The 57671-nt window shown below is 63.5% G+C and carries 49 protein-coding genes and 2 tRNA genes (1 of these 51 only partly in view); 25 read left to right on the top strand and 26 right to left on the bottom strand.

Annotated elements, in window-relative coordinates; genetic code table 11:
* Window positions 1-39 precede the first annotated feature (39 nt).
* The 4 genes from I4X03_RS08815 to rnr form a co-directional block, all read right to left on the bottom strand.
* Window positions 40-723 (bottom strand): YceH family protein, encoded by a 684-nt coding sequence (locus I4X03_RS08815; RefSeq protein WP_223467848.1) that lies wholly within the window; start codon window positions 721-723, stop codon window positions 40-42.
* 8 nt (window positions 724-731) lie between these two features.
* Complete coding sequence (cysE, locus tag I4X03_RS08810) at window positions 732-1517, bottom strand: serine O-acetyltransferase (RefSeq protein WP_223467847.1); 786 nt, start codon at window positions 1515-1517, stop codon at window positions 732-734.
* Window positions 1518-1714: 197 nt separating this feature from the next.
* Window positions 1715-2458 carry a 23S rRNA (guanosine(2251)-2'-O)-methyltransferase RlmB gene (gene rlmB, locus I4X03_RS08805; RefSeq protein WP_223467846.1) on the bottom strand — a complete coding sequence of 248 codons (744 nt, stop codon included), beginning with the start codon at window positions 2456-2458 and terminating at the stop codon, window positions 1715-1717.
* 6 nt (window positions 2459-2464) lie between these two features.
* Window positions 2465-4939: a ribonuclease R gene (rnr, locus tag I4X03_RS08800; protein WP_223467845.1), complete on the bottom strand. Its 2475-nt coding sequence runs from the start codon at window positions 4937-4939 to the stop codon at window positions 2465-2467.
* A gap of 336 nt (window positions 4940-5275) precedes the next feature.
* Between rnr and I4X03_RS08795 the strand changes: the two genes are divergently transcribed.
* From I4X03_RS08795 to I4X03_RS08780, 4 genes are all read left to right on the top strand, one after another.
* Window positions 5276-5360 (top strand) — tRNA-Leu (locus I4X03_RS08795).
* Window positions 5361-5468: 108 nt separating this feature from the next.
* Window positions 5469-5553 (top strand) — tRNA-Leu (locus I4X03_RS08790).
* A gap of 162 nt (window positions 5554-5715) precedes the next feature.
* Window positions 5716-5922 (top strand): hypothetical protein, encoded by a 207-nt coding sequence (locus tag I4X03_RS08785; protein ID WP_223467844.1) that lies wholly within the window; start codon window positions 5716-5718, stop codon window positions 5920-5922.
* Window positions 5923-5990: 68 nt separating this feature from the next.
* Window positions 5991-6542, top strand: a complete 552-nt coding sequence (locus I4X03_RS08780) for a phasin family protein (protein WP_223467843.1) — start codon at window positions 5991-5993, stop codon at window positions 6540-6542.
* Between the two features lie 53 nt (window positions 6543-6595).
* Here I4X03_RS08780 and I4X03_RS08775 read toward each other — a convergent pair whose 3' ends face one another.
* On the bottom strand, window positions 6596-7351 hold the full coding sequence (locus I4X03_RS08775; RefSeq protein WP_223467842.1) for a DeoR/GlpR family DNA-binding transcription regulator: 756 nt from the start codon (window positions 7349-7351) through the stop codon (window positions 6596-6598).
* A gap of 80 nt (window positions 7352-7431) precedes the next feature.
* On the opposite strand from I4X03_RS08775, the gene I4X03_RS08770 reads away from it, so the two are divergent.
* Both I4X03_RS08770 and I4X03_RS08765 read left to right on the top strand, forming a co-directional pair.
* Window positions 7432-8007, top strand: a complete 576-nt coding sequence (locus I4X03_RS08770; protein ID WP_223467841.1) for an NUDIX hydrolase — start codon at window positions 7432-7434, stop codon at window positions 8005-8007.
* 49 nt (window positions 8008-8056) lie between these two features.
* A complete protein-coding gene (locus I4X03_RS08765) occupies window positions 8057-8938 on the top strand; it encodes a bile acid:sodium symporter family protein (RefSeq protein ID WP_223467840.1) in 882 nt (293 codons plus the stop codon).
* Here the strand turns inward: I4X03_RS08765 and tssA are convergent.
* The 6 genes from tssA to I4X03_RS08735 form a co-directional block, all read right to left on the bottom strand.
* Complete coding sequence (gene tssA, locus I4X03_RS08760; protein WP_223467839.1) at window positions 8935-9792, bottom strand: type VI secretion system protein TssA; 858 nt, start codon at window positions 9790-9792, stop codon at window positions 8935-8937. The two genes, I4X03_RS08765 and tssA, sit on opposite strands and share 4 nt — an antisense overlap.
* Before the next feature lie 10 nt (window positions 9793-9802).
* A complete protein-coding gene (gene tssH / locus I4X03_RS08755; protein WP_223467838.1) occupies window positions 9803-12442 on the bottom strand; it encodes a type VI secretion system ATPase TssH in 2640 nt (879 codons plus the stop codon).
* Window positions 12443-12691: 249 nt separating this feature from the next.
* Window positions 12692-13183, bottom strand: a complete 492-nt coding sequence (locus tag I4X03_RS08750) for an Hcp family type VI secretion system effector (RefSeq protein WP_223467837.1) — start codon at window positions 13181-13183, stop codon at window positions 12692-12694.
* Between the two features lie 27 nt (window positions 13184-13210).
* Window positions 13211-14698 carry a type VI secretion system contractile sheath large subunit gene (tssC, locus tag I4X03_RS08745; protein ID WP_223467836.1) on the bottom strand — a complete coding sequence of 496 codons (1488 nt, stop codon included), beginning with the start codon at window positions 14696-14698 and terminating at the stop codon, window positions 13211-13213.
* Window positions 14698-15207, bottom strand: coding sequence for a type VI secretion system contractile sheath small subunit (tssB, locus tag I4X03_RS08740; RefSeq protein ID WP_223467835.1), 510 nt, complete (start codon window positions 15205-15207; stop codon window positions 14698-14700). The genes tssC and tssB overlap by 1 nt, the downstream gene beginning before the upstream one ends.
* Before the next feature lie 55 nt (window positions 15208-15262).
* Window positions 15263-15847 (bottom strand): tetratricopeptide repeat protein, encoded by a 585-nt coding sequence (locus tag I4X03_RS08735; protein ID WP_223467834.1) that lies wholly within the window; start codon window positions 15845-15847, stop codon window positions 15263-15265.
* A 192-nt stretch (window positions 15848-16039) separates the two neighbouring features.
* On the opposite strand from I4X03_RS08735, the gene tssJ reads away from it, so the two are divergent.
* Entirely contained in the window at window positions 16040-16558 is a 519-nt protein-coding gene (gene tssJ, locus I4X03_RS08730) for a type VI secretion system lipoprotein TssJ (protein WP_223467833.1), read from the top strand.
* Between the two features lie 90 nt (window positions 16559-16648).
* Complete coding sequence (gene icmH, locus I4X03_RS08725; protein ID WP_223467832.1) at window positions 16649-17410, top strand: type IVB secretion system protein IcmH/DotU; 762 nt, start codon at window positions 16649-16651, stop codon at window positions 17408-17410.
* 126 nt (window positions 17411-17536) lie between these two features.
* Here icmH and I4X03_RS08720 read toward each other — a convergent pair whose 3' ends face one another.
* The 4 genes from I4X03_RS08720 to I4X03_RS08705 form a co-directional block, all read right to left on the bottom strand.
* Window positions 17537-18259: an OmpA family protein gene (locus tag I4X03_RS08720; protein WP_223468107.1), complete on the bottom strand. Its 723-nt coding sequence runs from the start codon at window positions 18257-18259 to the stop codon at window positions 17537-17539.
* Window positions 18260-18291: 32 nt separating this feature from the next.
* The gene (tagF, locus tag I4X03_RS08715; protein ID WP_307735350.1) at window positions 18292-19263 is read right to left on the bottom strand and encodes a type VI secretion system-associated protein TagF; all 972 of its coding nucleotides are present in this window, start codon (window positions 19261-19263) and stop codon (window positions 18292-18294) included.
* Window positions 19260-23006, bottom strand: coding sequence for a type VI secretion system membrane subunit TssM (gene tssM, locus I4X03_RS08710; RefSeq protein ID WP_223467831.1), 3747 nt, complete (start codon window positions 23004-23006; stop codon window positions 19260-19262). The genes tagF and tssM overlap by 4 nt, the downstream gene beginning before the upstream one ends.
* A 111-nt stretch (window positions 23007-23117) precedes the next feature.
* The gene (locus tag I4X03_RS08705) at window positions 23118-23957 is read right to left on the bottom strand and encodes a M15 family metallopeptidase (protein ID WP_223467830.1); all 840 of its coding nucleotides are present in this window, start codon (window positions 23955-23957) and stop codon (window positions 23118-23120) included.
* Window positions 23958-24063: 106 nt separating this feature from the next.
* Here I4X03_RS08705 and I4X03_RS08700 point away from each other — a divergent pair, with 106 nt between their 5' ends.
* The 3 genes from I4X03_RS08700 (at window position 24064) to I4X03_RS08690 (ending at window position 28798) form a co-directional block, all read left to right on the top strand.
* On the top strand, window positions 24064-24768 hold the full coding sequence (locus I4X03_RS08700) for a hypothetical protein (RefSeq protein ID WP_223467829.1): 705 nt from the start codon (window positions 24064-24066) through the stop codon (window positions 24766-24768).
* A gap of 137 nt (window positions 24769-24905) precedes the next feature.
* Window positions 24906-26555, top strand: coding sequence for a VRR-NUC domain-containing protein (locus I4X03_RS08695; RefSeq protein WP_223467828.1), 1650 nt, complete (start codon window positions 24906-24908; stop codon window positions 26553-26555).
* Window positions 26552-28798 carry an ATP-dependent DNA helicase gene (locus I4X03_RS08690; protein ID WP_223467827.1) on the top strand — a complete coding sequence of 749 codons (2247 nt, stop codon included), beginning with the start codon at window positions 26552-26554 and terminating at the stop codon, window positions 28796-28798. Before I4X03_RS08695 ends, I4X03_RS08690 begins: the two co-directional genes overlap by 4 nt.
* Here I4X03_RS08690 and I4X03_RS08685 read toward each other — a convergent pair.
* The 7 genes from I4X03_RS08685 to I4X03_RS08655 form a co-directional block, all read right to left on the bottom strand.
* The gene (locus tag I4X03_RS08685) at window positions 28788-29516 is read right to left on the bottom strand and encodes a LytR/AlgR family response regulator transcription factor (protein ID WP_223467826.1); all 729 of its coding nucleotides are present in this window, start codon (window positions 29514-29516) and stop codon (window positions 28788-28790) included. The genes I4X03_RS08690 and I4X03_RS08685 overlap by 11 nt on opposite strands.
* Window position 29517: 1 nt before the next feature.
* A complete protein-coding gene (locus I4X03_RS08680) occupies window positions 29518-30591 on the bottom strand; it encodes a sensor histidine kinase (RefSeq protein ID WP_223467825.1) in 1074 nt (357 codons plus the stop codon).
* Window positions 30591-31301, bottom strand: a complete 711-nt coding sequence (locus I4X03_RS08675) for a LiaI-LiaF-like domain-containing protein (RefSeq protein WP_223467824.1) — start codon at window positions 31299-31301, stop codon at window positions 30591-30593. Before I4X03_RS08675 ends, I4X03_RS08680 begins: the two co-directional genes overlap by 1 nt.
* The gene (locus tag I4X03_RS23050) at window positions 31291-31767 is read right to left on the bottom strand and encodes a LiaF transmembrane domain-containing protein (RefSeq protein WP_223467823.1); all 477 of its coding nucleotides are present in this window, start codon (window positions 31765-31767) and stop codon (window positions 31291-31293) included. The genes I4X03_RS08675 and I4X03_RS23050 overlap by 11 nt, the downstream gene beginning before the upstream one ends.
* A gap of 74 nt (window positions 31768-31841) precedes the next feature.
* The gene (locus I4X03_RS08665; RefSeq protein WP_223467822.1) at window positions 31842-32018 is read right to left on the bottom strand and encodes a hypothetical protein; all 177 of its coding nucleotides are present in this window, start codon (window positions 32016-32018) and stop codon (window positions 31842-31844) included.
* Window positions 32019-32115: 97 nt separating this feature from the next.
* Window positions 32116-32274, bottom strand: a complete 159-nt coding sequence (locus tag I4X03_RS08660; protein WP_223467821.1) for a hypothetical protein — start codon at window positions 32272-32274, stop codon at window positions 32116-32118.
* 304 nt (window positions 32275-32578) lie between these two features.
* On the bottom strand, window positions 32579-35554 hold the full coding sequence (locus tag I4X03_RS08655; RefSeq protein ID WP_223467820.1) for a TonB-dependent receptor: 2976 nt from the start codon (window positions 35552-35554) through the stop codon (window positions 32579-32581).
* A gap of 224 nt (window positions 35555-35778) precedes the next feature.
* Here I4X03_RS08655 and I4X03_RS08650 point away from each other — a divergent pair, with 224 nt between their 5' ends.
* Complete coding sequence (locus I4X03_RS08650; RefSeq protein ID WP_223467819.1) at window positions 35779-36729, top strand: N-acetylmuramoyl-L-alanine amidase-like domain-containing protein; 951 nt, start codon at window positions 35779-35781, stop codon at window positions 36727-36729.
* 5 nt (window positions 36730-36734) lie between these two features.
* On the opposite strand, the gene I4X03_RS08645 is transcribed toward I4X03_RS08650, so the two are convergent.
* Window positions 36735-37376 (bottom strand): glycoside hydrolase family 19 protein, encoded by a 642-nt coding sequence (locus I4X03_RS08645; RefSeq protein WP_223467818.1) that lies wholly within the window; start codon window positions 37374-37376, stop codon window positions 36735-36737.
* A 421-nt stretch (window positions 37377-37797) separates the two neighbouring features.
* Between I4X03_RS08645 and I4X03_RS08640 the strand changes: the two genes are divergently transcribed.
* The 13 genes from I4X03_RS08640 (at window position 37798) to I4X03_RS08580 (ending at window position 52890) form a co-directional block, all read left to right on the top strand.
* Window positions 37798-39726 carry a polysaccharide biosynthesis protein gene (locus tag I4X03_RS08640; RefSeq protein WP_223467817.1) on the top strand — a complete coding sequence of 643 codons (1929 nt, stop codon included), beginning with the start codon at window positions 37798-37800 and terminating at the stop codon, window positions 39724-39726.
* Window positions 39727-39759: 33 nt separating this feature from the next.
* A complete protein-coding gene (locus tag I4X03_RS08635; RefSeq protein ID WP_223467816.1) occupies window positions 39760-41088 on the top strand; it encodes a nucleotide sugar dehydrogenase in 1329 nt (442 codons plus the stop codon).
* Window positions 41089-41117: 29 nt separating this feature from the next.
* Window positions 41118-42179, top strand: a complete 1062-nt coding sequence (locus I4X03_RS08630; RefSeq protein ID WP_223467815.1) for a Gfo/Idh/MocA family protein — start codon at window positions 41118-41120, stop codon at window positions 42177-42179.
* Between the two features lies 1 nt (window position 42180).
* Window positions 42181-42780 (top strand): acyltransferase, encoded by a 600-nt coding sequence (locus I4X03_RS08625; RefSeq protein ID WP_223467814.1) that lies wholly within the window; start codon window positions 42181-42183, stop codon window positions 42778-42780.
* A 21-nt stretch (window positions 42781-42801) separates the two neighbouring features.
* Window positions 42802-43932: a DegT/DnrJ/EryC1/StrS family aminotransferase gene (locus I4X03_RS08620; protein WP_223467813.1), complete on the top strand. Its 1131-nt coding sequence runs from the start codon at window positions 42802-42804 to the stop codon at window positions 43930-43932.
* Window positions 43929-45179 carry a lipopolysaccharide biosynthesis protein gene (locus I4X03_RS08615; protein ID WP_223467812.1) on the top strand — a complete coding sequence of 417 codons (1251 nt, stop codon included), beginning with the start codon at window positions 43929-43931 and terminating at the stop codon, window positions 45177-45179. Before I4X03_RS08620 ends, I4X03_RS08615 begins: the two co-directional genes overlap by 4 nt.
* 1331 nt (window positions 45180-46510) lie before the next feature.
* On the top strand, window positions 46511-47221 hold the full coding sequence (locus I4X03_RS08610; RefSeq protein WP_223467811.1) for a hypothetical protein: 711 nt from the start codon (window positions 46511-46513) through the stop codon (window positions 47219-47221).
* Window positions 47218-47919, top strand: coding sequence for a hypothetical protein (locus tag I4X03_RS08605; protein WP_223467810.1), 702 nt, complete (start codon window positions 47218-47220; stop codon window positions 47917-47919). The genes I4X03_RS08610 and I4X03_RS08605 overlap by 4 nt, the downstream gene beginning before the upstream one ends.
* 82 nt (window positions 47920-48001) lie before the next feature.
* Window positions 48002-49252, top strand: coding sequence for a glycosyltransferase family 4 protein (locus tag I4X03_RS08600; protein ID WP_223467809.1), 1251 nt, complete (start codon window positions 48002-48004; stop codon window positions 49250-49252).
* Between the two features lie 24 nt (window positions 49253-49276).
* A complete protein-coding gene (locus I4X03_RS08595) occupies window positions 49277-50473 on the top strand; it encodes a DegT/DnrJ/EryC1/StrS family aminotransferase (protein WP_223467808.1) in 1197 nt (398 codons plus the stop codon).
* Entirely contained in the window at window positions 50470-51057 is a 588-nt protein-coding gene (locus I4X03_RS08590; protein ID WP_223467807.1) for a sugar transferase, read from the top strand. The genes I4X03_RS08595 and I4X03_RS08590 overlap by 4 nt, the downstream gene beginning before the upstream one ends.
* A gap of 14 nt (window positions 51058-51071) precedes the next feature.
* Window positions 51072-51668: a membrane-associated phospholipid phosphatase gene (locus tag I4X03_RS08585; protein ID WP_223467806.1), complete on the top strand. Its 597-nt coding sequence runs from the start codon at window positions 51072-51074 to the stop codon at window positions 51666-51668.
* Between the two features lie 37 nt (window positions 51669-51705).
* Entirely contained in the window at window positions 51706-52890 is a 1185-nt protein-coding gene (locus tag I4X03_RS08580; RefSeq protein WP_223467805.1) for an acyltransferase family protein, read from the top strand.
* A gap of 30 nt (window positions 52891-52920) precedes the next feature.
* Here the strand turns inward: I4X03_RS08580 and I4X03_RS08575 are convergent, their stop codons facing one another.
* The 3 genes from I4X03_RS08575 to I4X03_RS08565 form a co-directional block, all read right to left on the bottom strand.
* Window positions 52921-53625, bottom strand: a complete 705-nt coding sequence (locus I4X03_RS08575; protein ID WP_223467804.1) for a class I SAM-dependent methyltransferase — start codon at window positions 53623-53625, stop codon at window positions 52921-52923.
* Window positions 53626-53731: 106 nt separating this feature from the next.
* Window positions 53732-56146, bottom strand: a complete 2415-nt coding sequence (locus I4X03_RS08570) for a right-handed parallel beta-helix repeat-containing protein (RefSeq protein WP_223467803.1) — start codon at window positions 56144-56146, stop codon at window positions 53732-53734.
* A 491-nt stretch (window positions 56147-56637) separates the two neighbouring features.
* Window positions 56638-57671, bottom strand: the final stretch of a protein-coding gene (locus I4X03_RS08565) for a polysaccharide biosynthesis tyrosine autokinase (protein ID WP_223467802.1). It continues 1249 nt past the right edge of the window; only the last 1034 of its 2283 coding nucleotides appear in the window; the start codon falls outside the window, past its right edge; its stop codon occupies window positions 56638-56640.

Below are 57671 nucleotides of genomic sequence, written 5' to 3'. Positions count from 1 at the left end.
CCTGCAAAAACGCCCCGCGCATTTCTGGCGGGGCGTTTTTTATTCGAACTGGCGTTTGAAGTTCTCGAACTGCGCCTTCAACTCGTCCACCTCGCTGCGCAAGGCGGCCACTTCCTGCTCAAGCTGCGCGGTGCGGCCGCCAGATGACGGCGCCGAGACCGCGCCGAATGCAGACTCCTCGCGCGCCAGCGCGGCTTCACCGCCCAGCAGCTGGCCGTAGCGCGGCTCCTTGGTGCCTGGCGCCAGCGCGAGGCGCGCGACGACCGGCGGGTATTTATCGATCAGGAACTGCAGCGCCGATTCGACCTCGGCAACCGATTTGAATTCGTGGATACGGCCGCTTCGGGTGCGGATTTCGCCGGCGGTCTGCGGACCGCGCAGCATCAGGATGGTCAGCACCGCCAGCTTGTCCTGCTCCAGCGTCCATTTGATGCGCATGCGGTGCTCGTACTTGGTCACACGGGCGCCGGCTTGCGTGATGCCGTTGACGTACTTGCGCTGCATGAGCCGTTGCAGCACTTCGGCCACGGTTTCATCGGACAGGTGCATCACCGGATCGCGGCTGGACAGCTGGTTGCAGCCGTTGGTCAGCGCGTTGAGCGACATTGGATAGTTATCGGGCGTGAGCGCTTCTTTTTCAGCCAGCACCGCGAGGACGCGGATCTCGAACGGATCCAGCTCGGCAGCGCTGTCGGCGCCGCCAGTTGATTCTTCAATAGTCATCGATGTCCTTATTCGACCAGTTTGTTCAACTCTGCCGAATCCAATTTATCACACTCGGGCATCTGTGGGCAGGCGATACCGGCCGCCTTCAGGGTCGCCATCATGCGCTCCATCAGGTCGTCCTGGCGTGCCGCGTGGTTAATCAGGCCGTGCAGGGCCTTGGAGAGCGGGTCGTCGCCATTTGGCGTGACGCCGTAGGCCGAGAACATGGTCGCGCTGCGCGCATCGGCGTCCTTGCGCACGATGTGCGCCGGGTTGCCGACGGCGGTGGCGCCGGGAGGCACCGGCTTGATAACGACGGCGTTCGATCCGACCTTGGCGTATTCGCCCACGGTGAACGAGCCGAGCACCTTGGCGCCTGCGCCAATGATCACGCCGCGTTCCAGCGTCGGATGGCGCTTGGTGCCACTGTTGAGCGAGGTGCCGCCCAGCGTGACGCCCTGGTAAATGGTGCAGTCGTCGCCGATGACGGCGGTCTCGCCGATCACCACGCCGAAGCCGTGGTCGATGAACACGCGGCGGCCGATGGTGGCGCCGGGGTGGATTTCAATGCCGGTGATGATGCGTGCGAGGTAGGAGGTAAAGCGGCCCAGCCACTTGAGGTTGGCGCGCCAGAAGGCGTGCGCCCAGCCGTGCATCATGATGGCCTGGAAACCCGGATAACAAGTGATCACTTCCCAAGCATTGCGTGCTGCGGGGTCACGTTCGATGATGCTCTTGATATCGTCGCGGAGCTTGGAAAACATAGGACTGGGATGGGAGGAAACAGTTGCGATACAGTCATGGTAGCGCATTCGCTCCATGCTTGCTTACGAGGGGTCAAGAATGGCTGGGGGGATTTTTCGTGCGGAGAAGCAAGGGCCGTCATTCCCGCGCAGGCCTCGGCGGCCCCGCGGCAACCTATGCCGGATCAGCGATGCCACCGTTAGCGGCATATCGTTAGTCCTATAGGTTCCCGCTTTCGCGGGAACGACGGTTGTGAATGCGGTGGTTAGCCCTCTTTGGCAATCCGCTGGCGGCGCGCTTCGTACAGGCAGACACCCGACGCCACCGACACGTTCAGGCTTTCGACCGAACCAAACATTGGAATGCTGATCAAGACGTCGCAGGTCTCGCGCGTCAGGCGGCGCATGCCCTCGCCTTCCGAGCCCATCACCAGCGCCGCAGGTCCGCTGAAATCCGCCTCGTACAAGCCCTTGTCCGCATCGTCGGACGTGCCGATCAGCAAGATGTCACGTTCCTTCAGCTCGCGCATGGTGCGTGCGAGGTTGGTCACGGTGATGTACGGCACGGTTTCGGCAGCGCCGCTGGCGACTTTGGCGGCGGTGGCGTTCAGGCCGACCGCGCGGTCCTTCGGTACGATGACAGCGTGCGCGCCGACGCCGTCGGCAACGCGCAGGCAGGCTCCCAGGTTGTGCGGGTCGGTAATGCCGTCGAGGATCAGCAGCAGCGGCGGGCCTTCGATGGCATCGAGCAGTTCGTCCAGGTTGCGCGCGAGGGCCAGCTGGCTGGCGAACGCGATCACGCCCTGGTGGCGGCGGGTTCCGACGATCTTGTCGAGGCGTGCCGAATCAACCGGCATCACGCGCACGCCGGCCGCCTTGGCGCCGGCGATCAGGTCGTGCATGCGGCGGTCATTACGCGTCGCATCGACAAAGATCTCTTCCACCGATGAAGCCTCATGACGCAAACGTGAGGTCACCGCATGGAACCCGAAAATCATTTTGTTTTTCATTTCTTGTTATCGCTTCTTATTGCTAGTTTTGGATGCTGCTTTTTTTGCCGGACGCGGCGCCGCCTTGTTTGCCGCAGGAGCCGCATCCTTCGCGCGCTTCTTTGGACGGGCTGGCGCCGGTTCTGGTTCTTCTGCTTCGATCTTCTGGTAGCGCGCCGAGTTGTCGCCGCCCTGCTTGCGCGACTTGGCCGGCTTGGCGTCGAGCGCCTTGTGCGCGGCGCTCTTCGGCTTGCCGGCGCCGGTGTCTTCGGTCGCGCTGGAACCTGCCAGCACCAGGTCGATCTTGCGTGCTTCGAGGTCGACGCGTGCCACCTTGACGGTAACGCGGTCGGTCAGCTGGAAACGCTTGCCGGTACGTTCGCCGCGCAACTCATGGCGCGCTTCGTCGTACTGGAAGTAGTCGCCACCGAGTTCGGTGATGTGCACCAGGCCTTCGACGTACAGCTGGTCGAGCTGCACGAAGATGCCGAAGGTGGTCACGCCCGCGACAACGCCGGTGAATTCCTCGCCCAGCTTGTCCTTGATGAAGAAGCACTTGAGCCATGCCTCGACGTCGCGCGAGGCTTCGTCGGCGCGGCGTTCGTTGGCCGAGCAGTGAACGCCCAGTGCATCCCAGATGGTCAGGTCTTTTTCTTTTTTCTGCGTGCCTGCCGCCTTGTCTTTGGCCTGCTGCTTGCGCGTGGCGTTCGACACGTTGGTGTTCAGGCCAGCGAGCTCGATACCCTTCGGCTCGTACTTTTTGCCGAGCAGGATGGCCTTGATGGCGCGGTGCGTCAGCAAGTCCGGGTAGCGGCGGATCGGGCTGGTGAAGTGGGCATACGCCTCATACGCCAGGCCGAAGTGGCCGATGTTGTCCGGGCTGTAGACCGCTTGCTGCATGGAGCGCAGCAGCATGGTTTGCAGCAGCGGCGCGTCCGGGCGCGTCTTCACCTGCTTCATCAGTTCGGCGTAGTCGTTGGCGGTCGGCTTGTCGCCGCCGTTCAGGTTCAGGCCAACCTGCTTGAGGAAGGTGCGGACCTGGGTCAGCTTTTCTTTGGTCGGCGAGGCGTGGATGCGGTAGGTGCCCGGATGCTTGTGGCGCTCCAGCAGGTCTGCCGCGCAGACGTTCGCCGCCAGCATGCACTCTTCGATCAGGCGGTGCGCATCGTTGCGGGTGCGCGGGATGATCTTCTCGATCTTGCCGAGCGAATTGCAGACGATGTAGGTTTCGGTGGTCTCGAAATCGATCGCGCCGCGCACTGTGCGCGCCTTGAGCAGCGCGTGGAACACGTCGTTCAGGTTCAGCAGGTGCGGCACGATGGCCGGACGGCGCGCCGCTTCAGGGCCCGCCGTATTACCGAGGATGTCGGCCACTTCGTTGTAAGTCAGGCGCGCAGCGGAGTGGATGACAGCCGGATAGAACTGGTAAGCCTGGATGTCGCCCTTGGCCGAGATGACCGCGTCGCAGACCAGCGTCAGGCGGTCGACTGCCGGATTCAGCGAGCACAGGCCGTTCGACAGCTTCTCTGGCAGCATCGGGATCACGCGGCGCGGGAAGTACACCGAAGTGCTGCGCTCGAGCGCGTCGACATCGAGCGAATCGTTCGGCTTGACGTAATGGCTCACGTCGGCGATCGCGACGATCAGGCGGAAGCCGTTTTCTTTGCCCAGCTGGACAGGTTCGCAGTAGACCGCGTCATCGAAGTCGCGTGCGTCTTCGCCGTCGATAGTCACCATCGGCACGTCGCGCAGGTCGACACGGTCGGCCAGGTCGGCGTCGCGCACTTCGGATGGCAGCTTGTTGGCCTGCTTCAGCGCCGCTGGCGAGAAGATGTGCGGCACGCCGAACTTGCGCACGGCGATTTCGATTTCCATGCCAGGGTCGTCAAGCTCGCCGAGCACTTCGACGATGCGGCCGACTGGCTGCTTGAAGCGCGCTGGCTGCTCGAGCAGTTCGACGCTGACGACCTGCCCGGACTTGGCCTTGCCTGGCGAGCCGGACACCAGGATGTCCTGGCCGATGCGCTTGTCTTCCGGCGCGACGATCCAGGTATCGTTTTCCTTGAGTAGGCGGCCGATGACGTGGGTATTGGCGCGGGTGACGACTTCGACGATGGTGCCTTCGAGGCGGCCGCGGCGATCGGTGCCGGTGACTTTCGCCAGCACTTTGTCGCCGTGCAGGACCTTCTGCATTTCTTTATCGTTCAGGAACAGGTCTTCGCCGGGCGCGTCAGGGATCACGAAGCCGAAGCCGTCGCGGTGCGCGCTGACCTTGCCGCTGATGAAACTGGACTGGTCTGCCAGCTCGTAGGTGCCATCGCTTGATGAGCGGATCTGGCCGTCGCGTTCCATCGCGTTAAGGCGGCGCGTGAGCACGCCGATCGCGGAGGACTTTACCTCAAGCATGCTGGCGATCGACTCGACGTCGAGCGCGACAACTGCGGAACGGAAGATGCCGAGAATTTCCTCGCGGCTAGGAATGGTGTGTGTAGGTTGGTTCAAATCGTTTTCTGTAATTATTTTTGGCGGCACCGGCGCAGCATGCGCAGTAGTTGCCGACACGGTGAATATATTGACACGGTGATATGCGTAGTGTAACGGAAGGCTAGGCGATTCGCCTAACGAAGCGTGCTGGAAAAATACCGTGCATGAGCTTTGACATTTCAAATTGTTCCGCCTATAATTTTGGTCTTTCGCGGCGACGGCAACGTTGCAAGCGAAGAGCAGCAGGAGTATCAGGCGGAAGCGGCGCGGCGATAACGAAAGTTAATCTGGCGCAAAACTGCAAAGCCTAGTATGATAGCACAACTCGGCGGCAACGCCGAAAGCAGCAGCAGTGCCCACGTGGCGGAATTGGTAGACGCGCATGGTTCAGGTCCATGTGCCGCAAGGTGTGGGGGTTCGAGTCCCTCCGTGGGCACCACTCTACCGGATGTGTTTCCGTAGTCTTGCTCTTGCGCCGTGATCATCGGATTACGGCGTTTTAGTTTGGCGGTCAATAAAATGCTGTTGTTGAAGTCGTAGTATCAGTGCCCACGTGGCGGAATTGGTAGACGCGCATGGTTCAGGTCCATGTGCCGCAAGGTGTGGGGGTTCGAGTCCCTCCGTGGGCACCACTCTACCGGATGTATATTCCGAATTTGTATGCCGCAAAACGCCGTCATCTTTGCAAAAGGATGTCGGCGTTTTGCGTTGCGCGTCCCGATTCCGGATAACGCGCACCAGGCACTTTGTGCGGTACGCTTGACTTGAATCACAGACAGGCTATGCTCAGCAACATGAAAACCACCATTCGCCTCTGTCTAACCCTCGTGATCGCCAGCCTGGCTGCCGCGTCCATGGCTGCGCCTGCGTCATGGTTTCAGTGGCGTAGCAAGCTCGACGGCAAGCTGGCTTGTTCGCAGACACCGCTCGGCGCGGGCTGGGAAAAGGCTACCGGGCCGTATCGTGACAGCCATTGCACAAAGTTAGTCGCCGGTAAATAATACAAAATACGTATTGGAGAATCAGAAAGTCGTCGTCCCGCCGCAATCAATCCACCGAGGAGAAGTTAATGTTTACGAATCCCGAACAATTTGCATCCGCCACCAAGACGCTTTTCGAACTCCAGATGAACACCTTTAACGCGCTGACCAGCAAAGCGGTCGATGGCGTTGAGCAGGTCATCGCGCTTAATATGGCTACCGCAAAGAACTCGGTCCAAGGCTCCATGGCTGCAGGCAAGGATATGAGCGAGGCCAAAGACCCGAAAGCGGCAATGGATGCGGCAGCTTCCCAAGTCCAGCCGGCCATGGGCGGCGCCGTCGCCTACGGCGAACAGCTGAAGGTCATCATCGAAGACATCCACAAGGAGTTCACCGAGGCGGCCGACCATCACATGGCAGAAGCGAAAAATACGCTGTCGGCGCTGATCTACGATGTAACCAAAAACGTCAAGCCGGGCTCGGAAAACGCGGTCGACGTCGTCAAGGCCGCAATCGATAACGCCTTCAAAGGCTACGAAGAAGTGACCAAGGCCACGCGCGAAGCGGTAAAGACCGTCGAGCAGGAAATCGCCAAGGCGACCGCCCAGGTCAGCTCGGCCAAGGCCGGCAAACAGGCATAGGCCGATGAATCACGCAGGGCCGGCCGTTCCTGGCCGCCCTGCACTCTTGCGCCTCACGCAGGATAAACCGTAATGCCCATCTTTTTATAAGGTGCGGTCAGCGCTGCCGCGGTAGACGCGAGCGCGACAATGCCACCGATTTCACCGAGCTCCACGATCTGATACGGCGACGCCGTGGCCAGCTTTTCAGGCGACGCAAGCACGATCGTTTCAGCCGCCGCATGGCATAGCGCACGCTTCACGCATGCCTCTTCAAAATCGCCGGTCGATAAACCGGCCTTCGGGTGCACGCTGCTTACTCCCATCAGGTACAGGTCGGCGCGTACCTTTCCGATCGCTTCAATCGTGGCCGCGCCGACGCCGACGACCGAATGCCTGAACAGGCGCCCGCCCAGCATGATCACCTCGATGTTCGGATGGGCGACCAGCTCAACGGCGATCGATGGGCTATGGGTGACGATCGTCGCTTTCAGGTCCGCGGGCAGGTGCCGCACCACCTGCGCCGACGTGGTCCCGCCATCGATGAACACAACCTGCCCTGGCTGCACTAACCGCGCTGCAGCACGCCCGATCGCAACCTTGTCGCTTGGCGCAATCAGGCTGCGCGCGGCAAAATCGCCCAGCGCGGGCGACAGCGGCAATGCGCCGCCGTGGACGCGCACCAGCAGCCCATCGCGCGCCATTTCGCGCAAGTCGCGCCGAATCGTGTCTTCCGATACCGCTAGTTCCGCGCACAGGGTCTTGGCCACGAGCTGGCCGTCGCGCCGCAGTGCATCCATCAAAAACGCTTTACGTTTACTGGTGAGCATCTCAATCCTCTGCACGTATTTTCTTGACCATGCACGATTTTGCACGATATCCTGAAAAATGCCAAGTCAAAGGAAACCCGATGAATGACCGTGTCCGCATCACCGAAGAAAAACTATTGTCCGACAACTGGTACGTGCTGAAGCGCTTCAGCTTCGACCTGCGCCGCCGCGACGGCAGCTGGCAGGCGCAAACGCGTGAAGTCTACGACCGCGGCAACGGCGCCACCATCCTCCTCTACAACCTCGAACAGCGCACCGTGGTGCTGACGCGCCAGTTCCGCATTCCCGCCCACGTCAATGGCCATAGCGGTTTCCTGATCGAGGCCGCGGCCGGCCTGCTTGACAACGCCAGCCCCGAGGAACGCATCCGGCTTGAAGCGGAAGAGGAAACCGGCTACCGCGTCAACGCGGTCAAAAAAATCTACGACGCCTTCATGAGCCCTGGCTCAGTCACCGAGCGGATTCACTTCTTCATCGGCGCCTACCAGCCAGGCGACCGTACCGGCGATGGCGGCGGCCTGATCGAAGAAGGCGAAGACATCGAAGTGCTCGAACTAGGCTTCGACCAGGCCATCGCGATGGTCGCCAGCGGCGAGATCGCCGACGGCAAAACGATCATGCTGCTGCAGTACCTGCAACTGCATTTGATGCGCTAATATCGTTGTGTAGTAGCCAAATATAAAAATACACAATAAGGAGACCTGAATGAGCAATTTCATTTCGCTGCTGCCTACCCTGCTGATTGGCGCGCTTGCGCTGATCATGTTTGGACTGGGCCTGTCGCTCACACTCGGCGACTTCCGGCGCTTGCTAGGCCATCCCAAAGCCGTGGTGCTGGCCTTGGCCTTGCAGGCCGCGGTGCTGCCGGCGATCTGCTACGGATTGATCGTGGGGCTTGGCGTGGCGCCAGTCTACGCGGTCGGCCTGATGCTGCTGGCTGCGTCGCCGGGCGGGGTATCGGCCAACCTGTTCAGCCATCTGTTTGGCGGCAACGTGGCGATGAACATCTCGCTCACCGCCATCAATACCCTGCTCTCCATCGTCACCTTGCCGCTGATCGCCAATTTCGCCATCGAGACCTTCGCCAGGTCCGGCCAGGTGGTGCCGATGCAGACCGGGAAAGTCATCGAAGTGATTGGCATCGTTCTGGTGCCGGTTGCCATCGGCATGATCGTCAAGTCGCGCGCGCCCGGCTTTGCGGCACGCATGGATACGCCGATGAAGCGCTTTTCCATGGTGGTGCTGGCAGCGCTGGCGGTGATCGCGATCGCCAAGGAATGGACCGCCATGACCACCTCCTTCGCGTCGATCGGACTGGCGGTTATCGCCTTCAACGCCATCAGCCTTGGCATGGGCTACTACGTGCCGCGCCTGATGGGACTGGACAAGCCAAATTCGATCGCCATCGGCTACGAGATCGGCATCCATAATTCGACCCTGGCGATTTTTGTGGCGCTGTCGGTGCTGGGCGACTTCCAGCTGATGCTGCCGGCGGCGATCTACTCGGTCAGCATGTACGTGCTGGCAACCGCGTTCGGCTTCCTGGTGCTTGGCAGGACACGCGCGGCGGCCGCGGCACCGGCTTAATTTCGCTGCAGCCCAAGCAGTTCTTCGATATGGGCAAACGCGGATTCGTCCTTGATGACGCCGCGTAGCCAGACATGCAGGGACTGCTCGCCCCATGCCGCGGCCTTGTCGGCCAGGTAGGCCACAGGGCTGTGCGGTTCGGTGCGGCGGAAGTACTCCGCCACCTGGCGCAACTGGGCGATCGCCTGTGCGCGCGTTTGCAGCGGGCCTGGCCCGAGCTGGCTGTCGTGGACTGGCAGCGTCATCGACGTTGGCGCGTCTGCCGGCTTGATTAAGGCGCCTTCCGACGGTGCCAGCGCATGGATCACGCTTTCGATTGCCGACCGGGCGGCGGAGAAGCCAGGTCCGTCGGCGCCCAGGCGCTGATCCACCACGCTCTCCAGTTGAACCAGCGCCGCGGCGCAGCGCATGACGGTGTCGGCGTCCGGACCCGGCATCTCCTTCACCAGCTGCGGCAGGCGCGCCGCGATCCAGCACAGGTTGCCGATGCGCTGCTCGAATGAACCCTCGTCGGGCAGCGGGTGGAGATGATCCCAATGGCGTTCGCATAATGCCGCCACCAGCGCCAGGCCGTCGGCCATGCCTTGGTACGACGAGGTCTTGGCAGCCGCTTCAACCAGCCACACGGCCAGCCGCAGGTCCTTGCTGCGCTGCTCGATCAGCTGGGCGCAACGCGAGGCGACAAACTTCCAGTCGGCCTCCTTCAGGCTGGTGACCCAGGCGCCCTGCTCCAGCGAAGGATCGTCCGCCTGGCGCGCCTTCGAGATCGCGTCGACCTCCGGCGAGAAAGCGATGTCGTCACCGCAGGGCGACGCTTCAGTGATCGGAACCAGCAGCTGTTCGATGTTCAGCATCGTGGTCTCCTTACGCGGGTTCGACGGTGTACTTGAACTTGCCGGCCTTGGTCGCGCCGACTTTGATCGCCGACATCGCCCTGCCCTCGGCCATCCGGGCCAGCACGGTACCTGCGATCTCGGGCAGCAGCGTGCCGTTCAGGATGGTGTCGACATTGCGCGCGCCGGAGTCCACCTCGGTGCAGCGCGCAAGCACTGCCTCGACCAGCGAGTCGTCGAAGCGGAACTCGGCCTGGTGGTTGCTGGCTACGCGGCGCTTGATGTGCTCCAGCTTGAGGCGGATGATATTGGCCAGCACATCATCGGTAATCGGATAGAACGGCACCACGGTCAGCCGCCCCAGGAACGCGGGCTTGAAATGCCTGACCAGCTGCGGGCGGATCAATTCGGCCAGCTGGTCCGGGCCGGGGATCTCGGCCGCGCTCTTGTTCAGGCAAGCCTGCATGATCTGCGAAGATGCGGCGTTCGAGGTGCAGATGATGATCGTGTTGCGGAAGTCGATCTCGCGGCCTTCCGCGTCATCCAGCACGCCCTTGTCGAATACCTGGAAGAACAGTTCGAGCACGTCGGGATGGGCTTTCTCGATCTCGTCGAGCAGCACCACGCTGTAGGGATTTCGGCGCACGGCTTCGGTCAGCGCGCCGCCTTCCCCGTAGCCCACGTAGCCCGGCGGCGAACCTTTCAGGCCCGAGACGCTGTGCGCCTCCTGGTATTCGCTCATGTTGATGGTGATGAGTTTGCGCTCGCCGCCGTACAGCAGGTCGGCCAGCGCCAGGGCCGTTTCGGTCTTGCCGACGCCCGAGGTGCCGACGAACAGGAACACGCCCTTTGGCTTGTTCGGATCATCGAGATTGGCGCGCGAGGTACGAACGCGCTGGGCGACGACCGAGCTGGCGTGGCCTTGGCCGAGGATACGTTCGTCCAGCAGCCCCTGCAGGTTCATCACCGTCTTGATCTCGTCCTTGACCATGCGTCCGAGCGGAATGCCGGTCCAGTTGGCGATGATTTCGGCGACCACGTGGCCGTCGACCTGGACCGGCACCAGCGGCGCCTCGCCCTGTACAACGCGCAGTTCTTCGACCAGCTTGCGCAGCGCGCCGCTGTCGCCCTTGCCGCCGCCTTCCTCCAGGCCGGTGCGCAGGCGCTTGATCTCGGCGCAGATCGACTGCTCCTTGTCCCAGCGTGCGCGCTGGCGTTCCTGCTCCGCGGTCGCTTCCACCCGCTGCGCGCGCAGCAGCGCCAGCTTCGCACCGTGGTCTGCGCCTCCCGCTTCTTCGCGCGACAATGCGGCGGACTCGGCGTCGATCCGCTCGAGCATGCGCGTGCCGCTTTCGATCAGCGCCGGCGTCGCGCTCTGGCCCAGTGCCACCTTCGCGCAGGCAGTATCGAGCACGCTGATCGCCTTGTCTGGCAGCTGGCGACCGCTGATGTAGCGGTGCGACAGGCGCACCGCTTCGGTGATGGCGTCGTCGTAGACGCGCACCTTGAAGTGTTTTTCCATCAGCGGCGCCATCCCGCGCAGCATCGCGCATGCGACTTCTTCGCTTGGCTCCTCGACCTTGATCACCTGGAAGCGGCGCGCCAGCGCGGCGTCCTTCTCGAAGTACTTCTTGTACTCGCCCCAGGTGGTGGCGGCGACGGTGCGCAGTTCGCCGCGGGCCAGCGCCGGTTTCAGCAGGTTGGCCGCGTCGTTCTGGCCGGCCGCGCCGCCAGCACCGATCATCGTGTGCGCCTCGTCGATGAACAGGATGATCGCGCGGGGACTTTTCCTGACCTCGTCGATGACGTTCTTCAAGCGGTTCTCAAACTCGCCCTTGACGCTGGCGCCAGCCTGCAGCAGGCCCATGTCGAGCGTGTGGATCTCGGTGTCGCGCAGCACGTCGGGGACGTCGCCGCTGGCGATACGCAGCGCCAGGCCTTCGACGACGGCGGTCTTGCCGACGCCTGCTTCGCCGGTGAGGATCGGGTTGTTCTGGCGGCGCCGCATCAGGATGTCGATCGCCTGGCGGATCTCAGGGTCGCGGCCGATGACCGGATCGAGCTTGCCGTCGCGCGCGCGCTGCGTCAGGCAGGTGGTGAACTGGTCGAGGGCCGGCGTCTTGCCAGCGTCGGTGGCGGTCAGCTCGCCGACCGGATCGGCGCCTTCGTCCGGCTGCGGCGACGCCGGCCGCGACTCGTCGGAGCCGCGCGTCATCTTGTCGAAATCGTGCTTGAGCCGGTCGAGCGGGATCTGCGCGAACAGGCGCGAGCCGCGGTGCGCCAGCTGAGACAGCTCGGGAACCGTCAAGAGTGCCAGCAACAGGTGGCCGCTGCGGATCTGGTGCGGCTGGCCGTTGCCCAGCGAGGCGATCAGCCAGGCATGCTCGAACAGCGTGGGCAGGTGGCGCGAAAACACCGGCGTGCGCGCGCTGCCGGCCTCGAAACGGCCAACCTCGTTGCGCAAGTCGGACTCCAGGCCCGTCAGGCTGATGCCGCACTGGTAGACGATGCGGACGAAATCACTGTTCTGCTGCTCCAGCAGCGCCAGGAACACGTGCTCGATGTCGACTTCGTACTGACCCAGTCCGACGCAGATATTGGCCGCGCGGGTTGCGGCCGTGCGCGTGGTGTCGTTCAACTTGCCGATCAGGGTTTTCAGGTTGATGTCCATCGCGTGCGTGTCCTATCGAAGGGGTTGGGGCGTACGGAAGCCGCCGCGGCGAACGCGGCGCGTGGATGCTTGAATTTCAATAGCCGGTGCTGACCAGGCCGCCGATGATGACGGCGATAAGTCCTGCAACCGCCAGGCGTTTTTTCAGCCGCATCCGCTCGAGGGTGTCGCGCGTCAGGTTTCTCATGGGGGTTCCAGGCGTGGTGGCACATCCGCGGATGGTGCTGTCGCGGACGTGCGTTCGCATGATTACGCGATCTTGTTTGAGGACAGGTCCCAGCCGCCCGAGGTGTTGCCACCGGAGCCGCCGCCAACCTTTTGCTGGGTGTATTTCCATTTCACCTTCGAAAATTTAATGCCGAGCTGTTCGGTGAGGATGTCGCCCTCGCCCACGCTTGGGCTGACGTCGCCGATCAGGACGTTCTCCAGTTCGATCTCAAAATACTTAATCCGTTCGCCCTGGCCGTCGGCGCGCATGAATTCAATCTTGGCGCGCGGGATGGTCTTGCCCGACGAACAGGTCTGCAGCAGGATCGGCGTGGCCAGGTCGGCCAGCTTGGCGACCTGGATCTCGCTATGCTCGCAGCGCTCGGCCGTGTGGCCGCCGCCGGTCGACGCCGTCGCCGACTTCGGCTGGCTCACGCTCCAGGAGACCGACTTGCACTCGATCCAGTCACGGTGCTTGTCATCGGTCGATTCGCCTTTGATGCCATCGATCTGCAGATATACGTCAATTGCCATGTTGAACTCCTAAGTGGGTGGGATGGTTCAGTTCTTGGTCGACTGCGGCAACTCCGCGACCAGACGGAGCGAAACGGACAGCTCGTCGAGCTGGAAATGGGGACGCAGGAACGACACGGCGCGGTAGACGCCCGGCCGGCCGGGCACTTCGCTGACCTGCACGCTTGCCTCGCGCAGCGGGAATTGCGCCTTCTGATCCTGGCTGGCGTTGTCGTCAAGTAGCACGTACTGGGTCAACCAGCGGTTCAGGAACTCCTCGACGTTGGACGCGGCCGAGAAGCTGCCGATCTTGTCGCGCATCATCGCCTTCATGTAGTGCGCGATGCGCGAGACGGCGAAGATGTACTGCAGCTGCGACGACAGCACGGCGTTGGCGTTGGCGGCCTCGTTGGCGTACTTGCGCGCTTTCTGGGCCGACTGGGCGCCGAAAAAGGCGGCGTATGCGGTGTTCTTGCAATGCACCAGCGAGATGAAGCCAAGGTCGGACAGTTCCTTCTCGCGGCGGTCGGTGATGGCCAGCTCGGTCGGGCACTTCAGCGCGACTTCGCCTTCGTCGGTCTTGAAGGTGTGGGTCGGCAGGTTTTCGACCAGCCCGCCGCCTTCGACGCCGCGGATCGCCGCGCACCAGCCATAGTTTTCAAACGCGCTGGTCAGCTTGGTCGCGAAGGCATACGCGGCATTGCACCAAAGGTATTTGTGGTGGTCGGTGCCGTCCACATCTTCGACGAAGTTGAAGCCTTCGGTGGTGATGCCATCCACCGGGTTGAACGGCAGGCGGCCGAGGAAGCGCGGCAGCGTCAGGCCGACATAGCGCGCGTCTTCCGATTCGCGGAAGGCTTTCCATTTGGCATACTCGACGGTGTCAAACACCTTGGCGAGGTCGCGCGGCTTGCTCAGGTCGCTATAGGTTTCCAGGCCGAACAGTTCGGGCGAGGCCGAAGTGATGAACGGCGCGTGCGCAGCGGCGGCCACGTGCGACATCTGCTCGACGAAATACATGTCCTCAGGCTGGCGCGAGATCTCGAAGTCGCCGATCAGGGTGCCGTAGGGCGCACCGCCGAAGGTGCCGAATTCTTCTTCGTAGACCTTCTTGAAGATCGTGCTCTGGTCGAATTCAAGCGCGGACTGGAAGTCCTTGACCAGCTCTTTCTTGGTCGCGTTCATCATGCGGATCTGCTGGTTGGCGCCGGTCGTCGAGTTGGTGACCAGGTAATGCAGGCCGGTCCAGCTGCGTTCGAGCTTCTGGAATTCGGGCGCGTGCATGATCGCACTGAGCTGCTCTGAAATCAGGCGGTCGATTTCGGCCACGCGCGCGTCCAGCGTGGCCGACAGGTTGTTCGACATCACGACGGTGCCATCCATCACCTGGCTGACCAGCTCGGAGATGATGTCGCGCGCGCGCTCGTGCTCGCTGGTTGACTTGGCGACGCGGCTTTGTTCGACGATCTGGTCCAGCAGGCCGGCGTCGAGCTCGACGGCTTGAGCGACCTTGGTATCGGAAAGAACGGCTGACATTATTTGCCCTCCGCTGGTGCTGCCTTGCGCAGGCCGTCGAGCTTTTCCGTATTGCTGAGAACGTCGCTGAGGATGTCTTCCAACTTGTCGTTGCCTGCCAGCTTGTTGCGCAAGTCGGCGAGCTTGGTGCGTGCTTCGAGCAAGCCCTTCAGCGGGGCGACCTGCTGCACGACCGACTCGGGACGGAAGTCGGCCATCTCGCGGAACTGCAGCTGGACGGCAAACTCGCCACCCTTCTCGCTCAGCTGGTTCGGCACGCGGAACTGGGCCACCGGCGCGACGCCGCCCAGCACTTCGTCAAAGTTGCTGGCGTCGACATTGACGAAGTTGCGGTCTTTCAGGCGCTTTTTCTCGACATCGGGATTGTTGCCGAAGTCGCCCACGACGCCGACCACGAAGGGCAACTCCTTGTTCTCGATCGCGTCGCCGACTTCGACGTCGTACGTCATCTGCACGCGGGGCGCACGCACTTTTTGCAGACGCTTCTGCACACTATTGTTTTTGGCCATGACAACTCCGAGGGGTGGCTGGAAATGGCCGGCGCGAAGGCCGGCCTGGCGGGAACTACTTCAGGTCGGCGAACGGGTCGTCGTTGGGCTTTGGCTTGCCGGTCGCTACGGCCGGGGTGGACGCCTTGGGTGGCCGGGGTGTGACGGCGACCGGGCGTTTCTCTCTGTCTCGTAGAGTAGGGACCAGCTCTTCTTCACCAAGGCTGGCGCGTAACAGCTTGGCAAGGTCCTGCGCTTCCGAGCGGATCGTGCCGGCCAGATTCTGCTTGCGGGTCAGGTCGGCCAGCGCCTTGCTGGCGACGCGCAGGCCGCTCACGGCGACGATGCTGTGCGACACCATGTCGTTGGAATCGCGCTGCAGGGCTTGCTGGGCGAGGATGATGGCCTGGCCGTAGTCATGGGCGTCGTAGCGGATCTGCGCCATGCGAATCCACGGCGTTTTATCGGTCGGGTTGGCCTGTGCCGCATCGTGCAGGATGCTCAGCGCCTTGTCCTTCTGGCCGGCCTTTGCGGCGGCGTTGGCCGACGCAAGCGCTTCGGCCACCGTACCGTGAGTGGCCGGCACCGGCGGCTGCCCGGTGGTGGCGCAGCCGGACAACAAGGCGGCAACTGCAAGGCCGGGAATCAGTCGTTTCAACATGGTTGCTCTCCAGTACCGTTAATCCAGCCGTTATTATTGGACAGGGGAAATCGAGCAAATTGCGACGGGTCAATAGAAGCTGGTTTCCTCCTCGCATCGCTCAACGTCCATGGAAGTTGCGCAAGGTCACGGGCGGCGGATGCGCTTGGCTTTAAATAGGCGCTTCGGCTTATCAACATCTGAAGGATGACCATGCGCCAGACCTGTTTGCTCCCGCTGCTGTTTTCCGCTCTGCTCGCTGGATGTGCTTCGCGGAGCACGCCTGAGCCCACACGCAACGTTGCGATTCGGCTGCACGCGGCGAACGCGCTGAATGTCGACGCCCAGGGCCGGCCGCTCGCCGTGCTTACGCGCATCTACACGCTGCGACAAGACACCGCGTTCCGGCAGGCGCCTTACGACGCTTTTCTGACGCCGCATAAGGAAAAAGAAGCGCTTGGCGCCGACCTGATCGACGTCAAGGAAGTGATGCTGGTGCCGGGGCAGCGCCACGACGTTGTCGAGAGAATCAGCCGTGATGCATCGTTCGTCGGGATCGTGGCGCTGTTTCACGCGCCTGCGCCGCAGCGGTGGCGGCTGGCCTACGCCGCTGCCGAGGCGGCACAGGGAGGCATCACAGTCGGCGTCCACGGGTGCTCACTCAGCAGCGGAGCCGGCGCGAACGCCATCGGCACGAGCGCAACCCTGCCTTCCCCTGTGCGCTGTCAATGAGAAACTCAACATTTCCCGCAAGCTATATCCTGACTAATCGCAGAGTGAGGGAACCGTGAAAACGATCAAACCGATGGCGAAGGTGGCTGCATGACGCCGCATGTCGAACGGCGCGCGGCGCGCGAGGCGGCCAGTGCGGAGTCGGCGGGGCCGCGCACGCTGGTGGACCTGATGTACGAAGGCTTCTACGCGCTGTTTTTGCTCAAAAATGGATCCGGACCGCACGGAAAAACCGGCTTCGTCGACAACATCACCGCGTTCCTGAGCGACGTCGACGGGCGCGCGAAGAAGCTCGGCGTGCCGCCGGAAGATGTTGAAGCCGCAAAGTACGCCTACTGCGCCGCGGTCGACGAGATCATCCTGCGGTCCGACTATGCCATCCGCGAAGCCTGGGAAACCCGGCCATTGCAGCTCAGGATCTTCGGCGACCAGCTCGCCGGCGAGCATTTCTTCGAAAAGCTGGAAGAACTGCGCGCGCGCGGCAGCGCGCACCTGCAATCGCTGGAAGTGTTCCACCTGTGTCTACTAATGGGATTCCAGGGCAAGTATGCGCTCGACGCCCCTGACAAGCTCAACTACATGTGCGCGCGGCTAGGGGACGAAATAGCGCGCATGCGTGGCAAGCAACGCGGCTTCGCGCCGCACGCCGACCGCCCCGACCAGATCGCCAACAAACTGCGCACCGACCTGTCGCTATGGGTGCTGACATCGGTATTCGCCCTCGCCGGGCTCGGCGCCTACCTCGGCTTCAACGCCATGCTCAGCCGCGACACCGACAAGACCCTGGCCGCCTACAACGACCTGGTCAAGCTCCCCCCGCGCGCCGCCAACGTCACCATCACCCTTCCTTAAAGCGACATTCCAAAATCGGGGACAGACCACCATTTTAGAATCTTCTAAAATGGTGGTCTGTCCCCGATTTTGGAATTGTTAAAATGGTGGTCAGCGTGACCCGGTCTGTCCCCGATTTTGGAATTATTACTGGGCGACTTTGAATTCGATGCGGCGGTTGCGGGCGCGGCCGTCCGCGGCGCGGTTGTCGGCCACCGGCCGGTCAGGTCCTTCGCCCGATACCGCGATCGCGTCGGCGGCGATTCCCTTGGTGACGATGTAGGCTTTTACAGCCTCGGCGCGCGCCTGGCTGAGCGAGAGGTTGCTGGCGCGCGAGCCGGAGTTGTCGGTGTGGCCGATCACCTCGACCTTCTTGTTTTTCAGCTTGAGCAGCACGGCGCTCATCTGGTCGAGGATGCCCATGCCCGATTCGGTCAGCGTCGCCTTGCCGGACTCAAACTCGATGATGCGGTCGGCCAGCGCGGCGTCGAGCAGGCCCTGCTCCGATGCGGCCACGCGCAGGCCGTTGTTGACGGTGTAGGTCGGGTTCAGGCTGGTGGCGATGTCGCCGGCAATGCGCTGCCGCTGTACTTCGTTGGCGACGTCGCCGCGCAGGCTGATGGCGTTGCCGTCCACCTTGAGCTGTCCGCGCGTGATCAGCTTCAGGTTCGGCCCGATCAGCCGCTGCACATAACTGTCCCAGTTCGCAGGCGTGGCGACCATGCCGACCGCAAGCTGGTCGACCACCCGCTCGGCGCCGTACACTTCGCGCAGCCGCGCCAGCAGGCCAGCCTTGCTGGATTCGTCGGCAACCGTGCCGGAGACGACCACCGGGCCGCTCTCGACCGAGGCCAGGCAGCTGGCCGCCATCAGCCAGGCGGCGGCGAACAGAATAGGCTTTTTCACGTTGCGGCTCCGATGAAGGTTTGCAAGAACAGCTGGCGCGCGAGCTTGAGCGGCAGCTGCGGCTGGTCGAGGTAGCTGGCGAGTGCGCGCACGTCGATGTCGAAGCCGAGCTGCTCGTCTACCCAGCCCGTGTCGGCAAAGCTGATCTGCTGTTCGCGCGCGATCAGCGGGTCAATGATGGCGTGCAGCGTGCTGGCCGCGGCGCCGCTGAAACCGACAACCAGCACCGGCTTGAACTCGATCTGGGTGATGAACAGCGCGAGCTCGAAATCGGCCCTGGCGAGGAAGGGAGCGATCAATTCGAGCCAGAATGCGGCAACCGCATAGCGCGCGTCGCTATTGAGCGGCAGCGGCAGGACCAGGCTTTTCTGCAGATCGGCAGCGCCGCTTCGCATCACGGGCTGCAGCAGCAGTCCAAGCGCGAGCACGAGTTGTTTGACGTCGGCCCGGCACAGCAGCGCGCCAAGCGAGCTGACCGTGCCAGTGGCCAGGAAGGTCGCCAACGCGTTTCCGCTTTGCTCATCGAGGTCGATCTGCGTTTCGTTAATCGCCTGGAGCTGCGGCGATGGATCGGCCGCTCCCAGCACGTCCTGGGCGAGGCCTTCGAGACGCGTCCAGAGCGGTTCGAGCACCAGCGGGCAGCGCGACACAAACTGCGCCGGCTCACCAACCTCCAGCGTGCGCATCATCAGGAACGGAAAGCGGCGCCCGGATTGGTCGCTGCTGGCCACCAGGTGCCCCGCGATCGCGTGCTTGCGGCGCGGGCCGACAAACGCGAAGCTGACCGGCGCCAGCGCGTCGTAATTGAGCTTCCAGCGCGCGTCGCCAGGCAGCTGGCTCATGACCTGGGCCATCCAGTTATCGAGGACGCCAATCAGCGGCATGTCCTGTGCCGCCTTGATGAAGTCGCTGCGCGTGGGGATCTTGCCGATGTAGCCGATCCGGCCTGACGCCGGCGCCCGCATCATGGCGCAGCTCCCACCGATACCGCCGCCACCGCCGGCGCGGGCGCGTCCATCGCGCGCCCGACGATCGCTTCCGGCAGCCGCAATCCCTTGAAGCCGCGGTCCTGCGACGTTACGTCGCCATTTCCGCGGGCCGAGTTGCTGCTCGTGATTTTGAGGTCGACCGCAACCGACACGTTTCCGTTGGCCCAGCGCAGCTCGAACACGCCGCCGTCCTTGCGCTTGCGTGCCGCCGCGTCGATCATCCGCTTCAGCCCATACTGCCCCGCCTCGTTAAACAGTTCGACGGTGCGGCCGTCGAAGGTCACCGCGCTGATGCGCACGCCGGGCGCGCCCGCTGGACTCGGATGGACCATGTTGGTCCACGCCGGCGGCGTATTGCGGTAGCGGATCACCTGGCCGTCGATGTCGATGGTGTATTCGGTGATGCCGGTGGCCGGCAGCGGCTGCAGCTGGAATACCGTCTGCGGACTGCTGGACGCCGCGACGCCATTGGCCGACAGCGGCGCGACCCAGCCAGGAAACGCCGACACAGCCTGCGGCGCCAGCGTGATGCCCATGTCTGCCCAGGTGCGCGGCGAGAGCACGTCGCCGCGCCTTACCACCAGCGGGCCCATTGACGTGTTGACGAATTTTCCGATGACCCCATCGGGCCCGAAGAACTGGCCGATTTCGGCGGAACTGGCCTCCACACTCGACGCGGGCGAGAACGGATACTTTGTCTCCAGCGACTTCTTGAATGGCTGGACCACCTGCACCTGCCAGGTCTTGTTGATCTCGGACTCGCTCGGGCCGACAATGACGGCGAACACCTGGATCAGCGGCCGCACGAGGATCGGGCGCAGCGCCATCTTCTGCGTGTCGGTCATCCCGATCAGCATCTGCTCGTCCACAAACTTCAGGCCGTCGGATAGCTCGGACCCCGTGCCTTCCAGCGTCTGCTGCATGAACTGCCTGGCGCCGGGCCCCGGGTCGCCCTGGTTTTTCAGCTGGTTCAACCGCGACCGCAGGCGCGACAGGCTGTCCAGGTAGCCGGTCATCAGGGAAGCATCCTTTTCCTTCAGTCCAACCAGGCGGGCCACTCCGGCGAACTCGCGCCCGATCGGCCCCATGACGGGCGCAGCACCGGCGATTCCCGGCTGGTCGATCATCGTGCGCGCTTCGCTTGGCGCGCGCCGCAGCACGGTTTCCTTGAACCAGGCGAAGGCGCCCTTCTCGACCTTAGACATCGCGCCGGCGGACGACGGATTGTCCCACGAGGTCTGCTGATGAATCGTCGCCAGCAGCTTGGCCAGCGGCGAATTCTGCGGATCGCCCAGGCGGTTCATCGCACGCACGCTGGCGTCGAATCCGTTCAGCTCCGTGATCGTCACGCCTTGCACGAACTTCAGCCATTCTTTCGCGTACTCGTTCTTGTACATGTCGACCAGGTTCTTCTGGATCTGTTCAGGGCTCCCTTCCAGCGTCAGGTCGTTCTGCGACACCGTCTTGAGCACCCAGTCAGTACTTTGCAGTTCCTTGTTCGATGCGTCCTTGATGGCGCCGGCGACGAACTTGTCCCAAGCCTCGCGCGTGAAGGCGCCCGGTACCGCGTGGCTGCCATTGAGCAGCTGGTTGTCGGGGTCGCCGACGATGCGCGCCACCGTCATCGACTGGTAGCGGGTCGACGCGCGTGCCTTGATGTCGGCGTACACACGCTCGCGCGCCGGGGTGCCGCGCACCACGCGGCGCAGGTTTTCGCGCGCGCTATCGAGCAGGCCGAGTTTGAGCGTCACCTGCGGCCAGGCCTGGTCTTCGACCTGGCCGAGATAGAACGTCATCAGGCGCTCGGCACTGCGGATCATCTGCTCGCGCGGCATGTTGGCGCGATTCGATTCGAGCCAGCCGCGCCAGTAGCGCGTCATCTGGTCGTTCAGGTGGCTCGGCTCGGCGCGCGTCTTGTCACCCAACATCAGGTAGGTCTTGAGAGCGCCGTAGGCGTCAGCCACGTTGGTCGGCGAGGCGTCCTGGAATGGCTGGCCAGGCCTGGACGGCGCGGCTGCCGGGGCATTGGCAGCTTGCGGCTGCAACTGGGCGGCATTCGCATTCATCTCATTGAGCAGGCCCTCGATGCCGGCGACAACCGGCTCCACCATCACCGCGCGTACACCGGCGAAGTATTCGTCGCGCAGCTTGCGTTCCAGCGTGTCGCCCTGGTACAGGCCAAACGACAGCATCAGCGGCCGGCTGGCGCGGTACTGCTCCAGCTGGGTGATGCGGTCCTGGAGGATGTCTAGCGCTTCGAGGCGCGATTGCAGGTCGATGCGCTTGTCCTGCAGCTTGACGACCTTGTCGAGGTCCGCCTGGACGTTGGCCACCAGCTGCGCATTGCCCATGTACGACCAGCTCCACGCGGCGAGCGAGCCGCCAAGCAGCAGGGTCGCCGCGAAGAAGGCGCCGTACTTGATGCGCTGCGCGTACGGGCTGGTGTAGCGCGAGACGAGGTCCTTGTCGGCGAAGATCACCTTGCGAAACAGGTCGAGTAGGAAGTATCCGGACTGCTCTTCGGCCTGCGGTTCCCCCTTTTCTTCACGCAGTTCGAGGTCGAAGCGGCTGGCGACGCGCTTCGAGGACAGGTTCTGAACCTGCCCCTCCTGCAAGGCGCTGGTGAAGTAGAAGCCGCGGAACACGGGCTTGAACTGGTAGGTATTTTCCTCGAACAGCGTGGCCAGGAAGGCGCGCAGCGGGCTTTTGATCGCCGCGAATTCGAGCGGGAAGGTAAATACGCCAGGACGCATCGGCGCGGCGCGGTTTCCGGCCATGCTGGCCAGGCTCATTTCTTTCAGACCGTCGTGCAGCTCGTCGAAGTGCTCGTCGAAGAAGCCGAGTACGTCCTGGTGCGTGCGGCGCCGGTTGTAGCGGATTGTCGCGCCCCAGACGCGGTCGCGCTCGATGCGGCCGGTGTCGTGAAAAAAGTCGCCGAACCCTGCGATCAGGTCGGCCTTGGTGAAGATGACATACACCGGCGGATGCACGCCAAGGCGTTCGGTCAGCTCCTGCACGCGGGTGCGCAGGTTCTTCGCAAGTTCGACGGCCTTCTCCGCGTGTTCGCCGGTCAGCTCGGACACGCTGACCGCGATCAGGATGCCGTTGATCGGCGCGCGGCTGCGGTGCTTCTTGAGCAGGTCGAGGAAGGAGAACCATTCAGCCCGGTCGCCAGCTTCCACCGAATAGCGGCCCGCTGTGTCGAGCAGGATGCCGTCGGTGGTGAAGAACCAGTCGCAGTTGCGGGTGCCGGCGACGCCGCGTACGGCCTTGCTGCCGGCGATCGGGAACTGCAGGCCGGAGTGGCCGATCGCGCTGCTCTTGCCGGCCGCCGGGTTCCCGATGATCATGTACCACGGCAGTTCGTACAGCGCGGCGGCGCCGCTGACCAGGCCGAGCTTGGATGTCTTGATCGTGGCGATCGCTTCGAGCATGCTCTTGCGCAGGGTCGCCACTTCGCCCGAACCGGGCGACGCCTGCGCGCCTTCTTCGCCAGCCGGCATGATGCTGGCGCCCAGTTTGCCGGCGGCGCGTCGTCGGTACTGATAGCGCGCGCCCCAGAATATGCCCCAGCCGAGCAGCAGCGCGAGGGCGGCGGCTCCGACCCAGATGGCGCCGACCTGCAAGGCATCGGCGCCGAGGAACATGATTGCCGCCAGCGCGGCCAGCCCGATCAAGCCCATAACGCGGCTACCGGTGAGGAATTGCCAAAGTCGGCGCATAGTGGGAATCGTCTCGAGGGTTGGAAAGATAAATCCGGCAGGCAATGTTGGCACCATTCCCGCTGCGGAAATTTGACGACGAACAACAATCGGCCAGCCCCCGGGCCAGCGTTACTTGCGCATCACTCCCTTGACGCGCAGCTCGGTGTGGCCAAAGTCCATCATTGTCCAGCGCCCACCCCAGGTCAGGCCAAGCGACTCGGCCACTTCGCCGTAGAGCCGGTACCCGCGCATCGCCCACGGGTCCTTTTCCGAGATGATCAGCTTGCCATCGCGCCAGAATGCGCAGTCGGCCGCCAGTCCATACTGGTGCCAGCTCTGGAAAGCGCGCGCATTGGTGACCTGGGCGCCAATGCTGGCCAGCAGGTTCTGGCGGTCCGGGCTGCGGTAGCCTTCCAGCAGCGCCATCTCGTAACCGTGCTTTTCTCGCATGATCTTGAAGGCCATCAGCAGGCGCTGGTGGAAGTCCGGATGCAGCATGCCCCAGTTGCGGCTGGCGGTGACCAGCATCGGGCGCACCAGTTCAACTTCGCGCGTGCTGAACGCCATCGGCGGCAGCGCGGCCGGCGGGGCCAGGTTTTCGCCGGCAAGCAACGCGAGCACTTTCGGATCCGGCGGCAGGTCGGCCGATTCGTAGCCAGGCAGCGCGTCCGGTTTGCCGACGGTCAGCACCACCACCATCGGCACAATGATGGCAAGCAGGCCGGCGCCAAGCCAGAGCGCATTGCGCCTTGCGAATTTGAGCTGCCGCGACAGCAGGCGCCCGGTGCCATGCCGTAACTCGGCCACCTCACGCACGCCCACCTGGTGCAAGCTGGACAGGCGTTGATCGATGCGCGACCAGCGTCCGCTGACGATCTGCGCAACAAATTCCCTGCCCGAAGGAAAAACGACCAGCCAAATCGCGCTGCAGGCCAAACAAAAGTACAAAAATGCGATAAAGATCAGCATCGAGTTCCCCAGTTTGTTTCTAATCGGAATGGCGAAGCACCATCATAGGAGTTATACCGTGCGCCCTTCAGACGAAAATCAAAGCGGATCTACAAGGCCGAACCTTATGTCTTCCTCGCGCCGTTCGGCTGCTTCAGAGGACAACATCCTGGCGTCGCTCGAGCGCGGTTCCTCCAGCGGCACGAGGGCGCACCGAAGCTGGCTGATCATCGGCGGCTCGATGGCCGCGCTGCTGACGCTGATGATCGCGTGGCTCGCTTACAGCAACGCCACCAGTGTGCGCGCCTTGCCAGCGTCGGCAGTCAAACGCGAGGCACCCGCGCCGCTTGACGACGGCATGCGCGGCCAGGCGGTTCCGTCGTTCAGCATTCCGGCCCCGCAAGCGGCCATGATCGTCGATGAACCAGCGGTTGCCGCGCCCGCCAAGCCGGCGCTGGTCATGCTGCCGCGCGACGACATCGCCAAGCCGGAAGAGCAGCCCCCCGTGGCGGCCCAGCCGCCGCAGGAGCGCGTGAGCCCGGCGTTGCCCGCCGCCAGAGTCGCGCCGATCAGATCGGCTGCGGCGCCGCGCCAGGCCGCCAAGGCAAGCAAGGTGCCGGCCGCCAAGCCAGTGCCACGCGTTGCCGCCGCAAAAAAAACAAAGACGCCGACACAGGCGCCGCAGTCGGGCGCGCCAGAAGTTGACAGCGATGTCGCGTTGATCAGCGCCATCCTTGCGCATTCGACCCGCCATGCGGCCGAGCGCGCGCAGCTGGAAAAGGAGGCGTGCGTCGGAAAGAAATGCGCGCCGAAGCCGTTGACCGAGCCGTAAATACCCGGAAAAGCCACGTTCCGCACGGGGCAATGCCGAATTTCCTGTGCCTTGGGGCTGACTGGCGATATACTGTATGCATGCACAGTAATCACTGTTTTTAGCGCCAGGCCAGCAGGCCAGTCCGGCAGTCCCCCATGATCAAAGTTCTTGAAAATCCCTTCTATTACCTGGACAACTTTCACCAGGTGCTCGAATGGATCGGCGAACGCTATAGCGATTTGCTGACCGACGAGGAGCGCGCCTTTATGGATGCGTTTGCCGCGCTGCCGCAGGCGTCGCGTGCCTTGTTCGTCCGCATGGTGATGCGCAAAGGTACCCTTTTCCGTGCCAGCAAGCTCAGTTACGCCGAGATCGGCTGCACCGTCGAGGCGGTGCGCAAGCTGCTGCCGACCGGCTGGATCGAGCACGATCCCGTCATCACCATCGACCAGCTATTCGAGCTGCTCTCCAAGCCGGAAATCTGCGCCGTCTTCGGGCTGTCCCAGCACACCAGACAGGCCCGCAAGGCCGATCAGCTGGAAGCCTTGCGGGCCGCTTTCGGCGACGCCCGCGCGTTTTCAAGCTGGTACCGCGATTCGGGCGACGCCGTCTTCAACATCATGGTCAAGCCGCTGTGCGACCGCCTGCGCCTGATCTTCTTTGGCAACCTGCGCCAGGACTGGACCGAGTTCGTGCTGTCCGATCTCGGTGTCTATAAATACGAACAGGTCGAGTTCTCGGCCTCCTCGCGCGGCTTCCGGACCCGCCGCGATATCGACCATTACCTCGAACTCCACAGCTGCAAGGAGCGTTTCGAGGCGAGCGAGCCGCTGGAAGACGTGCTGAGCGCAGTGCCCGAGGCGCCGTTCGACAACGACTGGCTCAATAGCCGGCGCGCGCGTTTGCTGTTCCAGATCGGCCAGCAGTGCGAGCGCCAGAAAGACTGGCCCAACGCCTACCGCGTCTATTCGCGCTGCAGCTTCCCCGGGGCGCGTGCGCGCGCGATTCGCGTGCTGGAGAAAAACGAGCAGTTCAAGGAAGCGTTCGAGCTGCTGTCGGCCGCCAGGCTGGCGCCGGAGAGCGACGCCGAACACCAGCAACTGCTGCGTATCGCGCCGCGGCTGGCGCGCAAATTGGGCCACGTCAAGCCGGCCTCGCGCCGCAATCCGGCGGTCACGCGGCTTGACCTGTGCCTGCCGATGCCGCAGCAAGACTGGTGGGTCGAAGGCGTGGTGCGCGACCACCTGGCGCGCGCGGACGCACCGGTCTACTACGTCGAGAACGCGCTGATCAACGGCCTGTTCGGGCTGCTTTGCTGGCCAGCCGTGTTCTGCGCGATTCCCGGGGCGTTCTTCCATCCGTTCCACCGCGGCCCGGCCGACTTGTTCAGCGCCGACTTTTTCCTGCGCCGGGAAGCGCTGTTCCGCGCCTGCCTCGACCAGCTCGACACGGGCGAGTACACCGAAACGATCCGCCGCACCTTCGCCGAGAAACACGGCCTGCAGTCGCCGTTCGTGTTCTGGGAAGCGCTCAGCGAGGAGCTGCTCGACATCGCGCTGGCCTGCATCCCTGCGTCGCACCTGCGCAAATCGTTCGAGCGCATCCTGCTCGACGTGAAGTCCAACCGCACCGGCTTTCCCGACCTGATCCAGTTCTGGCCGGCCGAGCGGCGCTACAACATGATCGAGGTGAAGGGTCCGGGGGACCGGCTGCAGGACAACCAGCTGCGCTGGATCGAGTACTGCGCCGCGCACCAGATGCCCATCTCGGTCTGCTATCTCCAGTGGGCGGAGCACAGCGCGTGAGCTATGTCGTCGCCGTGCGCGGACTGTGCGAGTTCGCCGCCAAGCAGGGCGACCTCGACCTGCGCTTCACGCCCTCGCCCACCGCGCAGGAAGGCATCCAGGGCCACGCGCTGGTCACAGGACGGCGCGGCGCAAGCTACCGCACCGAGGTCAGCCTGTCGGGCGACTACGGGCCGCTGCACGTTCGCGGCCGCGCCGACGGCTACGACCCGGAGCAGAACCTGGTCGAGGAGATCAAGACCTATCGCGGCGATCTGGCGTCGATGCCCGGCAACCATCGCCACCTGCACTGGGCGCAGGTGCGCGTCTACGGGCACCTGCTGTGCCAGCAGATGGGCATGAAGGAGGTGAACCTCGCGCTGGTCTACTTCGACATCGGCCGCCAGACCGAAACGGTGCTGCGGGAAACCCAGTCGGCTGAATCGCTGGCGCAGATATTCGCGCAGCTGTGCCAGCGCTTCGTGGCGTGGGCGCAGCAGGAGATGGCGCACCGGGCGGCGCGCGACGACGCGCTGGCGACGCTGCAATTCCCCTACCCCGAATTCCGCCCCGGCCAGCGCGACCTGGCCGAGACCATCTTCAAGGCCAACACCAGCGGCCGCTGCGTGCTGGCGCAGGCGCCAACCGGCATCGGCAAAACCGTCGGCAGCCTGTTCCCGGTGCTGAAGGCGGCGCCGCAGCAGCAGCTCGATAAAGTGTTTTACCTGGCGGCCAAGACGCCCGGCCGCCAGCTCGCGCTCGACGCCACCCACACCATCCGCACGTCCGGCAAGGTGATACCGCTGCGGGTGCTCGAGATGGTCGCGCGCGACAAGGCCTGCGAGCATCCGGACAAGGCTTGCCATGGCGAGTCGTGCCCGCTCGCCAAAGGCTTCTACGACCGTTTGCCAGCCGCCCGGTCGGCGGCGGTGCAGGCGCCCACGCTTGACCGGGCCGCGTTGCGCGACGTCGCGCTGGCGCACGATGTCTGCCCTTATTACCTCGCCAGCGAAATGACGCGCTGGAGCGACGTGATCATCGGCGACTATAACTACTACTTCGACCTGGGCGGCATGCTGTATGGCCTGACGCTGGCCAACCAATGGAAGGTCAGCGTGCTGGTGGACGAGGCGCACAACATGGTGTCGCGCGCGCGCAAGATGTACTCGGCCGGCCTGGATCGCGCGGTCTTTCGCGCCGCCCGCGCGGCGGCGCCAGCACTGGTAAAGAAATCGCTCGACAAGGTGAGCCGCTGCTGGACCGCGCTTGACCGCGATATCACCGCGCCCTATCAGGTGCTGCCCGAGCTGCCCGACAAGCTGCTGGCGGCCCTGCAAAATGCCGGCAGCACGATCACCGACCATCTGGCCGAAAACCCGGGGCCGATGGACCCGGCGCTGCAACGCTTTTACTTCGATGCGCTGCACTTCGCGAAACTGGCCGAATCATTCGGTTCGCATTCGCTGTTCGACGTCACGCGCATCGATGCGCGCACGACCGAACTTTGCCTCCGCAATATCGTGCCCGCGCCTTTCCTGAAGCCGCGCTTCGCGGTAGCCCATTCGAGCGCGCTGTTCTCGGCCACCCTCAGCCCGTGGCACTACTACAGCGACCTGCTCGGCCTGCCGGCCAGCACCGCGTGGGTCGATGTGGCCTCGCCGTTCGAGGCCAAGCAGCTCGCAGTGCACGTGGTCACCCAGATCTCGACAAGGTTCCAGCACCGGTCGCGCTCCGCAGCGCCGATCGCGGACCTGATGGCGCGCCAGTACAACGCGGCGCCTGGCAACTACCTGGCGTTCTTCAGCAGCTTCGATTACCTGGACCAGGTCGCAGCGGAGCTGGCGCGGCGCCACCAGGACATACCATCGTGGCAGCAGGCGCGCCGCATGCACGAAGACGAGCGCGCGCAGTTCCTTGGCCGATTTACCCTGGAGAGCCGCGGGATTGGCTTCGCGGTCCTGGGCGGATCGTTCGGCGAAGGCATCGACCTGCCCGGCGCGCGCCTGATCGGCGCCTTCATCGCCACGCTCGGCCTGCCGCAGATGAACGCTGTCAACGATCAGCTCAGGCAGCGGATGCAGGAGATGTTCGGTGCGGGATACGACTACACCTACCTGTACCCCGGAATGCAGAAAGTGGTGCAGGCCGCGGGCCGGGTGATCCGCACGCAGCAGGATGAAGGCGTGGTCTATCTGATCGATGACCGCTTCGCCCAGCCCGAGGTCAGCGAACTGCTGCCCGGCTGGTGGAAGCTCACTGGATAAGGTTCCTGACCTTCTGGTAGCCGCTGCGGCTGATTGGAATGCGCGCGCCGTCCTTCAGGATCGCCATGTGGCTGTCCTTTCCGGACTGCTCGATGCGGCTGATGCGTTCGACGTTGACGATGTACGAGCGATGGATGCGCAGGAAGGCCTGCGGATCGAGCTGGCTTTCCAGTTCCGACAGGCGCTGCGTCTTGAGCCACGCCTTGCCTTCCGCGCTGATGCTGACGTAGTCGTCCTGCGCCTCGATGAAGTCGATTTTACCTGCTGCGATCACGTGGACTTTGGCGCCGTCGCGGATCAGCACCCGCTCCAGCGGCTTGGCGCGCCGGGATGCCTCGCTGATCGCCGCGGCAAGGCCGGGCTGGCTGCCCAGGCTGGAGCGGGCATGCGCCAGCGCTTCGTCGAATCGCTTCTGGCTGAAAGGCTTGAGCAGGTAGTCGATGGCGTGAATTTCAAACGCCTTCAGCGCGTACTGGTCATACGCGGTGACGAAGATGTAGCGCGCCTTGCGCCCCGCCAGCTCCACCACTTCAAAGCCGTCAAGCTTGGGCATCTGGATGTCTAGGAAGACCAGCTCCGGCTCCAGCTCGGCGATCGCCTTGACGGCTTCAAACCCATTGGCGCATTCGGCCACGATCTCGACGTCGGCGTGCGCGCCGAGGTACTCGCGCACAACGCCGCGTGCCAGTTCTTCGTCGTCGACGATCATCACGCGCATGTCACAGCTCCGTTATTGTGCGGGCCGGCAGTGTCAGCTCGACCCGGTATTTATTGTCTCGGCGTGCGTGGTGCACGCTGCTTTCATGCCCGTAGGCCGTGGCCAGCCGCTGCTGCACGTTGACCAGCCCGATCCCGTTGCCAGGCACGCCACTGTCCTGGTCTTCATCGACGTCGTTTTCGACGCTGATGCGCAGCTGAGAGGCGTCGCGCCGCGCCACGATGTTCACCGTGCCGCCGCCGGTCAATCCACCGATGCCGTGCTTGACAGCATTTTCCACCAGCGGCTGCAGGATCATCGGCGGCAGCAGGCAGGCCCGCGCCGCTTCGTCGATCTCGCAGCGCACCGCCAGGCGCGCGCCAAAGCGGACCTTTTCGATCGACAGGAAATCCTGCACCAGCGCGATTTCGTCGTCAACGGTGGCCTGCGTATGCGCTTCGAGACCCAGCGTGTGGCGGAAGAAGTCCGCGACCTTGAGCGTCATCTCGCGCGCTCGCGCCGGGTCGATCGAGGTCAGCGCGCTGATCGAGTTCAGGCTGTTGAACAGGAAGTGCGGGTCGATCTGGGTGCGCAGCATGCGCAGCTCAGCCTCCTGTGCCATCAGCTTCGACTCCAGCTCGCGCCGCTCGGAGATGCGGGCGCGGCCAAATTCAATGGCCAGGTAATTGGCCACCGCGCACAACCCATACAGGATCACGCCGAGGCCAAAGACCATTGCCTTCAGCGCCGGCGGCATCTCGAGGCCGGCCCAGCCGACCTCCAGCGCGCGCAGCATGCCGTTCCACGCCAGCCCCGCGGCCATCCACAATACGCCGGATACCAGGGCGGCCAGGCCCAGCACCAGCACGATCGACCAGATGCTCTTTTGCGACAGCGGATACGCGCGGCACAGATAGTAGGCCGAGAAGCCGGCGGCGAAAGCGTACACCATCGTCATCGGCAGTGCGAACAACAGCGCATTGGTCCATCCGGCATCGGTCGCGACGACCACCATCCCCGCCAGCACCAGGCCCAGCATCAGCCAGACCGGCAGGAACAGCGCGAGCGAACGCCGGATCGACAACGCGCCTTGCATCAGTTGCGCACTTCCACGCCGCCCATGATGGCGTAGCCTTTGACGATCAGGCGCTTGGAGCCGTCCGGGGGCGAGTTGGTCTTCTCGTCGAAGCCACCCATCACCGGCGTGCCGTGCAGGATCACGGTCCAGTCGCGCGGCACCTTGATCGAAATGCCGCCGAAGACCGCGAACACGTTGATCACCGCCTCGCCCTTGATCGAGGAATCGCGCATATCGAGCTCGCAGCCGCCCATCACCGCGGTGATCTCGCCGCCGCGGAAGTCCTGGGTAACGATACGGCGCTCGAACCCGCCGAGGATGGCGGTGATGTCGACCACCGAGTCGTCGCTTTCGCCTGCCTTCAGTCCCGGCACGACGTCGCCGCGGTTGCGCTTTGCCAGCGCCTTGACGATGATGAAACCGCCAACGCCGATCAGGAACAGCGGCCACATGGTGCGGATGTTGAAGTAAATGTAGCCAAGGCGATGCAGGATCATCAGCACGCCGACGGTCGCCAGCGCGCCCCCAATCAGGTAGCCGCTGGTACCGCGCGAATCCCACATCTTGACCAGGCCGATGACGATCAGGATCGTCGGCCAGAAGTGCAGCGCGTGACGGAAGTCCCAGATATCGAGGTTATCGAGCAGGAAGACGACGCCGAAAGCGATTGCGATGGCGCCCATGATCACCTGGCTAGACAGGCTGCGGCTGGTCAGGTCACTTTTCATCGCGCGGCTCCCGGGTGGATGGAAAACGTTGTTGGACGAACGGTTCGACCACCAGTGTCACGCCCCACAAGATGATCAGGATCGGCCAGCTGTTACGCCAGGTGAGCCCGAACATGTTTTCAAAGGTGGCGAACAGCCAGAAGCCGAGGAAGAGCAGCCACAAGCCGTTCGAGAAATGCTTCGCGGTCGGGTAGCCAATCATCTTGTTGATCCCGACGACGACCAGGATCAGCGGCCAATAATGCCATACTGAATCGATGTCGAACAGGTCCATGCGGTCGAGGAAGAAGGCGACGCCAAGGCCGATCAGCACCAGCCCCCACATCAATTGCCGGCGCCACTCATACGATTTTTCGGTGTTCACTTTGCCTCCCGTTGAAAGAACAGCTTCAAGATACAACGGCGCGGCGCGGCGTGACAGCGCTTTTCGGCGAACGGCGGCTGGCGCCCGGTGAACGGCGAACACGCCGGCGAACGGGGCCTAAAATGAAAAAAGCCCGCATCGGTGAGGATGCGGGCTTCTTGCCAAGCGGTTGACAATCAGGCAGGTGGCGCCGACTGATGCGGGGCTGGCTGGCCCTTGACCTGGTTGCGGTATTTGGCGCTGGCGGTGGCCTTTTTCTCGGCTTCGCGTGCGATGTTGGTGCGCTTGGTTTCCAGCTTCTCTTGCTTGCTGCGTTGCTGGGCTTCGTCTTTGTTACCGATACGATTGGTCATGCGTTTCTCCTGTTGGCGTTGTTTCTATCATTATCTGTGCTCGATGCAATGCGACCTATAGGACGACGCGACGGGACATTGTAGGACTCGATGAAGATCAATTACGTGCGGCTGGCAGTTTCACCTGCGGCATCATCATTGCCCACCCAAGCTGGCGGCGGATTTCCTCCGGCGACGGCGGCGGCCCGGCGGCGCGCTTGCGGCGCTCGAGGTATTCACGGACGAGGTGCTTCGGTGGATGAGTGAACGACGACATGGCGGCCTCCGCTTCTTGATGAACTGGCCAGCACACGCAAGGCGGCACTGGCGCTTGAATTGGTGCCGATCCTTGAGGCGACCGGCTAACCTGCTGAGGCGGCTGCACCTTTGGGTCTACCGCAGGGGCGCTCGCTCACACAAGTTCATCTTAATCGCGCGGCAAAAACACAACCGTACGGTGACGCACATTCGGGAAACAATGTGACTGACGACAGAAAAGGCGGCGTCACCATGGAGCTGGCATCGCCATGAAAAACGGGGAGCTTTCGCTCCCCGTTTGCATTACGCCCTGCCGCCTGCGATCAGAACTTGTAGCGCAGGTTCAGGTAGTAGCCGCGGCCACTGACGTCCAGCTTTTGCGGCTCTTCTTCGCTGTAGCGATATTGCGCGCGCTTGGCGTTGGTCAGGTTGGTCGCGCTGAAGGCCAGCGTCAACTGCGGCGTGATGTTGTAGTTCGCCGAGAATGCCAGCGTGGTCACCGGCGCGGCGATCGTCGGGGCGGTCGGCATGGCCACGCCATTGATGATCGACAGGCCCTGGCTGTTGGCCGTCGGCGAAGGCGCGGTGCTGCTGTTGACGTATTCGCCGCGGTAGTTGGCAACCAGGCGCGCCGACATCACGTCGTTCTCGTAGTAGCCGCCGAGGTTACCGGCCCAGTCGGATGCGCCAACCATTGGACGGCCGTCATCGACCTTGGTCTTGGCGCGGCTGACGTTGGAGGTGAAACCGAAGCCGGTCTCGCCGAATGGCTGCTCGTACGACACTTCCAGGCCGGTGATCTTGGCGCCCTGCTGCGAGGACGAATTGATCGCGAAGGTCTTGACGGTCTGGTCGCGCGGGTCGAGCAGGTCGACGGTCGAGCTGCCGGTCGCGCCGGTCTTGACGTAGCCATCGATCTTCGAGTGGAAGGCATTGATCGCCACCAGCGAACGGCGTGCGAAGTACCAGGCCCACGACACATCGACGTTCTTGGCGGTCAGCGGGCGCAGGTCCGGGTTAGGACCGGTCACGCGGCAGCCATTGGCGTCGCATACCGGGGTGCCGAAACCGGCGCCCAGCACGTTGTAGTTCTGGCGGCCGATGGTCTTGCTGGCGCCAAAGCGCACGATCATGTCCTTCTCCAGCTCGTAGCGCAGGTTCATGCTCGGCAGGTAGTTGTCGAAGGTACGGTCGGTCTTGGCCTTGTAGTACATGATGCCGGCCTTCGGATTGAAGGTCGCGCCGTCGTAGAAGCTGGTGGCGTCGCCGGCGGTGGTGATCGCGCCTGGGTAGGCCGCGCAGGTGGTCGCCGGCTTGCCTGGTTCGGTACGGTCGCAAGCGCCGGCCGGGATCGGGGTCGAAATGTTCGCGTTCACCTGGGTGCGCACGACGCGCATGCCGACGTTACCGGACAGCTTTTCCCACTCGAGGTTGGCCATCAGGTAGCCCGAGGTCTGGCGCTCGCGCATGTCGATTTCGGAGTTCACGCGGCGTTCGAATTCCGGCGTGGTGGTTTTGGTTTCGGCATCGAAGTAGGCCTTGACCACTTCTGGCGAATAGGTAAAGCCGGTGTTGTCCCAATTGCCGCCGCCCAGGCCATCGCCGAAGTCGTCCGGATAGGGCATCACGCCGTTCTGTCCCTGGATGGCCAGCGTCGCGGACTTGAATGCAGGACCGAAGCGGCCGCTGGTGCGGTCGTGGTCGGCGTGGCGCACACCGGTTTCGAGCGACTGGAACAGGCCCTTGTCGAGGCGGTACTCGGCGTCGAGCTGGAGGCTCTTTTCCTTGTCGACCGTCTTGATGCCCGAGGCCGCGCGGCCGACCATGCGGTAGCCGCTGCCGTCCGCATTCAGGCCGGGCACGTTGCTGCCGGCGCCGATGTAGCGCGTATCTGGCGCGTCATGCAGGCCATTGAGCGCGTACGAGAAACCGGTGCCGTAGCGGGCGAAGGTGGTGCCGGCGTCGCGGTCGGTCTTGCCGACGCCGCGGGTGACGCTGACCAGCGCCTTGACGGTCAGGTCTTCGCTGACGCGGTACTTGCCGTCCAGGTCGAGGAAGGAGCTGGTGGCATTGGCGCCGTCGCGATAGAAGCCTTCCGAGTTACCGACGAATTGCGGGGTGGTGCCGGCCGGGAACACGATGTCGGCCGCCTTCAGCACGCGCAGCTCATGGCCGTAGATGGTTTTCTCGGTCACGATCACCGGGTTGCGGATCTGCGCGAAAACTTGCTGGCCGTTCGAATTGGTTGGGATCGCGGTGGCCGAGGTGCCGCCCAGCGGGTCGTTCTTACCCAGCAGCATAGAGTACATGCCACCCGAGGTCAGGCGCCCGTGGTTGTTGGCGTTCATCGACGAGTGGAAGCCCGTCATGTTGACGTCGAGGTCGTTGTTCGGCTTGAATTGCAGGGCGAACATGCCGCCTTTGCGGTCGCGCACGCCTTCGACGAATTCCGAGCTCATCGAGCCTGGCATACGCACGCCGTTCAGGTCGGACGCCTTCAGGCCGGTGCCGGCCAGCGATTCGTCGGTGATGCCCTTCATGGTGGTGGTGTTGATCACATCCCAGCCGCTGCTGGTGCCGTAAGCGAAGCGCGACACCGAGTCGCGGCGTACGTAGCGCTTCTCGGCGAAGCCCTGGACGATGACGCCGAAGGTGCCGGCATCGTTTTTCCAGTTGACCGTGGCCGACATGTCGGGCGCGCTCTTGCCTGGCAGTTCGGCGTAGCTGGCGCCGCCGCTGATCACGCCGCTGAGCTTTTCTTTCTGGGCCAGCGGCTTGCGGGTGGTGACGTTGATGGTGCCGGCCAGGCCGCCATCGACGATGTTCGCTTGCGAGGTCTTGTAGACGATGGCCTGGTTCAGGACCGACGACGGCATCAGCGACAGGCTGGTCGAACGCGAGCTCGATCCCTGGTCGGAAACGTACCAGTCGCCGCCGGAGACGGTGTGGCCGTTAAACAGGATCAGCGACATGTCCGGATTGGTGCCGCGCATCGACACTTTTTCTGCTTCGTCGTAGTCGGTACGCACCGCAACACCGGCGAGGCGCTGCAGGGAATCGGCAAGGTTCTTGTCCGGCATCTTGCCCACGTCTTCGGCGGTAATCACCTCGACGTTGGCGGTGGCGTTCTGCTTGACCGCCAGCGACTTGGCCATCGACGCGCGGATACCGGTGACTTCCACCGTCTGCATCTGCTCGCCAGTGCGCTCCGGCGGTTGCTGCGCGAATGCCGGCATGGCGGCAAGGCTCCAAAGGGCCATGGATACAGCGGCCGCTACGGGCGTCTGCTTGAACATCATCGTGATCTCTCCTGTTATATATGTATGCGTGACAAGCTATGCTTCTTGCCATCGTCGAGAGTATTCATGATATGTGGCATGTCCGAAAATCACTTATGTTATTTGATCTATAACCGGGTGGAATAGCCGGCACGGAATGCCGGTTATGGCCCATGCCAAAAATTTCATTGTCAAAGCACGGCAATCAAGGTTAGCGTGTTTATTTTCCCTACCGAACACGTCCAATGCGCATCGTTTCCCTGCTCCTCGCCGCCTCCGCCCTGGCCGGTTGCGCCACCCATCCCATCCCTGCCAGCCAGCCTGCGCCGGGGCCGCGCCCTATGGAAACGCTGCTGGACAAGCAGGTCTTCCAGATGACGCCGCAGGAAGTGCACCGCTACATCGCGCACGCTCAGCAAGCCGAGCCGGACCTGCGCAAGCGCATCGCCGCGATCGGCCGCAAGAACATCGGCCAGCCGTACAAGCTGCATTTGCTGGGCGAATATCCATTCGAGCTGCACGACTCCCTGCCGATGTTTAGCCTGGAAAATAGCGATTGTGTGGTGTTTGCGGAACACACGTATGCGATGGCGATGTCGAAAACGTGGGAAGAGTTCTTCTGGATGCTGCAGCGGATCCGCTACAAGGACGGCGTCATCGGCGTGGCGACGCGCAACCACTACACCGAAGTGGACTGGAACATCAACAACAACTGGCTGCTCACCGACATCAGCACCGAGCTGGCCGGACCGTCCGGGCCGTCGTATGCGCTGAGCGTGGACCGCGCCAAATTCCTCAAGACGCGCCACCAGACCGAACGCAGCATTCCCGTGCAGAACAGCCGCGAGTACTACCTGCCGACCGAGCGGGTGAACGAAGCGGCCGCGCAGATGCACGATGGCGATTTCGTGAATGTGGTGTCGACCCGCGACGGCGCTTACTGGGTGTCGCACGTCGGGCTGGTGGTGACCGGGCCGAACGGCGAGCGCCGTTTCCTGCACTCATCCGAGCCCCAGGTGCGCGAGGAATCGTTCGATGCCTTCGTCGCCCGCGCGCGCGAACGCGAACAGCGCAACGCACGCGAAGGCAAGAACGGCCAGAAGCTGGCCGGGTTCAAGTTCTTGCGCCTGAATGACAATATCGTGGTGCCGCCAGCGTTGCCACAACCACGCCCGGGTGCCGCCGCGGCCAATTAAGCCGCTCAATCCCACACCAGCCTGGCCTGGCGCAGCCATTCCTGGCGCTCGGCGAAACCGGTGGTGCCGCCGTTGATGCGGCGGGTGATCTGTTCGAGGTCGTCGGCGTCGGCCAGCTGGTTGCAGCCGCGGCTGGCCCACTCCCCGGCCGCCACCGCCAGGCACCATTGCGGCGCCAGCACGGCGTCGGGCTCCTTGGCGAAGTCGGGTCCGGCTGGCAGGCAGCGCCGCACGCGCTCGGTCGCGGCCAGATAGTTCCCCTTCCCGGTCAGCTGCAACAGGCCGCGCCCCCTATATATATAGCCGTCCTGCGGCGCGGTGTTGCCCATGCGCCCGCCGTACACCTCGTTGGCCAGCTTGCGCGCATTGTGCGCGTAGTCATCCGGATCGAGCGGACCGTGCGGCTGGAAACGCCACGGCCATACCTGCACCAGCCGGCGCGCGCTGTAGTTCAGGTTCTCATACTCCTTCGTCAGGCCGCCCGACTCATGCATCAGCTGTGCAATGAAGTGGGCGACCCGCAAGCGTGACGCGGCAATGCCGAAATCGTCGAGCTGCCGCTGGCCGTCGGCGAACGCCTCGGCGTAGCCGTCGCGCACGCCGGGCGCGAGCTTGGTGATCTGCTCCAGGGTGACCAGGACTCTCATGATGCTTCTCCACGCAGGAATCGTTTCATCCTAAGCGGCATGAAAGCGATCACATCCATTTGAATCAAGCGTATTCCAGATAACGGGTCGGCCAATTTTTCTATATTGTATTTATTTTAATTTTAAACTTTAATTAATTGGTGGAATGGATTGGCGCATCCAGAAATAATATGAGATTCAGCAATTGATGGTTATCAAACCAGTTATTTGAACGTAGCCCGATAATAAACTTACGCAACGATAAGTCATCTAAGCGCGCCAAGAAATAGCCGATCAGGATTTATTTCGCGGCAGATATTAAAATATTAATTTGCGCTCGAGCATTTATTAATCACAGAAAAATAGACCACTCACGCGAACCAGCCGATCGCCCGCCATGTCGACCTCCCCCACCAGCGTTATCAGCCAGTTTTGCGCCGACATGGTTTCCATGCATCGCACGGCCAAGATCGCCCTGGCCGTGGGTGTCGATCTGATTGCGCTGCCGTTCTGTTTCCTGATCGCGATGCTGCTGCGGGTCGGCGACGTCACGCTGGCCATGCGCTATGGCGCCACCACCTACCTGGTCGTCGCGCTGGTCACCATCGTGGCGTTTTCGCTGTCGGACCTGTACCGCGCGGTGATCCGCTTCATCGACCAGCGCCTGCTCGCCGCCACCGGCTTGTCGCTGGGCCTGGCCGTGCTGTGCGTGTACCTGGTCTTGTTGGCCGTCAACGACGAAGGCTTCCCGCGCAGCGCGCTGGCAATCTACTGGTTCATCGTGTTTTCCTACGTCGTCACGTCGCGCCTAATGGTGCGCAATTTCCTGCGCAACCACATCAGCGAACGGCGCAACAGCGACGCCGTCGCCATCTACGGCGCCGGCGAGCCGGGCGCCCAGCTGGCATTGACCATGCGCACCAGCAACGAATACCGGCCGGTCTGCTTCTTCGACGACAAGCATGTGCTGCACGAGCGCACCATCGCCGGGCTGCGCGTGTTCCATACCGACCGCCTGGCCGAGATGGTCAATGCGCTGTGCATCCGCTCGATCATCATCGCGATCCCCCAAGTCTCGCCTGAGCGCCTGCGCAACATCATGCATCGCATGGCCGAGGCTGGCGTCACCACAAAGATCCTGAGCCGCCTGCTCGACCTTGCCGACGAGGAGAAAACGCCGATGGAAGCGATACGCGAACTCAAGTTCGAGGACCTTCTCGGCCGCGCCCCGGTCCCGCCCCGGGTCGACCTGTTCGCGCGCTGCGTGCGCAGCAAGACCGTGCTGGTGACGGGTGCAGGCGGGTCCATCGGTAGCGAACTGTGCCGCCAGATCGTCACCCTGTCGCCCAGCTGCCTGCACCTGCTCGACCACTCCGAGTTTGGCCTGTACACCATCAAGCAGGAACTGCAGGCGCGCTTTCCCACCCTGCCGATCGTGGCCCACCTGGGGTCGGTGTGCAACGCCGCGCTGGTCGAGCGCATGTTGCAGGAAAACCGCATCGACACGATCTACCACGCCGCCGCCTACAAGCATGTGCCGCTGGTCGAGGCCAACATTGTCGAAGGCTTGCGCAACAATGTGCTGGGCGCCCAGGTGCTGGCCGCCGGCGCCGGGCGCCACAAGGTCGAAACCTGCGTGCTCATTTCCAGCGACAAGGCGGTGCGCCCAACCAACATCATGGGCGCCAGCAAGCGCATCGCCGAGCTGATCTTCCAGGCGGCGGCCGTCACCCACGGCCCCGACACCACCTTCTGCATGGTGCGGTTTGGCAATGTGCTGGGCTCGTCGGGCTCGGTGATTCCCCTGTTCCAGCGCCAGATCGCCCATGGCGGGCCGCTGACCGTGACCCATCCGGAAGTGACGCGCTATTTCATGCTCATTTCCGAGGCCGCCCAGCTGGTCATCCAGGCCGGGGCCATGGCCAAGGGCGGCGACGTGTTCGTGCTCGACATGGGCGATCCGGTGCGCATTGTCGACCTGGCGCGCACCATGATCATGATGTCCGGCCTCACCGAAAAAACCGCCGATTTCCCCGATGGCGATATTGAAATCAAGTTTATCGGCTTATTCCCGGGCGAGAAACTCTACGAGGAATTATTAACCGACGGAAAGGTATTTCCAAGCGAGCATCCGCGAATAATGCGCATGAAAGAAAGCGCGCTGCATCCGGGGGTATTGGATACCTATATCACCTGCCTGATGATGGCTTGCGATACGAATGACCGCGGCATGATCGAATCGATGGTGAAAGCCATGGTATCGGATTATACGCCGCAGCCGAATACACCGCCGGTATTGCCGATTACCGGCCCTGCCGTCGCCATTGAAAAGGCCAGCCTGGTCAAGAAAATCGTTTCTTATCGAATTTAAGCTTATCGATTAACACAGCGGAGAAACAATAAAATGCGCGACGCTCATAAACCCGGCCAACTGGCCCAGCTGGTTGGCAAATTCGAGGACCGCAGCGCGGTGATCGGCGTGATCGGACTCGGCTATGTCGGGCTGCCGCTGTCGCTGCGCTATTCGGCAGTCGGCTTCCGGGTACTCGGCATCGATATCGACGCCGACAAGGTCGCGCGGCTGAATGCGGGCAGCAGCTACATCGAACACATCGGGCACCAGAAGATCGCCACCGCCCGCGAGCGCGGCTTCGAAGCGACCAGCGACTTCGCCCGGGTGGCCGAGGCCGACGCGCTGATCATCTGCGTGCCGACCCCGCTCAACGTCTACCGCGAGCCGGACCTGTCGTTCGTGCTGGGCACCGTCGAAGCGCTGCTGCCGTATGTGCGGCCCGGCCAGGTGGTGTCGCTGGAGAGCACCACCTACCCCGGCACCACCGAAGAAGAACTGCGCCCGCGCCTCGAATCGCGCGGGCTGAGCATCGGCGAAGACGTGTTCCTGGTGTTTTCGCCCGAGCGCGAAGACCCCGGCAACCCCAACTTCGACACCCGCACCATCCCCAAGGTGTGCGGCGGCTCCACCGACGCCTGCCTGCAGGCGGGCGTGGCGCTGTACAGCCCGGCAATCGACCAGGTGGTGCCGGTCAGCTCGACCCGCGCCGCCGAGCTGACCAAGCTGCTCGAGAACATCCACCGTGCCGTCAACATCGGGCTGGTCAACGAAATGAAGATCATCGCCGACAAGATGGACATCGACATCCACGAAGTGATCCGCGCCGCCGCCACCAAGCCGTTCGGCTTCACGCCCTACTACCCCGGTCCGGGCCTGGGCGGCCACTGCATCCCGATCGACCCGTTCTACCTGACCTGGAAGGCGCGCCAGTACGGCGTGCACACCCGCTTCATCGAGCTGGCCGGCGAAATCAACCGCGACATGCCGCAATGGGTGATCGGCAAGGTGACCGATGCCCTCAACGAGCGCGGACGCTCGATCAAGGACAGCCGCATCCTGGTGCTGGGGATCGCCTACAAGAAGGATGTCGAGGACATGCGCGAATCGCCATCGGTGGAACTGATGGAGCGGCTGCGCGCGAAAGGCGCGCTGGTCGATTACTCCGACCCGCATGTGCCGCACTTCCCGCGCATGCGCGAGCACCGTTTCGACCTCTCCAGCGTGGCGCTGACGCCGGCGTCGATTGCATCGTTCGACGTGCTCCTGATCGCCACCAGCCACAGCGCCTTTGACTACGAGCTGCTGCGCCAGCATGCGCAGCTGATCATCGACACCCGGGGCGTCTACCGCGAGCGCCTGCCCAACGTCGTGAAAGCCTGACCCTCGCGTCCCATGTAAAGGGAAACACCATGCGCACCTTTCCGCCAGCGGTGCTCGACCGCCGCATCCGCTTTGCCCTGGTTGGCTGCGGCCGCATCGCCGCCAACCATTTCGCCGCCATCGACCAGCACCGCGAGCGCTGCGAACTGGTCGGGGTGGCCGACGTCGACCCGCGCTGCGCCGCCGAGGCCGCCCAGCTGACCGGCGCGCGGCCCTACGCGAGCCTGACCGAGATGCTGGCCAGGTGCGATGCCGACGCCGTGATCGTCGCCACGCCCTCGGGCCTGCATCCGGAACAGTCGATCGAGATCGCCCGCGCCGGGCGCCACGTGATCACCGAAAAGCCGATGGCCACCCGCTGGGAGGACGGCAAGCGCATGGTCAGCGCCTGCGACACGGCCGGGGTGCGGATGTTCGTCGTGAAGCAGAACCGCCGCAACGCCACCTTGCAGCTGCTCAAGCGCGCGGTCGAGAAAAAGCGCTTCGGGCGCATCTACATGGTCAACCTGAACGTGTTCTGGACCCGCCCCGATTCCTACTACAGCAGCGCCAAGTGGCGCGGCACCTGGGAGTTCGACGGCGGCGCCTTCATGAACCAGGCCAGCCACTACGTCGACCTGCTCGACTGGATCGTCGGCCCGATCGAAAGCCTGCAGGCCTACACCGCCACGCTGGCGCGCAACATCGAGGTCGAGGACACCGGCGTCATCAGCCTGCGCTGGCGCAACGGCGCGCTCGGTTCGATGAACGTCACCATGCTGACCTGGCCGCGCAACCTGGAAGGCTCGATCACCATTCTCGGCGAGAAGGGCACCGTGCGGATCGGCGGCGTGGCCGTCAACGAAGTGCAGGAATGGCGCTTCGCCGAGGCCGACGAAGACGATGAACTGGTGCGCGCCGCCAGCTACGAGACCACGTCGGTGTATGGCTTCGGCCACCCGCTCTACTACGACAATGTGATCAAGGTATTGCGCGGCGAGGCCGAGCCCGAAACCGACGGCCGCGAGGGGCTCAAGTCGCTCGAAGTGCTGGTGGCGGCCTACATGTCGGCGCGCGACGGCCGCCGCGTCGCGCTGCCGCTGGAGTACTGACATGCGCCTCGCCATCCACCCGAGCGCCGTGGTTGATGCCGGCGCGCAGCTTGGCGACGGCACCAGCGTCTGGCACTTTTCCCACGTGTGCGGCGGCGCGCAGGTCGGCGCCGGCTGCTCGCTCGGACAGAATGTGTTCGTGGCCAACGACGTACGCATCGGCGACCGGGTCAAGATCCAGAACAACGTGTCGGTGTACGACGCCGTCACCCTGGAAGACGACGTGTTCTGCGGCCCGAGCATGGTATTTACCAACGTTTACAACCCGCGCGCGGCGGTCAGCCGCAAGGCCGAATACCGGCGCACCCTGGTCAGGCGCGGCGCCACCATCGGCGCCAACGCCACCATCGTGTGCGGGGTGACGATCGGCGAATACGCGTTCATTGCCGCCGGCGCCGTGGTCAACCGCGACGTCCCGGCGTTCGCGCTGATGGCCGGGGTGCCGGCGCGCCGCATCGGCTGGATCAGCCGGCACGGCGAACGGCTCGACCTGCCGGCCAGCGGACGCGCCGAGGCCGCCTGCCCGCACAGCGGCGACATGTACATGCTGGACGGCGAGCGCTGCACCTTGGCGGCGCGCACTTTTCCGATTCCCCCCTGAGCAAACCAAACGGAAACGACCATGGAATTCATCGACCTCAAAGCCCAGTACCAGGCCATGCGCGAAGACATCGACGCGCGCATCCATGCCGTGCTTGACCACGGCCAGTACATCATGGGCCCGGAAGTGGCCGAACTGGAGGAGCGGTTGGCGGCCTACACCGGCGCGCGCCACTGCATCACGGTTGCCTCCGGCACCGAAGCGCTGCTGATCGCGCTGATGGCGCTCGGCATCCGCCCAGGCGACGAGGTGATCACCACGCCGTTCTCGTTCATCGCCACCGCCGAATCCATTGTGCTGCTGGGCGCGCGCCCTGTCTTCGCCGACATCGATCCCGCCACCTGCAATATCGACCCGGCGCTGATCGAGGAAAAAATCAGCGCGCGCACCCGCGCGATCATGCCGGTGTCCTTGTACGGCCAGCCGGCTGACATGGATGAGATCAACGCGATTGCCGCCCGCCACGGGCTCACCGTCATCGAAGACGCGGCCCAGAGCTTCGGCGCGACCTACCGCGGCAAGAAAAGCTGCAACCTGTCGCATATTGGCTGCACCAGCTTCTTTCCCAGCAAGCCGCTTGGCTGCTATGGCGATGGCGGCGCCATCTTCACCAGCGACGACGAGCTGGCCACAGCGATGCGCGAGATCCGCGTGCACGGCCAGTCGCGCCGCTACGTCCACACGCGCGTCGGCGTGGGCGGCCGCATGGACACGCTTCAATGCGCGGTGGTGCTGGCCAAGCTCGAGCGCTTCGACTGGGAACTGCAGCAGCGCGCCAAAGTGGCGGCGCGCTACGATGCGCTGTTCTCCGGGCGGCTGGGCAAGGTCGGGCGCACGCGCGACCGCACCAGCGTGTTCGCCCAGTACACCGTGGTGCTCGACGAGCGCGCGCGGGTGCAGGCGGTCTTGCATGAGGCGGGCATCCCGACGGCGGTGCACTACCCGGTGCCGATGCACATGCAGCCCGCCTACGCCGGCTACACGCATGCCGACGCCTGCCCGGTCGCGCTCGCGATGGCTGCCAAGGTGATCAGCCTGCCGATGGGCCCCTACCTCGACCCCGCCGCCGCAACCACTGTCGCCGCGACCCTGCTCGCGGCGGTGGGCGAGACCCTGCCTTCGCGCGGCGACTGGCTGGCGTCGTCCCCATGAAATTCGTGCTGCCGACATTCTGGAAGCACGTCATTACCGTGCTGTCCGGAGCGCTCGGCGCGCAGGCGCTGCCGCTGCTGATGGCGCCGCTCATTACACGCATGTGCACGCCGGCCCAGCTGGGTGCGTTCAGCGTATGGTTCGGCATGACTGCGGTGGTTGCCATCGGCGCCACCTTGCGGCTGGAAGCGGCCATGGTGCTCGATCATTCGCAGCGCCAGCAGCGCACCTGCTTCCGCGTCGTGGCCTGGTCGGCCACCTGGGTGGGCATCGCCGTCACCCTGCTGGCAGCGGGCGCGCGGGCGCTCGACCTGCCTTTCCTGCGCCAGCTGACGTGGCTGGCCATCCTGACCATTGGCCTGGGCGCATGGCTGACCGCGACGATGCAGACCACGCTCAACTACGCTACTTCGCACAACGAATTCGGCAAGGCAGCGCGCGCCAAGGTGTGGGGCGCCGGCACCATCGCGCTGGGACAAGTCGGTCTGCTGTACTCGGGCGCCGGCGGCGCGGCATTAATTACCGGCCACCTGATCGGCTTGTGCGCAGGCTTGCTGGCTGCGCGCTGGCTGCTCTCGCCGCCCGACGCCGGCACCGGCTGGCGGCTCGACGCAGAGCAGCGCCGCTACCTGCGCCGCCATGAAAAATTCTGGCGCTTCTCGCTGCCGTCCAACCTGCTCAACGTCGTGGTTGGCCAGTTGCCGCTGTTTTTGATCGGCATGCGCCATGGCGCGGTCGCCGCCGGCTTGTTCGCGCTGACCCAGCGCGTGCTGGCCGCCCCGGTGGCGTTGCTGGCGGCCTCGGTGCTGGAAGTCTTCAAGCGCCAGTCGGTGCACGATTTCCAGAAGCTGGGCAACTGCCGCCAGGCCTACCGCTACACCTTCAAGGCGCTGCTGCTGCTCGGCCTCGGACCGTCGGCGGCGCTGTTCCTGTTTTCGCCCTCGCTGTTCGCCTGGATCTTCGGCGAACCGTGGCGCGCCGCCGGCGAGCTGGCGCGTCTCCTGGCGCCGCTGTATTTCCTCAACTTTATCGCCAGTCCCCTCAGCTATGTATTCTTTGTGGCGGGCAAGCAGAAGGTTGACCTGGTGTGGCAAGTCGCACTGTTCGCCATGACAGTCAGCGTCTTCCTGCTGCCGCTGCCGCTGCACCAGAGCGTGCTGTATTACGCGATTGGCTACTCGGTGCTGTACCTGGTGTACCTGCACATGTCTTACCAATGCGCGCAAAACCGGATGGAGGCAGCATGAGCCAGCCAGCCGCGGTGCGCGGGCCAAGAGGCGAACAAGCGGTGGCGATTTCCGCCTTCTTCCTGCTGTTCCCGGGCTTCTTCTTTTATCACACGCTGCTGGGCCTGGGCGCGATGGGCGCGTTCCTTGGCGGCTTTTTCGCGCCAGCAGCGCTGCTGGTACTGCCGCCCCTGGCATACATGTACCTGATGCGCATCCGCCGCGAGCCAAGCCGCCTGACCAAGCCCGACATCGCGTTCGGCGTCTACCTGGCCTATTTCTTCGCGGTGGTTACCGCCCATGCGATGCTTGGCGCGAAAATGGTCCATGTAGTCCACCATATCCTCGGCATCCTGTTCCTGCTGAATGTGTTTTTGATTTACAAGTCCATCGATTTCAGCGGCCGCCAGTTCCGCCGAATCGGACTCCTGAGTTTGCTGGCAATGTCGGGGATCGTATTTGCCTATTCGATCGACGGCGTGTTCTACCTGGGGGCGCTGGGCATCGCCAAGGACGCCGACAGCCTGGCGACCTACCAGGGCTTCTCGCGCTCGTATTTGTTCACCTTCGTGCCGATCATCGCGTACACGCGTTCGCCATGGCTGCGCATGCTGCTCTATTGCATCGGCGCCCCTACCCTGTTCTTCAATACCGCGCGCAGTGAATTCATCGCCTTGCTATTCCTGATTCCGGTTGTCGAGTTTTATCACTCGAGAAGCAAATTGCTGGTCGCCGCGATCTTCGTCGCGGTGTTTGTTATCTTGAAAATTTTTATCGACGACATTATCGCAGTGCTGCCCCACAACCGGATTCTGGAACTGTTTGACTTGTCGCAATCAACGTCGGCCAACAAGCGGCACCATTTGACGGTGTATGCGCTCCAAACAATCAACGAACATCCGTTTTTAGGAGATTTCGGAAGTTACCCGCCGGGCCTGTACGCGCACAACGTGTTGTCGGCGTGGGTTGATCTGGGCTTGCTGGGAATCACGTACCTGATGGTCATGGTGACGCTGCCGGCAATCATTATGTTTGCACGTGAATATTTCAGCAGCAAAAATTACTACCAATTCCTGCTTCCGTTCTCGCTCGCAAGCATCACGATATTACTGTTAATGACATCGCATTTCTTCACCGACATGCTAATTGGCGCCACCTTGGGGTGCTATTCAACATATTGGTACGGTCGCCGCCAGGCGCAGCGCGGACCACGGGCAGCCGGCGTTGCCATGCAAGGCGTACACGCCCGCCGTACGTGGTTAAGGCCGGTAGGCACCGCGCCGCCGGGTTAGCCCTGTCGCAGAGGCTGACCCGGCGCAGGACGGCCGGGGCCAGCTAAACGATAGGCAACCATGAAACTGACCGATATAACACATGAAATATGGCGCCTGGTGCGCGCTGGTTCGCAACTGCACCGCATGCCGCGCGTCTTGCTCGAATTTGATTCCAATTTACACCAGGAACATATCAGCGCGACGCATCAAAGTTTTACCAAGCGGCATCCTCGTTATTACGTGATACGAAACAAAACGGTAGGAATTGCACTGATTAATTTACGCCAGTTCAAAACCGCCGACGATTATCTCGATACAGTAAAGAGAAAGGATCTGGCAGGTTACCAGGCCCGCCGGGCCAGCGCGCGGGGATACCAGGTAAAAACAATTGACCGCAACCGATTTATCGACGATATCCACGCAATTCACACATCCACTGAAGTGCGCCAGGGGCGCCCGATGGATGACGCCTACCGGGTCAAGGAGACAGCATTCCAGGATTTACCCCATTTCTCGTATTTCGGCGCAATGGACGACAAACAGCAGCTGGTCGGTTATTGCAATCTCGCCATTCTGGGCAATTTCGCCGCCACCGAACGGGTAATTGGAAACAAAAACAACGACGGCGCGATGTATTTACTTCTGACGGAGATCATATGCAGTCTGATCGAGCAAAAGACGGTGAACTACCTGATGTACGACAGTTATCTGGGCGCGCAACCGGGACTGCGCAATTTCAAGCGCAAGCTCGGGTTCAGGCCTTATCTCGTGCGCTATTCGCTGGCGTGACACCGATCGCGAACTTGCGCCAGTACTGCAGCACGCTGGCGGGATTGATCCGACTGCCGGTGGCGCCGCTGCGCTTCAACACCAGCCTCGAGCCCACCCATGTTCCGCAAGTGTATGCGCAGTTCACCCGGCGTCACCCGCGCTACAAGATCATCCGCAGCAAGACGATGGGCGCGGCGCTGATCGATGTCGGCGACCTGAACACCCGCGAGAAGTACCTCGATGAAATCAAGGGAAAAAACAACGGCGCCTATCACGCCGCGCGCGCGCGCAAGCGCGGCTATGTCTGCAAGGAGATCGACCGCAATGCATATGTCGACGACATCCACGATATCAACATCTCCCAAGGTTCGCGCCAGGGCCGCCCGATGGACAAGGCGTACACGGAGAAGCGCGAACGGTTCGAGGTGCTAAGTAACTTTCAATACTACGGCGTGCTCAACCGCGACGGCAAGCTGGTGGCCTACGCCACCTTCGGCATTTACGGCAACTTCGGCGCCTTCTCCCAGCTGATCGGGCACCGCAACAACGACGGCATCATGCATCTGCTGATCGTCGACGTGGTGTGCCGCCAGATCGGCGACGGCAAGCTGCAGTACATCATGTACGACACCTATTTCGGCGCCCAGGCCGGGCTGCGCCAGTTCAAGACCATCCTGGGTTTCCGCCCTTACCGCGCAAAGTACAGCCTCCAATGAAAACGCCCCATCACCATGCCAGCCCCTGCCTGGCGGCGCCTGCCCTACGGCACGCCGCCATCCTCGCCCGAAGCGCACGGCCATGAACATTTTGCTGATCAATCATTACGCCGGTTCGCTCCAGCACGGAATGGAATACCGGCCGTACTACCTGGCGCGCGAATGGGTGCGGCTGGGGCACAAGGTGCGTATCGTCGCGTCCTCGCGTTCGCACATCCGGGCGCAGGCGCCGCAGATGCGCGGCGCATCCCGGCTCGATGAAACCATCGACGGCATCGAGTACACCTGGTTCGACACGCCGGCCTACGCCGGCAATGGCGGTGCGCGGGCATGGAACATGGCCGCCTTCATCGTGCGCCTGACGCGCAGCGCGCGTGCGCTGGCGCAGTCATTCCGGCCCGACGTGGTGATCGCGTCGAGTACCTACCCGCTCGATATCTGGCCGGCGCGCCGCATCGCCAGGCTGGCGCGGGCGCGCCTGCTGTTCGAGGTGCATGACCTGTGGCCGCTATCGCCGATGGAACTAGGCAATTTCTCGCGCTGGCACCCGTTCATCATGCTGCTGCAGGCGGCCGAAAACTACGCCTGCCGCAATGCGGACGCGGTAGTGTCGATACTGCCGAAAGTGCGCGACCACCTTGAAGCGCACGGCATGGCGCGCCACAAGCTGCACATCGTCCCCAACGGCGCCGACCCGAACGAATGGCTGGCCGAGCCGCCCCAGCTGCAAGGCGAAGTGGCCGCCGCGCTGGCCGACCTGCGCGCACGCGGTAAATTTATCGTCGGCTATGCCGGTACCCACGGCACCGCCAATTCGCTCGCCACCCTGCTTGACGCCGCCGCGCAGCTGACAGGCGAGCGGGCTGTCTTTGTGCTGGTCGGCGGCGGGCCAGACAAGGCGCAACTGCAGGCCCGCGCGCGCGAGATGGGCCTGTCCAGCGTCTACTTCTTCGACCCGGTCGCCAAGCAGCAGGTTCCCGCGCTGCTGCAGTGCTTTGATATTGCGTATATCGGCTGGCCGCGGCAGCCGCTATACCGTTTCGGTATTTCCCCCAATAAGCTGATTGACTACATGATGGCGGCCCGGCCCATCCTGCATTCGGTCGAAGCGGGCAACGATCCGGTCGCCGACGCCGGCTGCGGTTTGACCGTCGCACCCGAAGACCCGTCCGCCGTGGCGCGCGGGGTACTGAACCTGATGCTGATGCCGCCCAATGAGCGCGCCGCGCTGGGCCAGCGCGGCAAGGCCTATGCGCTGCGCAACCTGAGCTATCCCGTGCTGGGCGAACGCTTCCTGAACATCCTGGCGGGCTTGCGTCCAACCACACTCTGACCCCCGCCCTAAAAGGTAACGATCATGGCCGAAGACATCACCAGCAACAGCCCTGCCCAGGTGCAGCCGCAGCTCCCCTTCCTGCCCTTTGCGCTGCCGGACATCGGCGAGGAAGAAATCGCCGAAGTGGTCGAATGCCTGCGCTCCGGCTGGGTGACTACCGGCCCCAAGACCCGCCAGTTCGAGCAGGCATTTGCGGACTACATCGGCGGCGGCGTCGAAGCGATCTCGGTCAACTCGGCCACCGCCGGCCTGCACCTGGCGCTCGAGGCGCTGGGCATCGGCCCGGGCGACGAAGTGATCGTGCCGACGCTGACGTTTACCGCGACCGCCGAAGTGGTGCGCTACCTCGGCGCGCAGCCGGTGTTCGTCGATTCCGACCCGCGCACACTGTGCATCGACCCGGACGCCGTCGAAGCGGCCATCACGCCGCGCACCCGCGCCATCATGCCGGTGCACTATGCGGGCCTGGCTTGCGACATGGACGCCATCCTGGCGCTGGCCGCCCGCCATGGCGTGCGCGTGGTGGAAGATGCGGCGCATGCCTTCCCCACCGTGTACCAGGGGCAGCTGGTCGGCACCCTCAACAGCGATATCACCGTATTCAGCTTCTATGCCAACAAAACCATGACCACCGGCGAAGGCGGCATGGTGGTCACGCGCGATGCGGCGCTCGCGAAACGGGTACGCATCATGCGTATCCACGGCATCAGCCAGGACGCGTTCGCGCGCTACACCTCGCGCACGCCGGCGTGGTTTTACGAAGTGGTCGCCGCCGGCTTCAAGTACAACCTGACCGATATCGCCGCGGCCATCGGCCTGGGCCAGCTGCGCAAGATCGACGATTTTCTGGCGCGCCGCCAGCAGCTGGCGGCGCGCTATACGACTGCGCTGGCGGGCATGCCGCTGTTGCTGCCGCCCGATGCGCCAGCCGGCAGCAGCCATGCATGGCACCTGTACGTGATACGGCTGACCGATGGCGCGCACGTCAGCCGTGATGAACTCATCAGCGGCTTGTCGGGGCGCGGCATCGGCACCAGCGTGCATTTCATTCCCTTGCACCGCCAGCCATACTGGCGCCAGACCTGCGCGCTGACGCCGCAGCAGTTCCCGGTGGCGGAAGCGGCTTACGACGCGATGCTGACCTTGCCGCTTTACACGAAAATGACGGACGCCGACCAGGCCCGCGTCATCGATGCGATGCGCGAGCTGGTGTCATGAGCAAGCGCGCGTTCGACCTGGCCGCGGCGATTGGCGGCTTGCTGCTGCTGGCGCCGCTAATGGCGGCGATCGCGCTGTGGATCCGCGTCGACTCGCCAGGCCCGGTGTTGTTTCGCCAGCTGCGCATGGGCCGCCACGGGGTGCCGTTCAGTATTTTCAAGTTCCGCACCATGACTGTGCAGTCGGAAGGCGCGCAGCTGACGGTCGGCCAGGACGCCCGCATCACGCGCGCCGGGCGCTTTCTGCGCCACTACAAGCTGGACGAGCTGCCCCAGCTGATCAATGTTCTGCAGGGGGCGATGAGCCTGGTCGGGCCGCGTCCGGAAGTGCCGCGCTACGTGGCTTGCTATCCACCCGAGGTGCGCCGGATCGTGCTGTCGGTGGCGCCCGGCATCACCGACTGGGCGTCGATTCATTACAAGGACGAAAACGCGATTCTCGGACACGCCGTCGATCCCGAGCAAGCCTACATCGACACCATCCTTCCCGTGAAGCTGGAGTACTACGTGCGCTATGTCCAGGAGCGAACGTTCTGGACTGACCTGCGGATTATCTTCCGCACCCTCACGGCGCTGGCGCGTTAGCCATGGACCCGGGGATGACGCTGGTCCGCCTCGGCGACCTCGACCTCACCCTGCCACTGGCGGCCGCTGCCTTCGGCTGGCTTGCCGCGGCGCGCGCCTGGCGTACCGCAATGATCTGGGGCTTGCTGTTCGGCGGCGGCGTGATGCTGGTCGGCGCCAGCAAGATCGCCTTCATGGCCTGGGGCTCGGGCCTGCCCGGACTCGGCTTCAAGTCGGTCAGCGGCCACGCCACCGGCGTCACCGCCGTGTTCCCGACTTTGCTCTACCTGATGCTGCACAGCGCCGGCCCGGCCGCGCGCAGGCTCGGCGTTGCCGCCGGCCTGGGCCTCGGGCTGGTGGTCGGCGTGCTGCTGGTCGTCTGCGGCTTTCATTCAGCCGCCGAAGCGGTGGCCGGATGCCTGCTCGGCGGCGCCATCAGCCTGGCCTGGATACGGCTGGCCGGCGCCGGCGCACGGGCGCCATCGCTGCCCAGGCTTGGCTGGTTCGCGCTGGTGTTCCTGGCCGGCGCGTGGCTGATGAGCTTCATGCATGTCGGCTGGTGGATGATCCGCGTCGCCATGCTGTTGTCGGGCAATGACCGCCCCTATTCACTCGGCAGCGCAGACCCCTGATGCCAGCCGTTTGTTTCGCCTACAAGGAGTGAGCATCATGGAAGCCACCGCCAAGCCCCGCATCCGGTTCTGCGAACCCGAACTGGGGGAAGGCACATGCCAGTCCCTGCTGATTTCGCTGCTGCGCGGATTGTGCGCGATCCAGGTCGCCGCGGCGCACCTGCGTGCGGAATTTTTCCCCAGCCTGCGTTCGCTTGCCGAGCCGTCGCTGGCTTACCAGGGCCTGGCGTTCTTCACCGGCTTCGCCCACCAGGCAGTGGTGCTGTTCTTCCTGATCAGCGGGTGGCTGGTTGGCGGCAGCCTGATGGCCAAGCTGGGCCAGCCCCAGGCCCTGCAGTCCTACGCGATCGACCGCCTGTCGCGGCTGTGGACGGTGTTGATCCCCACATTCGTGCTGATGCTGCTGTTTGGCGTGCTTGCCGGGCAACTGCTGCCCAACACCATCGACTATTCGCCGTCGAATAGCTACTCGCTGCTGTCGTTCGCCGGCAACCTGGTGGGCCTGCAGACGGTGACGATGGAACCGTTCGGCGGCAATTTTCCGCTCTGGAGCCTGGCAAACGAGACCTGGTACTACCTGATGTTTCCGCTGCTGCTGGTGGTGGTCAGCGCATCGACACCGGCGCGGCGCGCGTTGGCGATGCTGTCGCTGGTGGCCATCGCGCTGACCCTGCCCTACGATATCACGCTGTACTTCCTGCTCTGGCTGCTCGGGGCGGCCGGCTCGCGCGTGCGCCTCGCCTGCAGCCACCTGGTGCGCTGGGTCGTGCTGGCAGTGTTTTGCGGCCTGGCGGCGTACTTCCGGCTGACGGGTTTCAGCGATGACCTGAACGCGGCGTCGTTCCCGCAAGACCTGGTCTACAGCCTCGTGTTCCTGCTATTTTTGTGCAGCATGCACGTGAAAGCGGATCCCGGCTCGCGCCGGCTGGCGCGGCTGGGCAGCGGCGCAACCTTCTTTGCCGAATTTTCGTTCACCTTGTATGTGTTCCACATTCCGCTCATTCGCCTGATGCAGTATGTCGGGCTGAAAGTCTGGGGCGGATACCGTTTGTCGCCGGACAACTGGATTGACTACGGCATATATTTTTCGCTACTGGGGGTCATCCTGGTGCTGTCGTACGGCAGCTACCTGCTGTTTGAAGCGCACACGCCCAGGGTGCGCCGCTGGCTCAAGGAGTTGCTGTTGTCGCGCCCAGTGGTGCCGGCTGCGGCAAAAAACTGACGCGCTCGCGTGCCGCCGCGGCGGCACGCGTCAGGGCTTTTGCGCCATGTAGATGAAGTGGGATCGCAGCGGCGGGACGAAGGTGGCCAGCAGGTCGCTGACCAGGCGCGGAGCGCCAGACAGGCGGCGCGCGATCGGCGGCGCCAGCAACAGGGTCCGGTAATGGTGCTGCGGCGCAGCTGGCCAGTACGCGCCGACCTCGGGACGGCTGACCCGCCGCACATTGGGATTGTTCGGATTGTTGTAGCGAAAATCGAAGACCATGCACCAGGCCCCGGGCTTGAGCACGCGCCACATGTCGGCGGCCAGCTGGTGACGCATCCGCTCGTCGAGGATGGAGGAAAAAACGGTGTTGGCGACAGCCAGATCGAGGCTGCCATCGTCGAGGATATCGAGGTCGCCAAGGTGCCAGCGGACGCCGCGGGCAGTAGCGGCATTTGCCTGTGCCAGGCGGTCTTCCTGGTATTCGGTGCCGATCAGGTTGGACGGGCGGGCACCCCAGCTGATCAGCTGGCGCAAAAAGCCGCCGCTGCCGCAGCCGACATCGACGATGCGCCGCGTGGAGAGGTCATGGCCGACCGTTGCCGCCAGCAAGGCGCCGGCGGCGCGGCAACGCGCTGCATCCTGCTCCATCACCTCGGGCCGATGCCATGCGTAGGGAGCCAGCTCTTTTCCGCCATGCCATTCACGGTACACCGCGCGGATGCGCGCTTGCTCGTCGAGGTCAGGTGGCATGGAGTTCATACCCTTAATGGTAGGCAGACTCCGAACAGCGACGTTTGATAATTGTTGAATTCGCGACATGGCCGCCGGTGTTTTCGCACCGGCGGCCAGAGGACGATTAGTGCTGGTAAGCGCCGATGTCGAAGCCGGTCGCGGTGGTGCGCGGCATGCCATCGAAATCGTACGGCAACACGTAGCTCGAATTTACACCTTTGCCGATCGCGGGCGAACCGCTATTCAGGTGGAAATCATTGCTCGTGCCAGTGCGCGAATAGCTGGCGAACTGCGGAACTGCCGCCACGGTGCCGCTGTGGGTCAGGCCGTTCTTCAGGGTCCAGTTATAGGTATTCTGGTACACAAGGTTGTTGCGGTAAGTATTTTTCAAACCGGTCTTGCCTTGTTCCGAGATACCGTACTTGTTGTCGTACACGATGTTGTTGTGCACGTGAACGTTATCGGCGCCAGCGGTGGTGAAGTAGTAATCGCCGCCGCCAACGATGATGCCCGTGCCCGAGGTCGTCACCGTGTTGTTGGTAATGATCACGTTGTTGGCGTCATGCCACAGGTGGATTGCCGCTTCCGCCACGCGGTAGACCACATTGTTCTTCACGGTGCCCGAGGTGCTGATATAGATGCCTTGCACGAAGTGACAACCGGCAGGGCCGATGTCATGAACCAGGTTGCCGATCACGTCCGACTTGATGCCCTTGTAGTAACTGTCGACGCCGATCGCCGAGCCGCCGCCGCTGGTGCAGGCGATGGTGTTGGCGATATGGTGCACGTAGTTATTGCGGATCATGTCGTACGACCCACCGTTGTAGATGCCGTAGGCCCACTTGGTGCCGCTCTGGATTTTGCGGCCATCGACTTCGAAGCCGATGATGTCGATGTAGCTGCCGCGGTTGTCCCAGGCCACGTTGTTCGATGAGTTGGCAGGCGGAACAATCTTGGCGCCCCACTTGGTGGTCGACACGAAGTAGATGCGGCCGGTCGCGGTACCGCTGACGCTGGTACGGAAGCCGCCCGAATAGTTACCCGGCGCCACATGAACCGTGGTGCTCGGCTTGGCGACCTGCGAGGCGCGCACGATGGTCCGGAACGGCGCCGCTTTGGTGCCGGGATTGCTGTCCGAACCGGTTGGCGACACATAGTAGTTGTAGGTCGTTGCCGGGATCGGTTGAGGAACCGGCGTTGGCGCTGGCTCCGGCGGTGGCGTCGGGGTTGGCTCCGGCGGTGGCGTCGGGGTTGGCTCCGGGGTTGGCTCCGGTGGAGGCGTCGGGGTTGGCTCGGGAGTCGGTTCCGGCGCCGGCCCGGTGGCTGCGCCAGCGCGCTGCAAGGCGCCGATGTCGAAGCCGGTCGTGGTCGAGCGCACCGTCCCCTCGAGATCGGTCGATGGCGAGGCTGCCGGCAGTGCCGCCTTGACCGCCGGCGACGTCACTGCCGGATGGTAATCGCCGCCGCCAGTGCGGATGTAGTTGACGAACTGCGGGTCGGCATTGACCGTGCCGAGTGCCTGCAGTCCATTGTTGAGCATGAAGTTGTAACCCCGGTTCTTGTAGACGAGGTTGAACGGGTAGCTGTTGTGCGTACCGGTCGAGCCCACTTCCTGGATGCCGTAGCTGGCATTGTCGTAGATGATGTTGTTCGCCACGCGGGTGTAGTCGTTTGGCGCGGTGCCAAGGTAGCCGCCGTTGCCGCTGACGACCACGCCGATACCGGAATTGAACACGGTGTTGTTGGTTACCAGGTTATTGGTCGCGTCGTGCCACAGGCGGATGCCGGCGTTGCTGATGTTGTACACCAGGTTATTGATGACCTTGCTCTGGGCGGAATTAATGTAAATGCCAAGGTAAAACGCGCAACCGCTCGGACCGACATCGTGGACGATGTTGCCGACGACATCATTGGCAATGCCTTTGTAATAGCTGTCGGAACCGATACCGCCGCCGCTGCTGGCGCATGGCACCGTTTTCGCGATGTGGTGGACGTAGTTGCCGCGCACGGTGCCGTACGAGCCCGCGGTGTAGATGCCGTTGAGCCACTGGGTACCCGCTTGTGCCTTGGTGCCATCGACTTCGAAGCCTTCGATGTCGACGTAGCTGCCGCGGTTGTCCCAGGCGCGCGTGTTGCTGGATGACGCAGGAGGGACGATTTTGGCGCCGAAGCGCGTCGTCGACAGGTAGCGGATGCGGGCTTCGGCGGTGCCGCTGACGGTGGTCTGGAAGCCGCCGGCATACACGCCCGGTGCGACGCGGATGGTCACGCCAGGGGTCGCTTTTCGGGATGCCTGCAGAATTGTCTTGAACGGTGCCGACTGTGTTCCGGCATTGCTGTCCGACCCGGTTGGTGAAACATGGAGATCAGCTGGTGCTGCCGTGCCGTTGTAGGTGACGGCCGCGAACTGCGGCGCCTGGTCCGGGGCCTGGAGGCTGCCGGAATCGCTACCGCCGCAAGCGGCAAGCAACAGCGGGAGGCTGCTGCAGAGCATGGCGCGTACGCGGTGTTCAGACGCTAGACTGACTAGTTTGTTCATCAAAGGTTCCTCGCTAAACAGGGTGATTGAGCAAGGTTTGATGCGCGTCAATTGATTGAGTTCAATCTTTTCTCAAATAAATTTCTTCGTAGTATCAGATGTGCAAAAACAATTTCGTGGATGAAATTGGCGGATTGCTTAGGGGTGTGGCTGTTCAAATAAGCGGTCAAATGGTCCCGCGATGATCCTCGCTGCAGCCGAGCGGTGGATGTGATTTTCGGAGCCGCAGCTTCCTCAACATGGGTGCCCGCCTGCGCGGGCACGACGTTGTGCTTGCATTGCCGCGAGGTGCAGGCAGCGTTGCCGCGGGGTGCCGGCAGCATGCCGCGCAGCGGGCAGCTGCGAACTGCGGCGTGTCGGGAATGGGAGGCGCGCCCGTGCGGTCGGGAAGAAGGCGGGCATTGCCCTCGTCCGCGCCGGCGCCGCTGGCGCCAGCGTGGAGACGGTCGATCACCCTTGACCGCCCCACGCCGCGGTGCCGGCCGGCTTGTTCAGGAACTGTAACCGAGCTGGGAGTCTTGTTCGCTATGGAACTGGTAGCGGTAGCCGGACAGGCGCAGCGACAAGTCATTGAACAGCACGCCCTGCGGCGAGATGCCGGCGTGGTTCAGGCGCTTGATCGATTCGTTGATTTCTTCTTCGGTCGTGCGCCCTGCCCGCGCCAGGATGAATACCGCGCCCGCATGCGCGCCGATGATCAAGGCGTCGGCCACCGCCAGTATCGGCGGCGGATCGAGCAGCACCAGGTCGTACTGGGCGCCGACCGACTCGAGCAAGGTGCCGAAATTGAGGTGCAGCAGGAACTCCGAGCGGTTCGGCGGCAGCGCGCCGGTCGGGATGAAGTCCAGGTTTTCAAGCACGCCTCGGTGGATGACCTCGCCCACCGGGGTGGCGCCGGCGATGACGTTCGACAGCCCGTGTTCGCGGCCAACGCCGAAGTAGCGGTGCAGGTGGCCATTTCGCAGGTCGGCGTCGATCAGCAGAACCCGCTTGCCGCTGGCTGCCATCACCGCGGCCAGGTTGGCGGTGATGAACGACTTGCCGAGGTCGCGCGCCGGTCCGGTGATCATCACGATGTTGTTGCGGAAGTGTGGCATCGCAAATAGCAAGGCGGCGCGGAAGCCGCGCAGGCTTTCGACGGCGATGTCTTCCGGTGCGGCCTGCGCCAGCAGCGGCAGGTTGCCGCCATCGTCGCGCGCCCTGCGGCTGAGCTTTTCTTCCGCCGGACTGTGCGGGATGCTGGCGTAGACAACCCGCGCACCGAGCAACCGCTCGATTTTTTGCGGGTCGTCGATGCCGCCATTGAGCGCGCGCCGGGCGAACGCGATCAAGGTGCCGAGGAACAGCCCGCTGATCGCGGCAAGCACGACGATCAGCGGACGGTTCGGCTTGATCGGGCGTTCCGGCGCCATTGGCGCGTCGATCATGCGCACGTTGCTGACGCGGCCGACTGAAATGAGCCGCAATTGCTGGGCGGTGTTGGACAGCGCTGTATACAGATCGGTGTTGACCTTGATGTCGCGCA

The sequence above is a fragment of the Massilia soli genome (assembly GCF_016809835.1).
In the GTDB taxonomy this organism is placed as follows: Bacteria; Pseudomonadota; Gammaproteobacteria; order Burkholderiales; family Burkholderiaceae_D; genus Telluria_A; species Telluria_A soli.
The sequence above is the reverse complement of the archived record's forward strand: the minus strand, read 5'-3'. Positions and strand labels throughout refer to the sequence as shown.

Excerpts from the sequence above, each read along its gene's own strand:
- I4X03_RS08815 (WP_223467848.1), bottom strand. The coding sequence starts at position 723 with ATGACTATTGAAGAATCAACTGGCGGCGCCGACAGCGCTGCCGAGCTG.
- cysE (WP_223467847.1), bottom strand. The coding sequence starts at position 1,517 with ATGCGCTACCATGACTGTATCGCAACTGTTTCCTCCCATCCCAGTCCT.
- rlmB (WP_223467846.1), bottom strand. The coding sequence starts at position 2,458 with ATGAAAAACAAAATGATTTTCGGGTTCCATGCGGTGACCTCACGTTTG.
- I4X03_RS08785 (WP_223467844.1), top strand. The coding sequence starts at position 5,716 with ATGAAAACCACCATTCGCCTCTGTCTAACCCTCGTGATCGCCAGCCTG.
- I4X03_RS08780 (WP_223467843.1), top strand. The coding sequence starts at position 5,991 with ATGTTTACGAATCCCGAACAATTTGCATCCGCCACCAAGACGCTTTTC.
- I4X03_RS08775 (WP_223467842.1), bottom strand. The coding sequence starts at position 7,351 with ATGCTCACCAGTAAACGTAAAGCGTTTTTGATGGATGCACTGCGGCGC.
- I4X03_RS08770 (WP_223467841.1), top strand. The coding sequence starts at position 7,432 with ATGAATGACCGTGTCCGCATCACCGAAGAAAAACTATTGTCCGACAAC.
- I4X03_RS08765 (WP_223467840.1), top strand. The coding sequence starts at position 8,057 with ATGAGCAATTTCATTTCGCTGCTGCCTACCCTGCTGATTGGCGCGCTT.
- tssA (WP_223467839.1), bottom strand. The coding sequence starts at position 9,792 with ATGCTGAACATCGAACAGCTGCTGGTTCCGATCACTGAAGCGTCGCCC.
- tssH (WP_223467838.1), bottom strand. The coding sequence starts at position 12,442 with ATGGACATCAACCTGAAAACCCTGATCGGCAAGTTGAACGACACCACG.
- I4X03_RS08750 (WP_223467837.1), bottom strand. The coding sequence starts at position 13,183 with ATGGCAATTGACGTATATCTGCAGATCGATGGCATCAAAGGCGAATCG.
- tssC (WP_223467836.1), bottom strand. The coding sequence starts at position 14,698 with ATGTCAGCCGTTCTTTCCGATACCAAGGTCGCTCAAGCCGTCGAGCTC.
- tssB (WP_223467835.1), bottom strand. The coding sequence starts at position 15,207 with ATGGCCAAAAACAATAGTGTGCAGAAGCGTCTGCAAAAAGTGCGTGCG.
- I4X03_RS08735 (WP_223467834.1), bottom strand. The coding sequence starts at position 15,847 with ATGTTGAAACGACTGATTCCCGGCCTTGCAGTTGCCGCCTTGTTGTCC.
- tssJ (WP_223467833.1), top strand. The coding sequence starts at position 16,040 with ATGCGCCAGACCTGTTTGCTCCCGCTGCTGTTTTCCGCTCTGCTCGCT.
- icmH (WP_223467832.1), top strand. The coding sequence starts at position 16,649 with ATGACGCCGCATGTCGAACGGCGCGCGGCGCGCGAGGCGGCCAGTGCG.
- I4X03_RS08720 (WP_223468107.1), bottom strand. The coding sequence starts at position 18,259 with ATGGCGGCCAGCTGCCTGGCCTCGGTCGAGAGCGGCCCGGTGGTCGTC.
- tagF (WP_307735350.1), bottom strand. The coding sequence starts at position 19,263 with ATGATGCGGGCGCCGGCGTCAGGCCGGATCGGCTACATCGGCAAGATC.
- tssM (WP_223467831.1), bottom strand. The coding sequence starts at position 23,006 with ATGCGCCGACTTTGGCAATTCCTCACCGGTAGCCGCGTTATGGGCTTG.
- I4X03_RS08705 (WP_223467830.1), bottom strand. The coding sequence starts at position 23,957 with ATGCTGATCTTTATCGCATTTTTGTACTTTTGTTTGGCCTGCAGCGCG.
- I4X03_RS08700 (WP_223467829.1), top strand. The coding sequence starts at position 24,064 with ATGTCTTCCTCGCGCCGTTCGGCTGCTTCAGAGGACAACATCCTGGCG.
- I4X03_RS08695 (WP_223467828.1), top strand. The coding sequence starts at position 24,906 with ATGATCAAAGTTCTTGAAAATCCCTTCTATTACCTGGACAACTTTCAC.
- I4X03_RS08685 (WP_223467826.1), bottom strand. The coding sequence starts at position 29,516 with ATGCGCGTGATGATCGTCGACGACGAAGAACTGGCACGCGGCGTTGTG.
- I4X03_RS08680 (WP_223467825.1), bottom strand. The coding sequence starts at position 30,591 with ATGCAAGGCGCGTTGTCGATCCGGCGTTCGCTCGCGCTGTTCCTGCCG.
- I4X03_RS08675 (WP_223467824.1), bottom strand. The coding sequence starts at position 31,301 with ATGAAAAGTGACCTGACCAGCCGCAGCCTGTCTAGCCAGGTGATCATG.
- I4X03_RS08665 (WP_223467822.1), bottom strand. The coding sequence starts at position 32,018 with ATGACCAATCGTATCGGTAACAAAGACGAAGCCCAGCAACGCAGCAAG.
- I4X03_RS08660 (WP_223467821.1), bottom strand. The coding sequence starts at position 32,274 with ATGTCGTCGTTCACTCATCCACCGAAGCACCTCGTCCGTGAATACCTC.
- I4X03_RS08655 (WP_223467820.1), bottom strand. The coding sequence starts at position 35,554 with ATGATGTTCAAGCAGACGCCCGTAGCGGCCGCTGTATCCATGGCCCTT.
- I4X03_RS08650 (WP_223467819.1), top strand. The coding sequence starts at position 35,779 with ATGCGCATCGTTTCCCTGCTCCTCGCCGCCTCCGCCCTGGCCGGTTGC.
- I4X03_RS08645 (WP_223467818.1), bottom strand. The coding sequence starts at position 37,376 with ATGAGAGTCCTGGTCACCCTGGAGCAGATCACCAAGCTCGCGCCCGGC.
- I4X03_RS08640 (WP_223467817.1), top strand. The coding sequence starts at position 37,798 with ATGGTTTCCATGCATCGCACGGCCAAGATCGCCCTGGCCGTGGGTGTC.
- I4X03_RS08635 (WP_223467816.1), top strand. The coding sequence starts at position 39,760 with ATGCGCGACGCTCATAAACCCGGCCAACTGGCCCAGCTGGTTGGCAAA.
- I4X03_RS08630 (WP_223467815.1), top strand. The coding sequence starts at position 41,118 with ATGCGCACCTTTCCGCCAGCGGTGCTCGACCGCCGCATCCGCTTTGCC.
- I4X03_RS08625 (WP_223467814.1), top strand. The coding sequence starts at position 42,181 with ATGCGCCTCGCCATCCACCCGAGCGCCGTGGTTGATGCCGGCGCGCAG.
- I4X03_RS08620 (WP_223467813.1), top strand. The coding sequence starts at position 42,802 with ATGGAATTCATCGACCTCAAAGCCCAGTACCAGGCCATGCGCGAAGAC.
- I4X03_RS08615 (WP_223467812.1), top strand. The coding sequence starts at position 43,929 with ATGAAATTCGTGCTGCCGACATTCTGGAAGCACGTCATTACCGTGCTG.
- I4X03_RS08610 (WP_223467811.1), top strand. The coding sequence starts at position 46,511 with ATGAAACTGACCGATATAACACATGAAATATGGCGCCTGGTGCGCGCT.
- I4X03_RS08600 (WP_223467809.1), top strand. The coding sequence starts at position 48,002 with ATGAACATTTTGCTGATCAATCATTACGCCGGTTCGCTCCAGCACGGA.
- I4X03_RS08595 (WP_223467808.1), top strand. The coding sequence starts at position 49,277 with ATGGCCGAAGACATCACCAGCAACAGCCCTGCCCAGGTGCAGCCGCAG.
- I4X03_RS08590 (WP_223467807.1), top strand. The coding sequence starts at position 50,470 with ATGAGCAAGCGCGCGTTCGACCTGGCCGCGGCGATTGGCGGCTTGCTG.
- I4X03_RS08585 (WP_223467806.1), top strand. The coding sequence starts at position 51,072 with ATGACGCTGGTCCGCCTCGGCGACCTCGACCTCACCCTGCCACTGGCG.
- I4X03_RS08580 (WP_223467805.1), top strand. The coding sequence starts at position 51,706 with ATGGAAGCCACCGCCAAGCCCCGCATCCGGTTCTGCGAACCCGAACTG.
- I4X03_RS08575 (WP_223467804.1), bottom strand. The coding sequence starts at position 53,625 with ATGCCACCTGACCTCGACGAGCAAGCGCGCATCCGCGCGGTGTACCGT.
- I4X03_RS08570 (WP_223467803.1), bottom strand. The coding sequence starts at position 56,146 with ATGAACAAACTAGTCAGTCTAGCGTCTGAACACCGCGTACGCGCCATG.